The organism is Aeromonas sp. sia0103, assembly GCF_963895295.1.
Classification (GTDB): Bacteria; Pseudomonadota; Gammaproteobacteria; order Enterobacterales; family Aeromonadaceae; genus Aeromonas; species Aeromonas encheleia.
Genome location: NZ_CAWQKG010000055.1, coordinates 1 through 54,407 on the forward strand (window position 1 = coordinate 1; position 54,407 = coordinate 54,407).

General features: G+C 60.8%; 63 protein-coding genes and 1 pseudogene (1 of these 64 running past the window's edge). 38 read left to right on the forward strand and 26 right to left on the reverse strand.

Annotated features, from left to right (window positions below):
• A partial coding sequence (locus AACW18_RS15925) for a retention module-containing protein (protein ID WP_218389193.1) occupies nt 1–1,062 on the reverse strand: 1,062 nt, incomplete at its 3' end.
• 833 nt (nt 1,063–1,895) lie between these two features.
• Here AACW18_RS15925 and AACW18_RS15930 point away from each other — a divergent pair.
• A complete protein-coding gene (locus tag AACW18_RS15930) occupies nt 1,896–3,107 on the forward strand; it encodes a NupC/NupG family nucleoside CNT transporter (RefSeq protein WP_218389194.1) in 1,212 nt (403 codons plus the stop codon).
• A gap of 224 nt (nt 3,108–3,331) precedes the next feature.
• Here AACW18_RS15930 and AACW18_RS15935 read toward each other — a convergent pair whose 3' ends face one another.
• Nucleotides 3,332–3,574, reverse strand: a complete 243-nt coding sequence (locus tag AACW18_RS15935) for a DUF3297 family protein (protein ID WP_042655004.1) — start codon at nt 3,572–3,574, stop codon at nt 3,332–3,334.
• Between the two features lie 85 nt (nt 3,575–3,659).
• Between AACW18_RS15935 and AACW18_RS15940 the strand changes: the two are divergent.
• A pseudogene (locus AACW18_RS15940) lies at nt 3,660–3,833 on the forward strand (metal-dependent hydrolase); the annotation flags it as partial.
• On the opposite strand, the gene AACW18_RS15945 reads toward AACW18_RS15940, so the two are convergent.
• The 10 genes from AACW18_RS15945 to AACW18_RS15980 form a co-directional block, all read right to left on the reverse strand.
• Nucleotides 3,827–4,153: a hypothetical protein gene (locus tag AACW18_RS15945; RefSeq protein ID WP_218389195.1), complete on the reverse strand. Its 327-nt coding sequence runs from the start codon at nt 4,151–4,153 to the stop codon at nt 3,827–3,829. The pseudogene AACW18_RS15940 and the gene AACW18_RS15945 overlap by 7 nt on opposite strands.
• Nucleotides 4,154–4,263: 110 nt before the next feature.
• Nucleotides 4,264–4,479 (reverse strand): GrpB family protein, encoded by a 216-nt coding sequence (locus AACW18_RS21515; RefSeq protein WP_218389196.1) that lies wholly within the window; start codon nt 4,477–4,479, stop codon nt 4,264–4,266.
• A gap of 17 nt (nt 4,480–4,496) precedes the next feature.
• Complete coding sequence (locus AACW18_RS21520; protein ID WP_371317042.1) at nt 4,497–4,658, reverse strand: GrpB family protein; 162 nt, start codon at nt 4,656–4,658, stop codon at nt 4,497–4,499.
• 121 nt (nt 4,659–4,779) lie between these two features.
• Nucleotides 4,780–5,697 carry an IS5 family transposase gene (locus AACW18_RS15950; protein WP_218389197.1) on the reverse strand — a complete coding sequence of 306 codons (918 nt, stop codon included), beginning with the start codon at nt 5,695–5,697 and terminating at the stop codon, nt 4,780–4,782.
• 503 nt (nt 5,698–6,200) lie between these two features.
• Nucleotides 6,201–7,007 carry a tryptophan synthase subunit alpha gene (gene trpA / locus AACW18_RS15955; RefSeq protein WP_218389198.1) on the reverse strand — a complete coding sequence of 269 codons (807 nt, stop codon included), beginning with the start codon at nt 7,005–7,007 and terminating at the stop codon, nt 6,201–6,203.
• Entirely contained in the window at nt 7,004–8,197 is a 1,194-nt protein-coding gene (gene trpB / locus AACW18_RS15960) for a tryptophan synthase subunit beta (protein WP_042654999.1), read from the reverse strand. Before trpB ends, trpA begins: the two co-directional genes overlap by 4 nt.
• An 84-nt stretch (nt 8,198–8,281) precedes the next feature.
• The gene (gene trpCF / locus AACW18_RS15965; RefSeq protein ID WP_218389199.1) at nt 8,282–9,778 is read right to left on the reverse strand and encodes a bifunctional indole-3-glycerol-phosphate synthase TrpC/phosphoribosylanthranilate isomerase TrpF; all 1,497 of its coding nucleotides are present in this window, start codon (nt 9,776–9,778) and stop codon (nt 8,282–8,284) included.
• Nucleotides 9,778–10,791 (reverse strand): anthranilate phosphoribosyltransferase, encoded by a 1,014-nt coding sequence (gene trpD, locus AACW18_RS15970; protein WP_042654997.1) that lies wholly within the window; start codon nt 10,789–10,791, stop codon nt 9,778–9,780. Before trpD ends, trpCF begins: the two co-directional genes overlap by 1 nt.
• A 9-nt stretch (nt 10,792–10,800) precedes the next feature.
• Complete coding sequence (locus AACW18_RS15975) at nt 10,801–11,400, reverse strand: aminodeoxychorismate/anthranilate synthase component II (RefSeq protein ID WP_033129899.1); 600 nt, start codon at nt 11,398–11,400, stop codon at nt 10,801–10,803.
• A complete protein-coding gene (locus AACW18_RS15980) occupies nt 11,393–13,072 on the reverse strand; it encodes an anthranilate synthase component 1 (RefSeq protein WP_218389200.1) in 1,680 nt (559 codons plus the stop codon). The genes AACW18_RS15975 and AACW18_RS15980 overlap by 8 nt, the downstream gene beginning before the upstream one ends.
• Nucleotides 13,073–13,513: 441 nt before the next feature.
• On the opposite strand from AACW18_RS15980, the gene rnm reads away from it, so the two are divergent.
• The 6 genes from rnm (at nt 13,514) to tesB (ending at nt 18,765) form a co-directional block, all read left to right on the forward strand.
• Nucleotides 13,514–14,395 (forward strand): RNase RNM, encoded by an 882-nt coding sequence (gene rnm, locus AACW18_RS15985; RefSeq protein ID WP_218389201.1) that lies wholly within the window; start codon nt 13,514–13,516, stop codon nt 14,393–14,395.
• Nucleotides 14,396–14,546: 151 nt separating this feature from the next.
• Nucleotides 14,547–15,167, forward strand: coding sequence for an L-threonylcarbamoyladenylate synthase (locus tag AACW18_RS15990; RefSeq protein WP_033129896.1), 621 nt, complete (start codon nt 14,547–14,549; stop codon nt 15,165–15,167).
• Nucleotides 15,160–16,044 (forward strand): segregation and condensation protein A, encoded by an 885-nt coding sequence (locus tag AACW18_RS15995; protein ID WP_371317043.1) that lies wholly within the window; start codon nt 15,160–15,162, stop codon nt 16,042–16,044. The genes AACW18_RS15990 and AACW18_RS15995 overlap by 8 nt, the downstream gene beginning before the upstream one ends.
• Nucleotides 16,045–16,112: 68 nt before the next feature.
• Complete coding sequence (gene scpB / locus AACW18_RS16000) at nt 16,113–16,682, forward strand: SMC-Scp complex subunit ScpB (protein ID WP_042654994.1); 570 nt, start codon at nt 16,113–16,115, stop codon at nt 16,680–16,682.
• A 151-nt stretch (nt 16,683–16,833) separates the two neighbouring features.
• Entirely contained in the window at nt 16,834–17,757 is a 924-nt protein-coding gene (rluB, locus tag AACW18_RS16005) for a 23S rRNA pseudouridine(2605) synthase RluB (RefSeq protein WP_042654993.1), read from the forward strand.
• 144 nt (nt 17,758–17,901) lie between these two features.
• Nucleotides 17,902–18,765, forward strand: a complete 864-nt coding sequence (gene tesB / locus AACW18_RS16010; protein WP_042654992.1) for an acyl-CoA thioesterase II — start codon at nt 17,902–17,904, stop codon at nt 18,763–18,765.
• Between the two features lie 62 nt (nt 18,766–18,827).
• Here the strand turns inward: tesB and AACW18_RS16015 are convergent, their stop codons facing one another.
• The 3 genes from AACW18_RS16015 to AACW18_RS16025 all read right to left on the reverse strand — a co-directional run bounded on the left by AACW18_RS16015 (nt 18,828) and on the right by AACW18_RS16025 (nt 21,563).
• A complete protein-coding gene (locus AACW18_RS16015; RefSeq protein WP_218389202.1) occupies nt 18,828–20,006 on the reverse strand; it encodes a dicarboxylate/amino acid:cation symporter in 1,179 nt (392 codons plus the stop codon).
• A gap of 117 nt (nt 20,007–20,123) precedes the next feature.
• Nucleotides 20,124–20,795 (reverse strand): class I SAM-dependent methyltransferase, encoded by a 672-nt coding sequence (locus tag AACW18_RS16020; RefSeq protein ID WP_218389203.1) that lies wholly within the window; start codon nt 20,793–20,795, stop codon nt 20,124–20,126.
• Between the two features lie 126 nt (nt 20,796–20,921).
• The gene (locus AACW18_RS16025; protein ID WP_042654990.1) at nt 20,922–21,563 is read right to left on the reverse strand and encodes a TetR family transcriptional regulator; all 642 of its coding nucleotides are present in this window, start codon (nt 21,561–21,563) and stop codon (nt 20,922–20,924) included.
• A 153-nt stretch (nt 21,564–21,716) separates the two neighbouring features.
• Between AACW18_RS16025 and AACW18_RS16030 the strand changes: the two genes are divergently transcribed.
• The 3 genes from AACW18_RS16030 to AACW18_RS16040 are packed head-to-tail and all read left to right on the forward strand — an operon-like array spanning nt 21,717 to nt 27,479.
• The gene (locus AACW18_RS16030; protein ID WP_218290786.1) at nt 21,717–22,907 is read left to right on the forward strand and encodes an efflux RND transporter periplasmic adaptor subunit; all 1,191 of its coding nucleotides are present in this window, start codon (nt 21,717–21,719) and stop codon (nt 22,905–22,907) included.
• Nucleotides 22,908–22,924: 17 nt separating this feature from the next.
• Entirely contained in the window at nt 22,925–26,074 is a 3,150-nt protein-coding gene (locus AACW18_RS16035; protein WP_218389204.1) for an efflux RND transporter permease subunit, read from the forward strand.
• Complete coding sequence (locus tag AACW18_RS16040) at nt 26,067–27,479, forward strand: efflux transporter outer membrane subunit (protein ID WP_218389205.1); 1,413 nt, start codon at nt 26,067–26,069, stop codon at nt 27,477–27,479. The genes AACW18_RS16035 and AACW18_RS16040 overlap by 8 nt, the downstream gene beginning before the upstream one ends.
• Nucleotides 27,480–27,585: 106 nt before the next feature.
• Here the strand turns inward: AACW18_RS16040 and AACW18_RS16045 are convergent, their stop codons facing one another.
• The 11 genes from AACW18_RS16045 to ascN form a co-directional block, all read right to left on the reverse strand.
• Entirely contained in the window at nt 27,586–27,972 is a 387-nt protein-coding gene (locus AACW18_RS16045; RefSeq protein ID WP_256351916.1) for a hypothetical protein, read from the reverse strand.
• Nucleotides 27,972–28,916, reverse strand: a complete 945-nt coding sequence (locus tag AACW18_RS16050; RefSeq protein ID WP_256351917.1) for a hypothetical protein — start codon at nt 28,914–28,916, stop codon at nt 27,972–27,974. The genes AACW18_RS16045 and AACW18_RS16050 overlap by 1 nt, the downstream gene beginning before the upstream one ends.
• A 326-nt stretch (nt 28,917–29,242) precedes the next feature.
• On the reverse strand, nt 29,243–30,307 hold the full coding sequence (sctU, locus tag AACW18_RS16055; protein WP_218389206.1) for a type III secretion system export apparatus subunit SctU: 1,065 nt from the start codon (nt 30,305–30,307) through the stop codon (nt 29,243–29,245).
• Nucleotides 30,304–31,092 (reverse strand): type III secretion system export apparatus subunit SctT, encoded by a 789-nt coding sequence (sctT, locus tag AACW18_RS16060; protein WP_042654983.1) that lies wholly within the window; start codon nt 31,090–31,092, stop codon nt 30,304–30,306. Before sctT ends, sctU begins: the two co-directional genes overlap by 4 nt.
• On the reverse strand, nt 31,089–31,355 hold the full coding sequence (gene ascS / locus AACW18_RS16065) for a SctS family type III secretion system export apparatus subunit AscS (RefSeq protein WP_042654982.1): 267 nt from the start codon (nt 31,353–31,355) through the stop codon (nt 31,089–31,091). Before ascS ends, sctT begins: the two co-directional genes overlap by 4 nt.
• Nucleotide 31,356: 1 nt before the next feature.
• Nucleotides 31,357–32,010, reverse strand: coding sequence for a SctR family type III secretion system export apparatus subunit AscR (gene ascR / locus AACW18_RS16070; protein WP_042654981.1), 654 nt, complete (start codon nt 32,008–32,010; stop codon nt 31,357–31,359).
• On the reverse strand, nt 32,007–32,927 hold the full coding sequence (gene sctQ / locus AACW18_RS16075; protein WP_218389207.1) for a type III secretion system cytoplasmic ring protein SctQ: 921 nt from the start codon (nt 32,925–32,927) through the stop codon (nt 32,007–32,009). Before sctQ ends, ascR begins: the two co-directional genes overlap by 4 nt.
• A complete protein-coding gene (locus AACW18_RS16080) occupies nt 32,924–33,490 on the reverse strand; it encodes a type III secretion system needle length determinant (RefSeq protein ID WP_339381561.1) in 567 nt (188 codons plus the stop codon). The genes sctQ and AACW18_RS16080 overlap by 4 nt, the downstream gene beginning before the upstream one ends.
• A 17-nt stretch (nt 33,491–33,507) precedes the next feature.
• The gene (locus tag AACW18_RS16085) at nt 33,508–33,660 is read right to left on the reverse strand and encodes a hypothetical protein (protein WP_256351919.1); all 153 of its coding nucleotides are present in this window, start codon (nt 33,658–33,660) and stop codon (nt 33,508–33,510) included.
• A gap of 508 nt (nt 33,661–34,168) precedes the next feature.
• Nucleotides 34,169–34,630 carry a type III secretion system stalk subunit SctO gene (sctO, locus tag AACW18_RS16090; protein WP_042654978.1) on the reverse strand — a complete coding sequence of 154 codons (462 nt, stop codon included), beginning with the start codon at nt 34,628–34,630 and terminating at the stop codon, nt 34,169–34,171.
• A complete protein-coding gene (gene ascN, locus AACW18_RS16095; protein WP_218389209.1) occupies nt 34,627–35,949 on the reverse strand; it encodes a SctN family type III secretion system ATPase AscN in 1,323 nt (440 codons plus the stop codon). The genes sctO and ascN overlap by 4 nt, the downstream gene beginning before the upstream one ends.
• Before the next feature lie 189 nt (nt 35,950–36,138).
• On the opposite strand from ascN, the gene sctW reads away from it, so the two are divergent.
• The 27 genes from sctW to AACW18_RS16230 all read left to right on the forward strand — a co-directional run.
• Complete coding sequence (sctW, locus tag AACW18_RS16100; RefSeq protein ID WP_218389210.1) at nt 36,139–37,017, forward strand: type III secretion system gatekeeper subunit SctW; 879 nt, start codon at nt 36,139–36,141, stop codon at nt 37,015–37,017.
• On the forward strand, nt 36,998–37,279 hold the full coding sequence (gene acr1, locus AACW18_RS16105) for a type III secretion system gatekeeper subunit Acr1 (RefSeq protein WP_042654975.1): 282 nt from the start codon (nt 36,998–37,000) through the stop codon (nt 37,277–37,279). Before sctW ends, acr1 begins: the two co-directional genes overlap by 20 nt.
• Nucleotides 37,276–37,647, forward strand: a complete 372-nt coding sequence (acr2, locus tag AACW18_RS16110) for a SycN family type III secretion system chaperone Acr2 (RefSeq protein ID WP_218389211.1) — start codon at nt 37,276–37,278, stop codon at nt 37,645–37,647. The genes acr1 and acr2 overlap by 4 nt, the downstream gene beginning before the upstream one ends.
• A gap of 344 nt (nt 37,648–37,991) precedes the next feature.
• On the forward strand, nt 37,992–38,357 hold the full coding sequence (gene ascX, locus AACW18_RS16115; protein WP_218389212.1) for a type III secretion system protein AscX: 366 nt from the start codon (nt 37,992–37,994) through the stop codon (nt 38,355–38,357).
• A gap of 2 nt (nt 38,358–38,359) precedes the next feature.
• On the forward strand, nt 38,360–38,704 hold the full coding sequence (ascY, locus tag AACW18_RS16120) for a type III secretion system chaperone AscY (protein WP_305730706.1): 345 nt from the start codon (nt 38,360–38,362) through the stop codon (nt 38,702–38,704).
• On the forward strand, nt 38,637–40,802 hold the full coding sequence (ascV, locus tag AACW18_RS16125; protein WP_305730707.1) for a SctV family type III secretion system export apparatus subunit AscV: 2,166 nt from the start codon (nt 38,637–38,639) through the stop codon (nt 40,800–40,802). The genes ascY and ascV overlap by 68 nt, the downstream gene beginning before the upstream one ends.
• A complete protein-coding gene (locus tag AACW18_RS16130) occupies nt 40,799–41,278 on the forward strand; it encodes an LcrR family type III secretion system chaperone (protein ID WP_218389215.1) in 480 nt (159 codons plus the stop codon). The genes ascV and AACW18_RS16130 overlap by 4 nt, the downstream gene beginning before the upstream one ends.
• An 8-nt stretch (nt 41,279–41,286) precedes the next feature.
• Nucleotides 41,287–41,574, forward strand: a complete 288-nt coding sequence (locus AACW18_RS16135) for an LcrG family type III secretion system chaperone (protein WP_042654970.1) — start codon at nt 41,287–41,289, stop codon at nt 41,572–41,574.
• Nucleotides 41,575–41,583: 9 nt separating this feature from the next.
• Nucleotides 41,584–42,600, forward strand: coding sequence for a virulence-associated V antigen (locus AACW18_RS16140; RefSeq protein ID WP_218389216.1), 1,017 nt, complete (start codon nt 41,584–41,586; stop codon nt 42,598–42,600).
• Nucleotides 42,601–42,615: 15 nt separating this feature from the next.
• A complete protein-coding gene (locus AACW18_RS16145; RefSeq protein ID WP_218389217.1) occupies nt 42,616–43,113 on the forward strand; it encodes a SycD/LcrH family type III secretion system chaperone in 498 nt (165 codons plus the stop codon).
• The gene (sctE, locus tag AACW18_RS16150; protein WP_218389218.1) at nt 43,094–44,137 is read left to right on the forward strand and encodes a type III secretion system translocon subunit SctE; all 1,044 of its coding nucleotides are present in this window, start codon (nt 43,094–43,096) and stop codon (nt 44,135–44,137) included. The genes AACW18_RS16145 and sctE overlap by 20 nt, the downstream gene beginning before the upstream one ends.
• Nucleotides 44,138–44,149: 12 nt before the next feature.
• Nucleotides 44,150–45,046, forward strand: a complete 897-nt coding sequence (locus tag AACW18_RS16155; protein ID WP_218389219.1) for a YopD family type III secretion system translocon subunit — start codon at nt 44,150–44,152, stop codon at nt 45,044–45,046.
• A 135-nt stretch (nt 45,047–45,181) separates the two neighbouring features.
• Nucleotides 45,182–45,625 carry a type III secretion system chaperone gene (locus AACW18_RS16160; RefSeq protein WP_218389220.1) on the forward strand — a complete coding sequence of 148 codons (444 nt, stop codon included), beginning with the start codon at nt 45,182–45,184 and terminating at the stop codon, nt 45,623–45,625.
• Nucleotides 45,626–45,627: 2 nt separating this feature from the next.
• Nucleotides 45,628–45,861, forward strand: coding sequence for a T3SS regulon translocated regulator ExsE family protein (locus AACW18_RS16165; protein WP_218389221.1), 234 nt, complete (start codon nt 45,628–45,630; stop codon nt 45,859–45,861).
• The gene (locus AACW18_RS16170) at nt 45,858–46,262 is read left to right on the forward strand and encodes a YscW family type III secretion system pilotin (protein ID WP_218389222.1); all 405 of its coding nucleotides are present in this window, start codon (nt 45,858–45,860) and stop codon (nt 46,260–46,262) included. Before AACW18_RS16165 ends, AACW18_RS16170 begins: the two co-directional genes overlap by 4 nt.
• A gap of 336 nt (nt 46,263–46,598) precedes the next feature.
• Nucleotides 46,599–47,414 carry an AraC family transcriptional regulator gene (locus tag AACW18_RS16175; protein ID WP_042654963.1) on the forward strand — a complete coding sequence of 272 codons (816 nt, stop codon included), beginning with the start codon at nt 46,599–46,601 and terminating at the stop codon, nt 47,412–47,414.
• Between the two features lie 119 nt (nt 47,415–47,533).
• Entirely contained in the window at nt 47,534–48,349 is an 816-nt protein-coding gene (locus AACW18_RS16180) for a T3SS regulon anti-activator ExsD domain-containing protein (RefSeq protein WP_218389223.1), read from the forward strand.
• A gap of 15 nt (nt 48,350–48,364) precedes the next feature.
• Nucleotides 48,365–48,790 carry a YscB family type III secretion system chaperone gene (locus AACW18_RS16185; RefSeq protein WP_042654961.1) on the forward strand — a complete coding sequence of 142 codons (426 nt, stop codon included), beginning with the start codon at nt 48,365–48,367 and terminating at the stop codon, nt 48,788–48,790.
• Nucleotides 48,763–50,616, forward strand: a complete 1,854-nt coding sequence (gene sctC / locus AACW18_RS16190; RefSeq protein ID WP_218389224.1) for a type III secretion system outer membrane ring subunit SctC — start codon at nt 48,763–48,765, stop codon at nt 50,614–50,616. Before AACW18_RS16185 ends, sctC begins: the two co-directional genes overlap by 28 nt.
• Complete coding sequence (gene sctD, locus AACW18_RS16195; protein ID WP_218389225.1) at nt 50,613–51,914, forward strand: type III secretion system inner membrane ring subunit SctD; 1,302 nt, start codon at nt 50,613–50,615, stop codon at nt 51,912–51,914. The genes sctC and sctD overlap by 4 nt, the downstream gene beginning before the upstream one ends.
• Entirely contained in the window at nt 51,877–52,080 is a 204-nt protein-coding gene (locus tag AACW18_RS16200) for an EscE/YscE/SsaE family type III secretion system needle protein co-chaperone (RefSeq protein WP_218389226.1), read from the forward strand. Before sctD ends, AACW18_RS16200 begins: the two co-directional genes overlap by 38 nt.
• 2 nt (nt 52,081–52,082) lie before the next feature.
• The gene (gene sctF / locus AACW18_RS16205; RefSeq protein WP_218389227.1) at nt 52,083–52,346 is read left to right on the forward strand and encodes a type III secretion system needle filament subunit SctF; all 264 of its coding nucleotides are present in this window, start codon (nt 52,083–52,085) and stop codon (nt 52,344–52,346) included.
• Nucleotides 52,346–52,699, forward strand: a complete 354-nt coding sequence (locus AACW18_RS16210) for a YscG family type III secretion system chaperone (protein ID WP_042654956.1) — start codon at nt 52,346–52,348, stop codon at nt 52,697–52,699. Before sctF ends, AACW18_RS16210 begins: the two co-directional genes overlap by 1 nt.
• On the forward strand, nt 52,696–53,253 hold the full coding sequence (locus AACW18_RS16215; protein WP_218389228.1) for a YopR family T3SS polymerization control protein: 558 nt from the start codon (nt 52,696–52,698) through the stop codon (nt 53,251–53,253). Before AACW18_RS16210 ends, AACW18_RS16215 begins: the two co-directional genes overlap by 4 nt.
• On the forward strand, nt 53,253–53,591 hold the full coding sequence (sctI, locus tag AACW18_RS16220) for a type III secretion system inner rod subunit SctI (RefSeq protein ID WP_218389229.1): 339 nt from the start codon (nt 53,253–53,255) through the stop codon (nt 53,589–53,591). The genes AACW18_RS16215 and sctI overlap by 1 nt, the downstream gene beginning before the upstream one ends.
• A gap of 6 nt (nt 53,592–53,597) precedes the next feature.
• Nucleotides 53,598–54,335, forward strand: a complete 738-nt coding sequence (gene sctJ / locus AACW18_RS16225) for a type III secretion system inner membrane ring lipoprotein SctJ (RefSeq protein ID WP_197720896.1) — start codon at nt 53,598–53,600, stop codon at nt 54,333–54,335.
• Nucleotides 54,335–54,407, forward strand: partial view of a Yop proteins translocation protein K gene (locus AACW18_RS16230; protein WP_218389230.1) — the start only. 554 nt of this gene lie beyond the right edge of the window; 73 of the gene's 627 nt are visible here — the first part of the coding sequence; its start codon is at nt 54,335–54,337; the stop codon falls past the right edge of the window. The genes sctJ and AACW18_RS16230 overlap by 1 nt, the downstream gene beginning before the upstream one ends.

Below are 54,407 nucleotides of genomic sequence, written 5' to 3' on the forward strand. Positions count from 1 at the left end.
CACGAAGTGCTCGCTCGGCAGGGTCTCCCCCTCCTTGAGGGCCTGCACCGCGGGGTCGTTGTTGTCGAGGTTATAGGTCCAGTTGCCGTCGGCATCCAGGCTGAAGGTGCCGTGGGCGCCTTTGACCAGGTCCTGAGGCTGGAAGCGGGCCTCGCCCTGATCGACATCGGTGGCGACCAGCTTGCCGCCGGTGGTGAGGGTGACGTCCTCTTTCACCGCGCCCTGGTCGGCACCCGGGGTGGCGACGCCGATGCTGGCATCGTCATTGGTGCCGGTGATGGTGATGGTGACCGTCGCCGGGGCACTCTGGTTGCCATTGGGATCGGTGGCAATATAGGTAAAGGAAACCTGCTGGGTTTCCCCTTCTTTAAGGGATTGGAACTCTGCAGAGGGGGTATAAATATAGCTTCCGTCGGCATTTAATATCAGCTGGCCCCGATCTACATCCGTCACTAGGGAATAGCCTTGAGGATTAATACCGTCATGATCGGGATCTTGTGCCGCGGGTACTTGCGCATAAAGCACCGGGGCATCTTCCGAAATAATATGTGATTGGTCAAATGCGATCGGATCGTGTTCAGCCTCTTCGGCAGTCAGCTCCCCCAATATATCCCGATACCGAATAAATTCGGGTGCGTCATGTGCCGTGTCAAACCCGGCGTTGGAAATAGTCGCCTGATTGGTGCGCTCGGTCACTATGGCGCCGGCATTGCCGGAGCCGGCGGCGATACCTGATGCATCGCCGCCACTGGCGGTGGCCTGAGCGACCTCGGTAGGATCCTTGCCATCCAGAATCGCTTGCTGGAGCTCGGCAAGTTCCTGCTGTTCCTCTGGAGACAGTGGCTCGGTGTCGAAACTGATGGCGGCTTGCGCCTTGTCGGGCGCATCAGAAACCGGTGCCGGCGGGGTGAGTTCGACCTCGGACTTGGACACTAGCAATACCCCTTTGGGTATTAAGTCTCCAACCTGTACCGTTTTTATCGAGCCATCTTTTAACACTACCCAAGACTCGCCTTGAGCATGGGTAATTTCCATCGGTTGATCGAGCAGGATTCTGAACATATGACGTGTTTTCCTAATAGACTGAACTGTTTTTATATTTTTATTATTACGAGTGTGATGCCACGAAAAGGCGCTCATTATATGAACTGGCATTATCGTTCAGACGTAAAATAAAGTTTTTTTAAGGATTTAAATGGAAAACGTTTTTAAATTGCTCTTTTTTAGGGTGATTTCTGACTTTCTTGATTAAAAATCAATGAATTATATTTTTATACCTCTTTATGGATGGGCTTGGTCGTCCATGATTGCGTCTGATTTGTTGCAAGGTTGCTGGTTATTTGTGTTGTTTTGGTCTGAAGGCATTGTTTGCCATGACGCCGTGAAAAATAAGCGCTGTTAAAACAGCTGGATCCGGCACCAGGTACAGGGGGCCGGCAGGACCAACAGGCAGCTTTTTGTCCGGCCAGGAGGAGGTCGCCCGCATTGCTTGTGTATCAGCATCACCGCGAGGATGCGTCTGAGCAGATGTCCGCAGTCGTTGTAGAGTCTGCCTGGTAGAGCGTAGAGCAGGGCATCCCGATACCGTTTCGGGTGGGTCTATACCAGACAGGCAAAAAGTTGCCGATGCAAATCGTTTTACCGCTTTTTCTGTGACGGTGATCACTGTAGCATCGCCGCCCGACCTGCCAGTTGGCCGTAATTTCCTCGCGGCGGCGCTGGCGTCACCCGATACTCGCCGTCACCCGGAACGTGAATGACCCCAGGATGGGACCCGCCACTAACCAGCAGGTGTGTGGTCTGTGTGTCGCGTGGTCGGCACGCTCCCGCCTGACTGCCCCGCGATGCCCCTCTGCAGACCTGCCGTATGAATCTCCTCTCTTCATAGGTGCAAGATGACCCTGTTATTGAGTCTGGTCGGTATGTTGGCCCTCCTGTTTATCGCCTGGCTGGCGAGTGAAAATCGCCGTGCCATCCGCTGGCGCACCGTGCTGGGCGCCCTGGCGCTGCAGATCGGCCTGGCCGCCCTGGTGCTCTACTTTCCCCCGGGCCAGCTCCTGCTCGGCGCCATGAGCAACGGCGTTTCCGCCCTGCTCGGCTTCGCCGACAGCGGCATCCGCTTCGTGTTTGGCGATCTGGCCAGCAACGGCTTCATCTTCGCCGTGCGGGTGCTGCCGCTGGTGATCTTCATCAGTGCCCTCATCGCCGTGCTCTATCACTTTGGCATCATGCAGTGGGTGATCCGGGTGCTGGGGGGTGGCATTCACCGCCTGCTCGGCACCAGCCGCGCCGAGTCCCTGGTGGCCACCGGCAACATCTTCCTCTCTCAGGGGGAGTCGCCGTTGCTCATCCGTCCCTTCCTGGCTGGCATGACCCGCTCAGAGCTGTTTGCGGTGATGACTTGCGGCATGGCGTCGGTGGCGGGTTCGGTGCTGGGGGGGTACGCCGGGCTCGGCGTGGATCTCAAATACCTCATCGCCGCCTCCTTCATGGCGGCGCCCGGCGGCCTGCTGATGGCCAAACTGCTGGTGCCGGAGCAGGAGCGGGTGCGCGAGCAGGACGAGATCACCCTCGACAAGAGCGACTACAGCAACGCCATCGACGCCCTGGCGGGCGGCGCCATGGGCGGCATGAAAATCGCGGTGGCCATCGGCACCATACTGCTGGTGTTTGTCAGCGTCATCACCATGATCAACGCAGGCTTCGCCACCGTCGGGGGCTGGTTCGGCTGGGCCGATCTCTCGTTGCAACTGCTGCTGGGCTACCTGTTCGCCCCCGTGGCCTGGCTCATCGGGGTGCCGAGCGATGAGATGATGGCGGCCGGCTCCCTCATCGGCCAGAAGGTGATCATGAACGAGTTCGTCGCCTATCTGGACTTTGCCAGCATCAGGCAGGAGCTGAGCGCCCACAGCCAGATCATCATCACCTTCGCCCTGTGCGGCTTCGCCAATCTGGGGTCGATCGCCATCCAGCTCGGCTCCATCGGGACCATGGCGCCGGAGCGCCGCCAGGACGTCGCCCGCATGGGCCTCAAGGCCGTGCTGGCCGCCACCCTGGCGAACCTGATGAGCGCCACCCTGGCGGGGATCTTCGTCTCGCTGGGCTGATGCCTTGATATCTGGCTAGCCAGCCGCAGCAATAACAAGCCCCGTCTCGCCACAAGGCAAGACGGGGCTTTTTATCGCCAACAGCTCATGGCTGGAGGGATCGGGCTTGGCGATCCCATGGCGCCGCCCGCCGGCAAGCGCCGCACAAAACAAGACACCGGCGCGAGGCCGGTGTCTTGGGATAACAGAGTCGAGCCCCTGGTCAGGGCGCGGCGGCAATGCGCTTAGGCGTAAAACGCCTCGACGGTGCCCTTGACGGTGATCAACATGGGGTTGCCGTAGCGATCCTTGGCCTTGGGGGAGGGGATCTTCACCCAGCCTTCGCTGATGCAGTACTCCTCGACATTGGTGCGCTCCTTGCCGTTGAGGCGAATGCCGATCTCGTGCTCGAAGCACTCCGCCACATGGTGCGGGCTGCGCGGGTTGGCCGCCAGATGGTCGGGCAGTGCGGGTTTGTTGTCGCTCATTTTATAGACCTGAGTTTGATAAAAAGTGGGTCATTGTAGGCAATGCCCGCCGCGGGCTCAAGGCTGGGCTGCATCCCATGCGGTGCGTATCTTTGCCACATGGCAGGTGATCCGGGTCGCCCCCTTCAAACTCGAGGCTTACCTTACAGCCCGAGGTGAGGTGGCGATCCTCTCCAAACTCTACTGGGTCTGGCTGCCGGGAATTATGTTGATGCTGGTGTTGATTTGGGGGCGGGTGTGGGGCTGGGGTCGTCAGTGAATGCTGAGACTGGCGGCCAGGTGATGAAGATAGTCATAACTGTGCCACTGCACTGCGCAGAGGGCGAGCAGTGCTGAGGCCCCCAAGGCACCTTGATCCCAGTGCCGTAGCAATACCCGCAACACATGCACTATGCAAAGACCCAGACTCACCATATAAATGAGGGTTAACACTCCTTCAATCAAATCCGATATGCCGTAGGGATCATTCGGATTGTGATAAAGCAGGTCATAGCCAAATGCACGAAATCCGAGTCTGATCAGAAACAGGGAAAAGCTGAGGGTGGCCAGTCGTTTTGTTTTTCGGCTGATTTCTGTCATGCAACTTCTCAAATCTTCCAACGTTTACTTGTGTAGCTGAGGTGCAGTTCCACGCATTCACGCTAAGTCGTTGTTGGCAACACCGGGACACCCACCTTTTTGTTGTCTGATTACGCTCTAGTTAAAATGAGATTTATAAAATCGGATTTTTTACGACGATAGTCATCTTGCGAACAGCCTTTACATGACATTTTGAGTTCATTGTATCGTTGAACCAGCGAAGGGTCGGCACGCAATTTATTACGAAAAATCAGAAAAAATTCAAATTCAGAACCATTGGCTACCAGCTGAAAAGCAACGTCATCACTCGATGTTGACTCCAACATACACAATTCCGATGTTCTCAAGGTGTCGGCTTTTCTTGAAAGCCCAATGTTGTCAGGAGCTGGACGGCAGCTTCGAGTTCATCACTCTCTACGCCGATAAAAATATCAAGATCGCCTTTAGATATTGCCAGCGGAATTGAAGAGGCGCCTATGTGTTCAACTCTTGCCTTCGGGAGCAATTGTTTTACTTTGCGCTCGTATCGAAGAAACAGCTCTTCACAAGACGCTTGATATTGTTCAGCACGGCGTTGTTTCCCAAATCAGCCTTAAGAACGTAGCTTCCCCAGCCCCAAGTGACCGTTACACTTGGGGCTTTCTGACAGGCAGGCCAAGGCTGTTCAGTTTGTTTATCGCACTCACATACGCCATCACTTCCCCCACCTGGCCGTTGTAGTTTCGCAGACTGATTTTTCCCACCATCAGCTGTTTGAACCGGGACATCGCCGTCTCTGCCAACGAGCGACGGTGATACCCTGATATCTTCTTCCAGTACGCCAACCCTTCCTTGCGCATCACCAGTACTGCCTCATTTCTCGGATGTTCCTTTTCCCATAACCCCGCATTCTGACGAGGCGGGATACAAGCTGTCGCCCTTTTGCGCGCTATCAGCTGATGGCTGGCTTTGCTGTCATACGCACCATCAGCATAAATGGCGCCCAGCTTGCGTCGCAGTGGATTGAGCAGAGTCGGCACTACCTCAGCGTCATGAACGTTTTCCAGCGACACTTCCGCCGCCACGATATCGTGGGTCGCCGGATCAACCGCCAGATGCAACTTTCGCCAGACTCGCCGCTTCTCGGCGCCGTGTTTCCGGACCTTCCACTCGCCTTCGCCAAGCACCTTCAGGCCGGTCGAATCGATAACCAGGTCGGTAATCGTCCCTTTAGATGGCTGCCGATAGGCCACCTTCACCGTACGGGCCCGCTTGCTGACACAGCTATAGTCCGGTGCGCACAGCGGAACGTTCATCAACTCGAACAGGGAGTCGAGTAGCCCCTGAGTTGCTCGCAAAGTAAGGCTGAAAATCCCCTTGAGCATCAAGAAGGTAGAGATGGTCTGGTCAGTGTAGAGCTGGCTACGTCCCCGTCGCCCGTGATGGTCGTGGTGGAGCCAATTGTCCATGGCATCTGCATCAACCCAGAAGGTGAGGGAGCCACGGTGGATCAGAGACTTGTTGTATTGAGACCAGTTGGTGATGGGGTGAAGCGACTTGCCCATGATGCAGATTTGAAGGGAATGGTGATGATCAGATCGCCACGCCCTCAGTTAGTTCCATTCAAACCGCATCGATTTGGGAAACAACGCCCCAAACAGTTAAATGGTTGGCTGTAGCAAGCGCCGACAAGGCTACCGCCCCTGAGTTACAGCTCCCAGTCCGCTGCTTTTAACCTGCGAGCTATCAACAATCGTTTCCATGTCGCTCTCCCGAGAGATGGATTGTTGTTTGGCTATCTTAAGGGCGATGCTGATAGTTGAGAAGGGGGCTTTGGCGGGGATCTGTTTTGGATCAACAAATTAGTCATCAGTGGCAACTGTTGTGAGCAGCATCTGCTGCCGTAAATTCCCTTCACCCCAGCCCTCTCCCGGAGGGAGAGGGGGCACATGCCGGGAGCGGTCAGTGGGTACAAACGACAAAAAGAGAGGGAGCCGGTCAGGCTCCCTTGATAACGGATATGAGAGTGGCGAATCGGGGTCACAGACAGCCGACCCCATACTCGACCTTAGCGGTTGGTCGCGGCCTTCATCCCTTCCACAAACTCTTTCAGACGAGTGAGCATATGTTCCGGGTTCTGGTGGTGGGTCTCGATGATCTTCACCACGGCGGAGCCGGAGATGGCACCGGCGGCACCGGCCTTGATGGCATCACGGACCTGGGCCGGTTCGCTGATGCCAAAGCCGAGCAGGGCGGGGGGGGCCTTGAACTCGCGCAAGGTGTTGATCAGGCCATCCACCGGCATGCCGGCCTTGGTCTCGGCGCCGGTCACGCCGGCGCGGCTCACCAGATAGGTGTAACCGCTGCCGAGCTCAGCCACGGCCTTGAGGGTCTCGGTGTCGCCGTTGGGCGGCGCGATAAAGATGCTGTCGATGCCGAAGCGATCGGCCGCCGCCTTGTAGGGCTCGCACATCTGCACCGGCACGTCTGCCACCAGCACCGAATCCACGCCCGCCTGCTGGCACTTCTCGTAGAAGCCATCGATGTGGCGCACATAGACCAGGTTGGCGTAGACCAGCAGACCGATGGGGATCTGCGGGTACTTGGCACGTACCCTGGTGAGCAGTTCGAAGCAGCCATCCGGGGTGGTGTGGCTCGCGAAGGCGCGCAGGGCCGCGCCCTGGATGGTGGGGCCGTCCGCCACCGGGTCGGAGAAGGGGATGCCGAGCTCGAGGGCATCGGCGCCCCCCTCGACCAGCGCATCTATGATGGCCAGCGACAATTCGGGGGTGGGATCCCCCAGCATCACGAACGGCACGAAGGCGCCCTGATTGGCTGCATCCAGCCGGGAGAAGAGTTGTGCGTAGCGATTCATGACAGGGTTCCTTCTTTCTCAAAAATGTCGGCGACGGTGAAGATGTCCTTGTCGCCACGGCCGGAGAGGTTGACGATCAGCACCTGCTCTTTCTCGGGTTCGCTGCGCGCCATCTTGAGGGCATGGGCCAGGGCGTGGGAGGACTCCAGCGCCGGGATGATCCCCTCGGATTTGGCCAGCTCCTGGAAGGCGTCCAGCGCCTCCTTGTCGGTGATGGAGACATAGTCTGCCCGGCCGATGGCGGCCAGGTGGGCATGCTGCGGGCCGACGGAGGGGAAGTCCAGCCCCGCCGAGACGGAGTAGGACTCCTGAATCTGACCCTGCTCGTCCTGCATCAGGTAGGAGTGCATGCCGAAGAAGACCCCCTTGCTGCCGTGACCGAGTGGCGCACCGTGCTCACCGCTCTCGATGCCGTGGCCACCGGGCTCGACCCCGATGAGGCGCACCGAGGGCTCGTCGATGAAATCAGCAAAGATGCCGATGGCGTTGGAGCCGCCGCCGACGCAGGCGATCACGGCATCGGGCAGCCGTTCTTCTTTTACGAAGCACTGGGCCTTGGCCTCCTCACCGATCATCTTCTGGAACTCCCGCACTATGGTGGGGAAGGGGTGCGGACCGGCGGCGGTGCCGAGCAGGTAGTGGGCGCTGTCGTAGTTGGCAGCCCAGTCGCGCAGCGCCTCGTTGCAGGCATCCTTCAGGGTGGATGAGCCCGAATGCACCGGTATGACGGTGGCCCCCATCAACTTCATGCGAAACACGTTCGGCTTCTGCCGCTCGCAATCCTTGGCCCCCATGTAGACACGGCACTTGAGGCCGAGCAGGGCGCAGGCCAGGGCCGTGGCGACCCCGTGCTGACCGGCGCCGGTCTCGGCGATGATCTCTTTCTTGCCCATGCGTTTGGCGAGCAGGGCCTGGCCCAGCACCTGGTTGGTCTTGTGGGCGCCGCCGTGCAGCAGGTCTTCGCGCTTCAGATAGAGGCGGGTCTTGGTGCCCTTGGTCAGGTTGCGGGTCAGGGTGAGCGGGGTCGGGCGCCCGGCGTACTCGGTCAGCAGCTCCTGAAACTCGGCGATAAAGGCCGGGTCATCCTTGGCATCGACGAAGGCCTTCTCCAGCTGGAGCAGGGCGGGGATCAGGATCTGGGGCACATACATGCCACCAAATTCACCAAAAAACGGGTTAAGCAGGGTCATGATCTATTCCTTGTTCAGATTCATTAAAAACTTAAATATCAAAAATTCAGCATCAAATTCGGTGCCGTCAATGCGGCAGGTGCGTCACAGCTTGTGCAGGGCGGCGAAGGCGGCCTCAAGCTTCTGTGCATCCTTCTGGCCGGGGGCGCTCTCCACCCCGGAGTTGAAATCGAGGCCAAGGCAACCCACCTGGGCGGCGCGCAGGGCGTTGTCGGGATTGAGGCCACCGGCCAGCATCAGGCGAGACTTATCGAGGCTTGCCAGCATGGCCCAGTCGAACGCCTGACCTGTGCCGCCGCTCTGGCTGCCGACTTTCGTATCGAGCAGCAGCCTATCTGCCGGATAGTCGAGGGCGGGCAGCGGCTCGCCGCTCGTGACGCCGACCGCCTTCCAGATCTCGCAACCCTCGGGCAGCAGAGTACGCAGCGCCTCGATATAGGCGGCGTCTTCATCCCCGTGCAGCTGCACCGCGGCGAGCCCGAGGGCCTCGACCGTCAGGGCTATGGTCTGGGGCTGGGCATTGCGAAACACCCCCACATAGTTGAGCGGGGCGCCGGCCATCACGGCACGGGCGCCGGGGATGTCCACGTAGCGCGGGCTCTTGGCCACGAAGATAAGGCCACCAAATACCGCACCTGCCTGATGGGCAGCGGCGGCGTCTTCCGCGCGGGTCAGGCCGCATACCTTGTTCTGGCCGAGGGTGAGCTTGCGCACCGCGGCCTCCAGATCGGCCTCCTCCATCAGGGAGGAGCCTACCAGGAAGCCCTTGGCATGCTGGCGCAGGCGGGCGACCTGGCTGCGATCCCGGATGCCGGATTCGCTGATGACCACGCGATCGGCGGGAATGTCGGCGGCCAGCTGGCCGGTGCGGGCGAGATCCACGCTGAGATCGCGCAGGTCTCTGTTATTGATGCCGATCACCGGCGCGCCCAGGGCGATGGCGCGGGTCAGCTCCTCTTCGTTGCTCACCTCGGTCAGCACCCCGAGGCCGAGCTCCTTGGCAACCTTGAACAAGGCGTGGTAGCCCTCGTCGGTGAGCACCGAGAGCATCAGCAGGATGGCGTCCGCCTGATAGTGGCGAGCCAGATAGACCTGATAGGGGTCGATCATGAAGTCCTTGCACAGCACAGGCTGGCTGACCCTGGCCCGCACCCTCGGCAGGAAGGCGAAATCCCCCTGGAAGAACTTCTCGTCGGTCAGCACCGAGATGGCGGTGGCGTAACGGCCATAGACGTCGGCGATGGCCTCCAGATCGAAGTCATTGCGGATCAACCCCTTGGAGGGGGAGGCCTTCTTGCATTCGAGAATGAAGCGGGTGCCGCCGGCGCGAAGTTGCCCCTCGAAGTCCCGATCGCTTTGAGTGAGCGCGGCCTGGAAGCTCTCCAGCGGCTGCGCCTGCTTGCGGGCCGCCACCCACGCCTGTTTGGCGGCCACTATCTTGCCGAGTATGGTCTGGTTGATGGAGGCCATGTTCAGGAAGCCATGGGGGGCAATAAGGTCTGACATCTCGTTATCCTTGCGAAGCTGGCTACAGCCTTGTGGGCTCTCTTGTTGGGCGCTGTGCTGAGCGGTGACTGACATCATGCCTCCTGATGGCTCAGGGTGGCGAGTGCCTGGGCGAGCGCGCTGGTCTCGCCGCTGGCCAGCTTGGCCAGCACCAGGGCGGCGGCCTGCTTGAAGTCCGGGGCCTTGCCCGCCATCACCAGCAGTGGCGCCACATTGGCGGCGATGGCGGCGTTGTGGGCCGGGCTGCCTTCGCCGGCCAGGATGGCGGCGGTGATGGCGCGATTCTCCTCTGGCTCCCCCCCTTGAATGGCGCTGACCGGGTAGGTCTCGAGGCCAAAGTCGGCCGGGGTGAGCAGGTACTCACGGATCTCACCGTCACGGATCTCGGCCACCTGGGTCGGGCCGTGGATGGCCACCTCGTCCAGCCCGGCGCCGTGTACCACCATACCGGTTTTCAGTCCCAGTGCCAGCAGGGTTTCGGCGATGGGGCGCACCAGCTCGGGGGCATAGACTCCCATCAGTTGGTAGCTGGGGCGGGCGGGGTTGATCAGCGGCCCCAGGACGTTAAACAGCGTCCTGGTTTTCAAGGCCTGACGCACCGGCATGGCGTGGCGCACCCCGGCGTGATACTGGGGGGCGAACAGGAAGCAGATGCCGAGCTCGTCCAGACAGCGGCGGGCCAGCTCAGGGCTCATGTCGAGCCTGATGCCCATCTTGTCCAGCAGATCGCTGGAGCCCGACTTGCTCGAGACCGAGCGGTTGCCGTGCTTGGCCACTTTCAGGCCGCAGGCGGCGGCGACCAGCGCCGAGGTGGTGGAGACGTTGATGGTGTTGAGGCCATCACCGCCGGTGCCGACGATGTCGCAGAAGGCGTAGTCAGGGCGCGGGAAGGGACGGGCCTCGGCCAGCAGGGCGTCGGCGGCACCGGCGATCTCCTCCGGGGTCTCCCCCTTGAGCTTGAGGGCGGTGAGCAGGCTGGCGAGCACGATGGGATCCACTTCGCCGCGTACCACTTGACCGAAGGCGTCACGGGCTTCGTCGCGGGAGAGAGACTGCCCCTGATAGAGGGTGTTGAGATGATGATGCATGGGGTCTCCTTACCGCACGTGGCTTTCTGGGCGGGTGATATGGGCGAGCGCCTGGGTGAGCAGGCGGGCCCCTTCGCTGGTCATGATGGATTCCGGGTGGAACTGGAAGCCCAGCACCCGCTCGTCCCGTTGCTCGATGGCCATGGGCATGCCCTGGTAGTGGGCGATCACCTGCAGCTCTTCCGGCACATAGGTGGCGACCAGGGAGTGGTAACGGGCCACCGGCAGCGGGCTCGGCAGGCCGGCGAAGGCGCCGTGGCCATGGTGCTCGATGAGGGAGCGCTTGCCGTGGACTATCTCCTCCGCCGCGCCGACGGTGCCGCCGTAGGCTTCGCACAGCGCCTGATGACCGAGGCAGATGCCGAGGATCGGCACCCGGCCGCGGGCCAGCTTAATGAGATCGATGAGGCAGCCGGCCTCGTGGGGGGCGCCCGGTCCCGGCGAGAGCACCAGCACGGCGTCGCCGTCACAGGCTTCGATCTCCTGCATGATGCGGGTCGCCGGCAGGCTGTTGCGGTAGATGCGCACCGGGTAGCCGAGGGTGCGGAACTGATCGACCAGGTTGTAGGTAAAGGAGTCGAAGTTATCGAGCAGGAAGATGTTAGTCATGGCGCGCCGCCTTGGTTTTCTCAGACTGCTGGTGTTCTTGCAGGCTGAGGGCCTGCAGGGAGGTGCCATGGCTGGCGGCGATGGCGGCCAGCACGGCGGCGGCCTTGGCACGGGTTTCGTCCGCTTCCATCTGGGGCTTGGAGTCATAGACCACGCCGGCGCCGGCCTGGACATGGGCCACGCCCTCCTTGACGAAGGCGGAGCGGATCACGATGCAGGTGTCCATCTCGCCTACGCCGTTGAGATAGCCGACGGCGCCGCCGTAGCTGCCCCGTCTGCGACCTTCCACGGCGCGAATGAGCTCGCTGGCGCGCAGCTTGGGGGCGCCGGTGAGGGTGCCCATGTTCATGCAGGCCTGATAGGCGTGCAGGGCGTCGAGATCGGCTCTCAGGGTGCCGACCACCCGGGAGACCAGGTGCATCACGTGGCTGTAGCGATCCACCTTGAGCAGATCCTTCACGTAGCGGGTGCCGGGCTCGGAGATGCGGGCGATGTCGTTGCGGCCGAGATCCACCAGCATCAGGTGTTCGGCCACCTCCTTCTCGTCCTGGCGCAGCTCCAGCTCGATGCGGCCGTCCAGATCCAGGTTGATGCTGCCATCCGGGTTGAGGCCACGGCGGCGGGTGCCGGCGATGGGGTACATCTCCACCTGGCGGCTGGCGGCTTCAAACTTGACCGCGCTCTCCGGCGAGGCGCCAAACAGGGTGAAGCCCTCATCCTGCACGTAGAACATGTAGGGACTGGGGTTGGTCTGCTTGAGGCGGCGGTAGGCGGCGATGGGCTCGGGGCAGGGCAGGGAGAAGCTGCGTGAGGGCACCACCTGGAAGATGTCGCCCCGGCGGATGAAGCCCTTGAGCTTTTCCACCTCGGCGCAGAACTGCTTGTCGTTCTTGTCGACGCAGAGCGCGCCGGTCAGCGGCTGGGTCGTCTGCGGCCGGGGTTGTGGCTGCTGACAGGCCTGCTTGAAGCTCTCGAGCCGGCTGAGCAGGCGAGCGTAGCGCGCCTCCTGCTGGCTCTCTTCCTGCTCGTCGTCGCCACTGTTACCGCCAAACAGGCAGGCCACCAGCTGGGTGCTCTGTTTGATGTGATCTATGGTGATCAGGGTCTCGGCCACATAGAAGCAGTAGTCGGGGCAGTCGTTGCTGCCTTCCGGTACTTCTGGCAGATCCTCGAACGAGGCGATGAGGTCATAGGCGAAGCTGCCGCCCATAAACAGCGCCTCTTTACCGAGTGCGTCATTGCCGGGCGAACAGTGCAGCTGTTGTTGCAGGGTGCGCAGCACGTCCAGCACGCTGATACCCTTGAGGCGGCTGTCTTCGTCAAGCTCCCGATCGGAGGCCGGGAACTCGAGGTGCAGCTCCCCCTTCACCAGGCTGCGGCGGATCGGGGCCGGCAGCTGTTCGCCGAGCAGGGTCTGCAGCTGGGCGCCGTTGTCGTTGAGGGCGCGCACCTGCACGGTGCGGCCCCGGCACTCGATGCGCAGGCAGGCGTCCACCAGCAGCAGGCTCTGGGTGCCGGCCTTGGAGTCGATCTCTACCGATTCCAGCAACAGGTTGTTGGGGCGGCCCTGGCACAGCTGGCTGTAGAGCGCCAGGGGATCGGTGACATAAGGGGCATTGAGCCTGAGGGTATCGAACTCGCCCAGGGATAACCGGGTCTTGCTGGCTGTCATAATGCGTTCCCTTGCGTGAGATGGTGATGACCGATATTCATGACGTTGCATACCTCGAAAAAATGCCTTGAAAATTAAGGTGGTTCAGGCGGTTTCAGTAGGGGCGCCATCGCCAGGTCTTTGTGCTGGTCTGAATTCTCGGTTTCATCACATGTCCATTTGCCGGATAATAAAAAAGCCCGCTGGGGTCAGCGGGCTTTTTCTCTGGGTTCTTAATTTGCTGTCAGATTACAGGTACAGCAACGACCACACGCCCGCATGTTAGGGAATGTGCCACCACCAGTTCTGGTTCAGGGTGATTGTCGTTTGCATGATAGAATCCTGTAACGTTCTGTTTGCAGTTGAAGTGTCTACAGAAAACGATAAAGCCGCGGCCAAGTCAAGTCGCTTTTTTGCCTTCTTTTTTCCAAAGTGGCCTGTTCATGAGAGCGAAATAAGCCGATGAGATTCGATCTTCACTGTCATACCACCGCCTCCGACGGGGTGCTGGCACCCCGTGACCTGGTGCGGCGCGCCGCCGAGAAAGGGGTCGAGGTGTTAGCGGTCACTGACCACGATACCCTCGCCGGGCTTGATGAGATCCGCGCAACGATCAAAGCCGAGCAGTTGCCGCTGCGGCTGGTGAGCGGGGTCGAGATCTCCACCGGTTGGGAGCATCACGAGATCCATGTAGTGGCGCTGGGGGTGGATGAAAAAAATCCGCAGCTGGTGGCCTTCCTGGCTGCCCAGCTGGCCCGTCGCGAGGCGCGCGCCGAGGAGATAGGGCGCCGTCTGGAGAAGTGCCAGCTCCCTGGCACCTACGAAGAGGCCAAGGCCCTGGCCGGTGACGCCGCCGTGACCCGCGCCCATTTTGCCCGGGTGCTGATGGCGCGCGGGGTGGCCGACACCATGCAGAAGGTATTCAAGAAATACCTGAGCCGGGGCAACAAGGGCTATGTGCCCGCCGAGTGGCTCGAGATGGCGGTTGCCATCGAGGCCATTCATGGCGCCGGCGGCCTGGCGGTGCTGGCGCACCCCAGCCGTTATGGCCTCACCGCCAAGTGGATCAAGCGGTTGCTGGTGGCCTTCAAGGCCGCCGGGGGGGATGCCATGGAGGTCTCCTTGCCCCAGCAGAGTCCCCAGGAGCGGGCCAACCTGGGCCAGTGGGCCAAGGAGCACGATCTTTACATTTCGGTGGGATCGGATTTTCATTTCCCCTCCAACTGGACCGAGCTGGGCCGCCACCTCTGGCTGCCCAAAGAGGGCATGCCACTCTGGCTGGGGTATCCCGGCCATTTCGGTCTCACCACCGAGGAGCATGCCAGCCTGCTGGCCAGCCGCTGACGGCGGCGCGGATCCGTCGGGTTCGACCTTCGGCGCGAGCGAGTCTGCGTCAAAGGGGTTAAGGTAGTGTCATGGGCCAAGGGGCCCGTGACCATGCTCTAGTTTGGGAATTACAGGCAGGCCTGCCCTGTCGCTATCGCGAGAACAGTTTATGAGTCAGCATTTTTACGTACATCCGGATAATCCCCAGGTCCGCCTCATCGGCCAAGCGGTTCAGATCCTGCAAAACGGGGGCGTCATCGCCTATCCCACCGACTCCGGCTACGCCCTGGGTTGTCAGATGGGTAACAAGGACGCGCTGGAGCGCATCTGCCGCATCCGCCGCATCGATCCGACCCACGACTTCACCCTGGTGTGCCGGGATCTCTCCGAGATCTCCACCTATGCCAAGGTGGACAACACGGCGTTTCGGCTGGTCAAGAACAACACCCCCGGCGCCTACACCTTCATCTTCAAGGCCACCAAGGAAGTGCCGCGCCGGCTGATGAACGAGAAGAAGAAGACCATCGGCATCCGGGTGCCGGCCAACAACATAGCGCTGGCCCTGCTGGAGGGGCTCGGCGAGCCGCTGCTCTCCACCACCCTGATCCTGCCGGGCTCAGAGATGGCCGAGTTCGACCCGGAAGAGATCTTCGACAAGCTCGGCAAGCAGCTGGATCTGGTGGTCAACGGTGGCTATCTGGGCGAGCAGCCCACCACAGTGGTGGACTTCTCCGACGACGAGCCTGTGCTGCGCCGTCGCGGTGCCGGGGATCCCACGCCGTTTGAGTGATACCGCCGAGCCCTTACCCGAGCTGCTGACGCCGGCACCGGGTGCGAGCGGGGAGGCAAGCCTTCCCCTGCCCATCGCCAAAGTCCTGGGGCAGCCCTATCATGAGCTGCCCCAGGACTTGTTTATTCCGCCCGATGCGCTGGAGGTGTTTCTCGACACCTTCGAGGGGCCGCTCGATCTGCTGCTCTACCTCATCCGGCGCCAGCAGCTGGACATTTTGAACCTGCCGATCCTGCAGATCACCGCCCAGTACATGGAGTACGTGGAGCTGATGCAGGGGCTCAACCTGGAGCTGGCGGCCGAATACCTGCTGATGGCGGCCTGGCTGGCGGAGATAAAATCCCGCCTGCTGCTGCCCAGGGCCCCCGAGCTGGAAGAGGAGGACGAGGGGGAAGATCCCCGCGTCACCCTCATTCGCCGGCTGCAGGAGTACGAGCGTTTCAAGGTCGGTGCCGAGCGGGTGAACGAGCTGCCGCGGGTGGAGCGGGAGATCTATCTCGCCGCCGCCCTGCCGCCGGATTTTGGTGCCCTCAAGCCGCTGGCACCCGATGTTTCACTGGTTGAGCTCGCCCTTTACATGCAAAGTGTGGTAAAACGCGCGACTCATTTCGAACATCACCAGATCCGCCGCGAGCAGATCCCGACCCGGGTGCGGATGGCCGAGATCCTCGCCATGCTCTCCCTTGGGCAGACCCTGCGCCTGGAGCAGGTTCTCAAGGCCGAGGAGGGGCGGATGGGGGTGTTGGTGACCTTTCTGGCCCTGCTGGAGCTGTGCAAGGAGTCCCTGATCTGGATCCTGCAGGCGGAACCCCTTGGGCCTATCCATTTCGCCCTGGCCAGTGCCGAGAAGGAGGGGAAGCGTGAACATGTGCATTGAGTCAGCTGCCTGGTCGCCGGCGCGCCAGCGGCCCATTGCGTTAGCGACTCTTAGTGAGGAGGGCACCCGTGGCGCTGCCCGCTGAACGGCTCAAGACGCTGATCGAGGCCGCGCTCTTCGTCGCCGGGCGTCCGTTGACCGCGAGCGAACTCAAGGCCAGCGTGCTGGCCGACTACCCGGTCACCGGCCGCTATGTGCAGCTGTTGCTGGCCGAGCTGAAACAGGATTACAGCGCGCGGGGGGTGGAGCTCAAGGAGGTCGCCTCCGGCTGGCGCTTCCAGGCGCGCCAGGAGTATGCCGACGAGCTCTCCCGGCTGTGGAGCGAGCGGGCGCCGCGCTATTCCCGCGCCGTGATGGAGACGCTGACCCTGATCGCCTATCGTCAGCCGATCACCCGGGCCGAGATCGAAGCCATCCGTGGGGTGGCGGTGTCGAGCCAGATAGTGAATACCCTGAAGGATCGAGGCTGGGTACGCAGCGTCGGTCACAAGGAGGTGGTGGGTCGCCCCGAGCTGCTCGCCACCACCAGAGATTTTCTGGACTATTTCAATCTGCAGAGTCTGGAGCAGCTCCCCGAGCTGGATCCCGAGCTGCAACAACCCTTGCCCGGTTTGCCGGGTGAGGGCAGCGATGCCTAGTCTGCGCTGCCACTTTCTCAATGAAGGTTGGCAAAGAGTGCGACCGGGTGAAATGATCAATGCGATGGCGGATCGCCCAGACGGGATCCGGCATGGCAATAACCGTTGTCCGTTATGTTAGCGGGCAGCGATCAACAATCAGGTAACCCCGATGAGTGAAAAACTGCAAAAAGTGTTGGCCCGCGCGGGTCACGGCTCCCGTCGTGAGATGGAGGCCCTGATCACCGCAGGTCGGGTCAGTGTGGATGGCAAGGCTGCCACACTGGGAGATCGCGTCGAAGTCAACGCCGTGATCCGGGTAGACGGTCACCAGATCAAGACCCGTGCTGCCGAAGAACAGATCTGCCGCGTGTTGGCGTATCACAAGCCCGAAGGGGAGATGTGTACCCGTCACGATCCGGAGGGTCGTCCCACCGTGTTTGATCGTCTGCCCAAGATGGAAGGGGCGCGCTGGATCGCGGTCGGCCGCCTCGACGTCAATACCTCAGGCCTGTTGCTGTTCACCACCGACGGTGAGCTGGCCAACCGGCTGATGCACCCGAGCCACCAGGTGGAGCGGGAATACGCGGTGCGCGTGTTTGGCGAGATCACCGAAGCCATGCTGCAGCGCCTGCGCAAGGGCGTGCAGCTGGAAGACGGCGTCGCCAAGTTCAACAAGATCAAGCCGGCCGGCGGTGAAGGCCTGAACCAGTGGTTCAACGTCACCCTGACCGAGGGTCGCAACCGTGAAGTGCGCCGCCTGTGGGAATCTCAGGAAGTGCAGGTGAGCCGCCTGATGCGGATCCGCTACGGCGATGTCACCCTGGATCGCGGCATCCCCCGCGGTGGTTGGAAAGAGCTGAAGCTGCAGGAGGTGAACTACCTGCGCGGTCTGGTTCACATGAACTACGAGACCGAGTCCAAGGTCGATCTGCAGCAAGAGGGCAAGAGCACCCGCCACAAGCAGGCCGCCCAGATCCGTCGCGCCGTCAAGCGCCACAAGGATATGCAGGGCATGGAGCCGCGCGCGCGCAGCACCACCGCCCGTCGCAAGCCGACCTCCTCGACCCGCAACTCGGGCACCGGCAGCAAATAAGCCGCCACCTGTACCGATATGCCCTGACAAGGCCCGCACCATAGGTGCGGGCCTTGTTTTTTATATGACGTTCAACTGCTTGCACCTGGTTGCTCTGTGCCGGCGAGCTTGTTAGCCTTTGCGGCACTGATAGAGGAGATAATAATGAGCAAGGTACTTGATGAGCTGCTGGCACTGCTGGCGCTGGAGAAGATCGAGGAGGGCCTGTTTCGGGGCCAGAGCCAGGATCTCGGTCTGCGGGCCGTGTTTGGTGGACAGGTAATGGGGCAGGCCTTGTCAGCCGCCAAGCAGACGGTGGCCGCCGATCGCCAGGTGCACAGCTTCCACTCCTACTTCCTGCGTCCCGGTGATGCCAACAGACCCATCATCTACGACGTGGAGAATATCCGTGACGGCCAGACCGTCTCCACCCGCCGGGTCAAGGCGATCCAGAACGGCAAGCCCATCTTCTATCTCAATGCCTCCTTCCAGGTGGAGGCCGAGGGCTTCGAGCATCAGGCCCAGATGCCGGCAGGCATCACGCCCCCCGAGCAGCTCAAGAGCGAGCTGGAGCTGGTGCGCCCCTACGAGCACCAGATCCCGCCGGCCCTGCGCGACAAGATCATGTGCGAGAAGCCCATCGAGATCCGCCCGGTGACCCTGGTCGATCCGATCCGGCCGGATGTGCACGAGCCGCTGCGTTACACCTGGTTCAAGGCCAATGGCACAGTGCCGGACGATCAGCGGGTCCACAACTACCTGCTGGCCTATGCCTCCGACTTCCACTTCCTGTTCGCCGCCCTGCAGCCTCACGGCGTGTCGTACTGGGAGCCGGACATGCAGGTGGCGACCATAGATCACTCCATGTGGTTCCACCGCAACTTCCGGCTGGATGACTGGCTGCTCTACGTGGTGGACAGCCCGAGCGCCAGCGCCGGTCGGGGCCTGGTACGTGGCCAGTTCTTCACCCGCGATGGGGTGCTGGTGGCGAGCACCGCCCAGGAAGGGGTGATCCGCCGGCGCGGTTGACCTCAAATGTCAGCCATAAAAAAACGGGAGCCACTGGCTCCCGTTTTTTATGGCGTGTGCGATCAGGCCGCGTCGCGCTCGGGGGAACGCGTGGTTTCCCCGCCTTGGGCGAAGCGATCGGCCCAGAGCGCGATGACGCCGTCACCGGTGACGTTGCAGGCGGTGCCGAAGCTGTCCTGCGCCAGGTAGAGGGCGATCATCAGGGCGATGGAGGCCTCGCCGAAACCGAGCATGGAGGTGAGCAGCCCTAGCGCCGACATGACGCCGCCGCCCGGTGCACCCGGCGCCGCTATCATGATGACGCCCAGCATCATGATGAAGGGCATCATGGTGTCCAGCCCCGGGATGGCCAGGTGTTCGGAGAGGAACATCACGGCGGTGGCACAGGTCACCAGCGTGATGGTGGAGCCGCACAGGTGGATGGTGGCGCACAGCGGCACGGTGAAGTTGGCGATGCCGTCGCTCACGCCGTTGTTCTTGCTGGCCTGCAGCGCCACCGGGATGGTGGCGGCGCTGGACATGGTGCCGAGCGCGGTGAAGTAGGCGGGCAGCATGTTCTTGATGAGCATGGCGGGTGAGCGACCGAGCGCCAGCCCGGTGCCGACGAACAGCACGCTGAGCCAGAGCCAGTGCATGGCGATGGCCATCACCAGTACCACCCCGAAGGTCTTGAGGGTGGCGAAGACGGTGCCTTCCACCGTCATCTCGACGAACACCCCGGCGATGTAGAACGGCAGCAGCGGGATGATCACCTTCGCCAGCAGGCGGTCTATGATGTCACGGCCCTGATCGGCGACCCGGCGCAGATCCGTGGCCTGGGTGGCGCTGATGCCGATGCCGAACACGAAGGCGGCGGCCAGGGCCGACATCACCCCGAACAGCGGCGGTATCTCCAGATTGATGTAGGAGCCGAGCTTGATGGCGGCTTGCGCCGTGGGCTCGGCGGCGGTGGTCAGCCGCGGGATCAGCTGGCTGGCCACGGTGAAGGCGAACAGGCCGGCCAGTATGGTGGAGCAGTAGGAGAGCGCCACCGTCTTGCCCAGCAGCTTGCCGGAGTTTTTCGGCAGGCTGGCGATGCCGCTCATGATGAAGAACAGGATGATGAGCGGGATGGTGAAGGTGATCAGCTGGCCGATGACCGTCTTGGCCGTAAACAGCACGCGTGCGACCCATTCAGGGGCGTAGAGACCGAGCAGGAGACCGGCGAGGATGCCGGCAATCAGTTTAAGGACAAGTTTCATAGAAAAATCCAGGTGTTGGTGTCTGTCTTGTTATTTAATCTTGATTTTGATGCCGATTTTTAACACAAATTCCGCATCTTGTCTGCCGACACCTGGTTAACTCAGAGTTAAATATTGTTATTCGGATGATGAATCACGGGCGTTTTTCGCCAGAAATCGACGGCGGCGATATTGATTAATTGTGGGGGCGAGATCGGGGCTGCGGAGCAGCAGGGCATGCAGCCAGCGGCCGTGCACCGGATCTTCGCTGCACCAGCTCTGATGCAGGTCAAACGGCAGGGGGGCGATCAGCCGTTGCAGGCGGGCCTCATCGAGCCGGGTCTGCAGCGGGTATTCGTCCGGTGACGGTGGTACGCCGTTGCCGGGCTTGCCCTCGTCATAAGGGAAGGAGCAGTAGAGCGGTGCCCGGGGTTTGAGCAGGCCGGCGAGATGTGCCAGGGCGGGGGCCAGCTCGGCCTCGGCCAGGCAGGGCAGCGAGCCACTGGCCCAGATGCCGTCGAAGGGCACCACGTTGTGCATCTGCTCGAAACGGGCAACCCGCACCGGCTGGCCGCACCGGCGCGAGGCGGCCCTGGCCTGGCTCAGGCTGGCATCGAAGGCGGTGAGCACGAACCCCAGTTCCCGAAAATAGTGCAGATCCTCTCCCGCACCGCAGCCGGCCTCCAGCAGATGCGCCCCCGCCTTCAATCGGGCAAGGAAGGGGGCATGGGCCTGGCCGATGAGGGCGGGGCGCGGCGCCGAGTGGGCTGAGCGTTGGGTGTCGGGGGAGGAGCGCTGTGAATGTGGCATGGGAGTCATCTCGAGTCGGGGCGGCTATTTTAGCAAATTTGCCCCCTGCAGTTCAGGTCCGCGCTCAGAAAATGCGGTCACACCCAGCCTGGGGCCGGGTGTGACGGGGGAGAGACTGGCGGCCTGTCAGGGGCGGCGCAGGAGGGAGGGCTGTGGCTGGGCGAGCAGGCCGAACAGGGTGTCGAGCACGAAGTCGGCCTCCTGGATCAGGTCGATGCGCTCCGGGAAGTGCAGCCAGTTGATGATGTAGCCATCCAGGGTGCAGTGCAGCAGGGTGGCGGCGCGGCGCAGATCTATCCCCTCCGGCAGTTGGCCGCGGCGCACGGCATTGGCCAGGGTGAGCTCCAGATCCCGGAAGAAGTTATTCGATTGCAGACGCATGTGATCCCGCAGGGAGATGGCCTCTCCTTCCAGTGACTCCAGGTTGAACATGATGGTGAACATCTGCTGGTGGGCGGGATGGGAGCTGATCTTCACCATCACCTCCCGCAAGAAGGCGCGCAGCTTGCCGAGGGGATCCGGCTCCTGCTCATCGACACAGGCGTCGAGCTGATGGGAGAGCGGCGCGCACAGCTCTTCCCACAGGGAGGTAAACAGCTCCTCCTTGTTCTTGAAATGCCAGTAGATGGCCCCCCGGGTCAGCTCGGCGGCATTGGCAATATCGGTCAGGTTGGTCTTCGCCAACCCCTGTTGGCAGAACAGATTCAGGGCCGTGCTCATGATGTGGCAGCGGGTCTGCTGCGCTTCTTCTTTAGTTCTTCTGGCCATCGGATCCGTACCTGTTTAAAAGGGGGAAAAGTTACTTACATACATTTATGAATGTATGTATATTGCCTCATCTTCGCAGTTTTACCAACAGGGGCCCTATAAACCCTGTGGTTTTGTTGTTTTTTTTGATTGAAACAGAGGCTCAGAGACTTCATGCATAAACATATTCTCGCACGTTCAGTCGGCCTTGCCTTGTTGGCAAGCGGCCTGTTGGCTGGCTGTGGTGAAAAAGGCGAGGCCCAGCAGGCGGGTGAGATGCCGCCCGCCGCCGTGGACGTGGTCACCCTGCACACCAGCCCGCTGCAACTCATGTCCGAACTCACCGGCCGCACGGCCCCCCTGCGGGTCGCCGAAGTGCGCCCCCAGGTGAACGGCATCATCCTCAAGCGCCTGTTCACCGAAGGCAGCGACGTCAAGGCCGGCCAGCTGTTGTATCAGATCGATCCGGCCGTCTATCAGGCCGCCGTGGCCTCGGCCGCGGCCAATCTGGCCAAGGCCGAGGCCAACGAGCGCAGCGCCCGCCTCAAGGCCCAGCGTTATGCCGAGCTGGTGAAGGTCAAGGCCATCAGCCGTCAGGAATATGACGACGCCGATGCGGCCTGGAAGCAGCAAGTCGCCGAGATCGGGGCCGCCAAGGCCGCCCTGCAGAGCGCCAACATCAACCTGGCCTACACCCGCATCACCGCCCCCATCAGCGGTCGCATCGGCAAGTCTGCGGTGACCGAGGGTGCCCTGGTCACCGCCCAGCAGGCGGCCAGCCTCACCTCCATCCAGCAGCTCGATCCCATGTATGTGGATGTGCGCCAGTCCACCGCCGATCTGCTGCGCCTCAAGCGCCAGGTCGCCGCCGGCAAGCTGACTCAGGGTCAGCAGGATGGCGCCAAGGTCAGCTTCCTGCTGGAAGATGGCAGCCACTACGGCGAGCAGGGCTCGTTGCAGTTCTCCGACGTGACCGTGGACGAGACCACCGGCATGGTGACCCTGCGGGTCCTGGTCCCGAATCCCCATGATCTGCTGCTGCCCGGCATGTTCATGCGCGCCATCCTGCAAGAGGGCGAACGCCCCGAAGGACTGCTGGTGCCGCAGACCGCCGTGACCCGCACCCCCAAAGGCGGCGCCACCGTCATGGTGGTGACCGCGGACAACAAGGTCGAACTGCGGGAAGTGCAGCTCAGCCGCGTCGTCGGCGACAGCTGGGTGGTGGAGTCCGGTCTCAACTCCGGTGAGAAGGTGATCGTGGCCGGTCTGCAGAAAGTGAAACCCGGGGCCGTGGTTGCGCCCGCTGAACGCGTCAGCAACACCGCCACCACACAGACCGAGCAGACCCCGGTAACCAAGCAGTAGGATGGAGTAGTCGCCTCATGGCACGATTTTTTATAGATAGACCCATTTTTGCCTGGGTAATCGCCCTGGTGATCATGCTGGCCGGGACCATGGCCATCATCGGCTTGCCGGTGGCCCAGTACCCGACCATAGCCCCGCCGGCGGTTGGCATCTCCGCCAGCTACCCGGGCGCCTCCGCCAAGACGGTGGAAGACTCGGTGACCCAGATCATCGAACAGAACATGACGGGGCTGGATCACCTGCTCTACATGTCTGCCCAGTCGGATTCGTCCGGTAATGTCAGCGTGACCCTCACCTTCAAGCCGGGCACCGATCCGGATATCGCCCAGGTGCAGGTGCAGAACAAGCTGCAGCAGGCCATGTCGCTGCTGCCGCAAGAGGTACAGCAACAGGGTGTCCGGGTCCAGAAGACCTCCAGCAGCTTCCTGATGGTGGCCGCCTTCATCTCCACCGATGGCAGCATGACCAACGATGACCTCGCCGACTACGTGGTGAGCAACATCAAGGAGCCCCTGAGCCGGCTGGACGGGGTGGGTGACATCACCCTGTTCGGCAGCCAGTACTCCATGCGCGTCTGGCTGGATCCACACAAGCTCAACCGGGTACAGATGACCCCAGGGGACATCCAGGCCGCCATCAAGGCCCAGAACGCCCAGGTGGCCTTCGGCAAGTTGGGCGGCACCCCCTCGGTGAACGATCAGCAATTTACCGCCACCATCATGGGGCAGACCCGTCTGTCTACCCCGGAGGAGTTCAACAACATACTGCTGCGGGTGAACCAGGATGGCTCCAAGGTGCTGCTCAAGGACGTGGCCCGGGTCGAGCTTGCCGGTGAAAGCTACGATGCTACCGCGCTCTACAACGGTCAGGCCACGGCGGCGCTGGCGATCAAGCTGGCCACCGGGGCCAACGCCCTCGACACCGCGGACGAGGTGCGCGGCAAGCTCGATGAGCTCGCGAACTACTTCCCGGCCAACATGAAGATCGTCTACCCCTACGACACCACGCCGTTCGTGAAGATCTCCATCGAGGAGGTGGTGCAGACCCTGGTGGAGGCCATCTTCCTGGTGTTCTGCGTCATGTATCTGTTCCTGCAGAACTTCCGGGCGACCCTGATCCCGACCATAGCGGTGCCCGTGGTGCTGCTCGGTACCTTCGGGGTCATGGCGGCCTTCGGCTTCTCCATCAACACCCTGACCATGTTCGGTCTGGTGCTCGCCATCGGCCTGCTGGTGGATGACGCCATCGTGGTGGTGGAGAACGTGGAGCGGCTGATGAGCGAGGAGGGCCACTCCCCGCTGGAGGCGACCCGCAAGTCCATGACCCAGATCACCGGTGCCCTGGTGGGCATCGCCCTGGTGTTGTCGGCGGTGTTCGTGCCCATGGCCTTCTTCGGCGGCTCGACCGGCGCCATCTATCGCCAGTTCTCCCTCACCATCGTCTCGGCCATGGTGCTGTCGGTGCTGGTGGCCCTGATCCTGACCCCGGCGCTCTGTGCCACCCTGCTCAAGCCCATCAAACAGGGCGAGCACGGCATCCAGCGTGGCTTCTTCGGCTGGTTCAACCGCTTCTTCGACACCAACGCCAACCGTTACCAGAACGGCGTGCGCAAGGTGATCAAGCAGGGTACCCGCTACAGCCTCATCTATCTGGCCATGCTGGCGGTGCTGGCGGTGCTGTTCCTGCGCCTGCCCACCTCCTTCCTGCCGGAAGAGGATCAGGGGGTCATCATGTCCATGGTGCAGCTGCCGGTCGGCGCCACCAAGGAGCGTACCGAGGTGGTGCTGGCGCAGATGCGCGACTACTTCCTCGAGACCGAGAAGGATAACGTCGACTCGGTGCTGACGGTGGCGGGCTTCAGCTTCGCCGGTAGCGGCCAGAACAGCGGCATGGCCTTCATCAAGTTGAAGGACTGGAGCGAGCGGCAAGGGGAAGAGCGCAGCGCCAACGCCATCATAGGCCGCGCCATGGGTTATCTGTTCAGCATCAAGGAGGCGCAGGTCTTCGCCTTCAACCTGCCTCCCATTCCTGAGCTCGGCACGGCCACCGGCTTCGACTTCTTCTTGCAGGACCGCGGTGGTCTGGGTCACGAGAAGCTGATGCAGGCCCGTAACCAGCTGCTCGGCATGGCGGCGCAGGATCCCAACCTGGTGCGGGTGCGCCCGAACGGGATGGAAGACACGCCCCAGCTCGACATCAAGATCGATTACGAGAAGGCGCTGGCCCAGGGGCTCTCCATCAGCGACATCAACAACACCCTGTCGGCGGCCTGGGGCTCCTCCTATGTGAACGACTTCGTCGATCGCGGCCGGGTCAAGAAGGTCTACCTGCAGGCGGATGCGCCATTTAGGATGAACCCGGAGGATCTCAAGCTGTGGTACGTGCGCAACAGCACCGGCCAGATGGTGCCCTTCTCCGCCTTCGCCAGCACCGAGTGGAGCTTCGGCTCGCCGCGTCTCGAGCGTTACAACGGCGTCTCCGCCATGGAGATCGTCGGTGAGGCGGCGCCGGGCAAGAGTACCGGTGATGCCATGGCGGCCATCGAGCAGATGGTGCAACAGCTGCCGGACGGGATCGGCATCGAGTGGACCGGTCTCTCCTTCCAGGAGCGGCAGGCCGGCTCTCAGGCGCCTGCCTTGTACGCCATCTCGCTGCTGGTGGTCTTCCTCTGTCTGGCGGCCCTGTACGAGAGCTGGAGCATTCCGTTCTCGGTCATGCTGGTGGTGCCGCTCGGGGTACTGGGCGCCATACTGGCGGCCACCCTGCGCGGCTTGGAGAATGACGTCTACTTCCAGGTGGGCCTGCTCACCACCATAGGGCTGTCGGCCAAGAACGCGATCCTGATCGTCGAATTTGCCAAGGAGCTCCATGACAAGGGCATGAAGCTGGGCGATGCGGTGGTGGAAGCCTCCCGTCAGCGCCTGCGCCCGATCCTGATGACCTCGCTCGCCTTCATCCTCGGCGTGCTGCCGCTGGTGGTAAGCTCCGGCGCCGGCGCCAGCAGCCGCAACGCCATCGGCACCGGCGTGATGGGGGGGATGATCACGGCCACAGTGCTCGCCATCTTCTTCGTGCCGCTGTTCTTCGTGCTGGTGATGCGTTACTTCACCGAGCACCACAGCGCCGAAGAGCGCGTGACCCACGCCAAGGAGATCAAACATGACTAAGACCCTGGTCGCCTTGAGTGTGACAATGTTGCTGGGGGCCTGCTCCATGGCCCCCGATTATCAACGCCCGGAGGTGCCGCAAGGCGCCTCCTGGCAAGAGAACCTCGCCACCCAGGGGGCGGTCGCCCCCTGGCAGCAGCAGTTCCTCGATCCGGCGCTGCAAAAGCTTATCGACACGGCTTTGGAGAACAACCGGGATCTGCGGCTCGCGGCGCTCAACGTCGAGGCCTATGAGGCCAGATACCGGATCCAGCGGGCGGCCCAGCTGCCCACCCTGGCCGCCAACGGTGCCGGCACCCGCCAGCAGGGATCCGACGATCTCAGCGGCACGGGGCAGGGGACCATCAGCAGCCAGTACGGGGCTGACATCGGCATCACCGCCTACGAGCTGGACCTGTTTGGCCGGATCCAGAGCCTGAAAGATCAGGCGCTGGAGAATTACCTGGCGCAAATCGAGACCCAGCGCAGCACCCAGATCGCGCTGATCGCCTCGGTGGCGAATGCCTACCTCACCCTGTTGGCGGATCAGGAACTGCTGGCGCTGAGCCAGGCGACGCTCGCGACCGAGCAGGAGAGCTACGCGCTGACCCAGCACAAGTACCGGCTGGGGGCGGCCTCCGAGATGGAGCTGGCGCAGGGGCGCACCGCCCTCGAGAACGCCAGGGTCAGCCAGGCGCAATTCCAGCGTCAGGTGAAACAGGACAGAAACGGTCTGGCCCTGCTGCTCGGCACACAGGTGCCGGTGCTGGAGGGACAACCGGCGACCCTGGCCGAGGTGCAACTGGCGGCCATCCCGGTGGGGGCGCCCTCCAGCTTGCTGCAGCAGCGGCCCGACATCCTGGCGGCGGAGCACAGCCTGAAGGCGGCCAATGCCAACATAGGCGCGGCCCGTGCCGCCTTCTTCCCGACCATCTCGCTGACCGCGACGGCGGGCACCGCCAGCAACCAGCTGAGCGGGCTGTTTGACGGCGGCACCGGCACCTGGACCTTCATGCCCCAGATCAATCTGCCTATCTTCGACGGTGGCAAGCGGGTGGCGGATCTGGATGTGGCCGAGGTCGGCACCAAGCAGGCGGTGGCGAGCTACGAGAAGAGCATCCAGACCGCCTTCAAGGAGGTCGCGGATACCCTCGGCGCCCAGGCGGACTATCAGCAGCAGCTGCAGGCCCAGCAGGATCTGGTGGATGCCAACCAGACCTACTTCAAGCTGGCCGAGTTCCGCTACGAGCAAGGGGTGGACAGCTACCTGACCCGCCTCGACGCCCAGCGCTCCCTGTTCAGCGCCAGACAGGGGCTGATCAGCACCCGCCTGGCCCAGCTGACCAACCAGGTCGCGCTCTACAAGGCGGTCGGTGGCGGCTGGCAGCCACCCAAGGAAGCATCGGCCTCCGCAAGCCAGGGCTAGCCTCTCATCCTTGCGCTGACAGCGTGACAGCCACAGGGCGAACCATCCGGTTCGCCCTGTTTTTATGTGTGAGCCAGTGGCGGCAGCGTGTTGGGCCGGATACCGACTATCCGCGGATGCCCTGCTGGCCCCCGCTGGCGGAGACGGCCGGTGGCGCGGGGAGGGGGTGGGCCAGGGTCTCGGCCTGGTGCAGCATGCGGCTGATCAGGTCGACCAGGATCTCCACATCCAGCTTGTCCAGCCACTCCCGGCTCCAGAGCAGGGCATCCTGTTCACCACTGCGGCTGAGCTGTAACACCGGCCAGTCGGCCATGGCCGCGAGGGAGACAACGGGTATCTTGCCCAGAGGAATAAACAGGGTGACCAGCTCATCCTGTTGCCGGATATGCAGGCTGAAAGGGCCCACCGGCAGATCCAGCCCATCTTTATGCAGGCCCTCTTGTGGCAGTGCCAGATGACGGCAGAGCGCGGATAACATGGCATTGAACATCATCAAGACTCCCTGGCCGCAGTATCAAACACCGACTCTGTGGGGGGCCACAGGTTGGCGATGGGGGGCCTGTCTGCGGTACCGATGAGGCGAGCTCCTATGGTGGCCGCCCAGGGGTCAACAACCCTTGCGTCGGGGCCCCAGCTCTGAGGCTTGCCGAGATCGCTCCCTTCGGCGCGGCCTACCACCACGAAGCAGTGGGTCTGGGAATGACCGTGGGCACCACGGTGTGCCAACACTTCGATCCGCTGTTCACTGTTGTGACGCAGCAGCTCTGTCGCGGCCGAGTAGGCCAGGGTCGAACAGCAACCCGCCTTGGCTTCATCTACCGCCCTGGCAATGTTCTCCATGGTGCGCAAGGAGAGCGGCTGCTTGTTCCGGGTGATCTGGATGGCCGCCATGTTGGCGCTGTTATTGGCCCGCTGGTTGGCGGCAAGGCGTTGGGGATCCTGACCAAATGAGCTCAGTTTACCGATGATCTTCTGGTAGTCGGGGTTGCTGGGCTGCACGAAGGTCTGGGCGTCGGTACAGGCGTAGCTTCCCAGTTTTTCCAGACCCGCCATGCTCTGCTGGAGCAGGGCATGAGTGCCCCCTGCCATGACTTTCGGCGCCTGCTGCTGCGGTCTGGCGATGGCGCCCTGTTCGGCCAGCACCTGCTTGAGCTCATTCAGGCGGGTGCCACGGGCGGCCACCTCTTTGGGATGGTGCTGCTCCCAGTGCTGGATGGCATCCTGTACGCGTTGGGCCTTGCCAGCATCCGGTGCAGTTTGCAGCTGACGCAGGGCACTGATGACGCTTTTAAGATCAGCGCTCTGGAAGTGACCTATGCCACGCTGTACCGATTGTTCGAACAGCTTGTTGCCTTGCGTCAACAAGGGGTTGGTTGAGACGCTATGGGCCTGTGACTGGGGATGGAGCTGAGATCCACTGATTGCCGATAAGGCCATGATCTGTTCTCTAAATGGCGGACGATAGGGGGATGATAACGGGCCAGGGCGGCGCGCTATATCAAGGTTAGGCCGGAGATTTGTCAGTTTGTTAGGGGCGAAGGCTAGTCATGCCAGCCGCAGTGGCGGGAGGCTCAGCGAATTAGCTCGCCGGGTATTGGACCTGTCTGCTGAACCCAGGCATCACCCAACGGGTGGTCATCTTTGTATCAGGGGGGCGATCTCCTTGCACGGGTTGGCGTCGCTGGTTTTCGCCCTAAGCCGCCAAACGATGGCGTGGCTGGACTCGTGCCATTGGCATCGCGAATTTTACGATGAACAGGCCGTTACCAGGAGGTGTGTTGCCCTTCGGCCTGACGCCACTGCTCCAGCCAGCGCAAAACCTCGGCGGTGGCTTCAATCTGCTCGGCCGGAATGTAGTTGTGGATCAGGGCATCCCGATACAGGGCGCGAGCCAGAGGGATCCGCTGCAACACTGGGATACCCTCTTCCTCGGCGATCTTGCGGACCTGCAGCGCCTGGGCATCGGTAAATTTCAGGGTGATCAGGGGCAGAGGAGTCTCTCCCCGCTCATAGCGAATGCCGATGGCGATGTGGGTCGGGTTGGCGACGATGACCGAAGAGCGTTTCACATCGGCGCGCATGTTGCTCGATTGCAGCTCCTGATGGAACTGACGGCGCTTGCTCTTGATCTCCGGGCTCCCCTCCATCTCCTTGTATTCGCGTTTCACCTCGTCCTTGCTCATCTTGAGCTGCTTGATGTGCTGGAAGTGTTCGAAGGCATAGTCGGCGATGGCGATCACCACAAATCCCATGGCACAGACTGCCATCAGCTGGCCCAGCATGGCGCCAAGCACCGGGGTGATGCAGGCCATGCCGCAGCCGGGCAGTTGCAGCAGGGCTTGCAAGTTGCCCTGGATCGTGACCCATACCAGCAGGCTGAGCAGGCTCACCTTGATCAAGGACTTGAGGAACTCCACCAGACTCTTGATGGAGAAGATCTTCTTGGCCCCCTCTACCGGATTGATCTTCTTGATATCCGGCTTGATCGATTCGCCACTCAGCAGAAACCCGTACTGGGCGACATGAGAGATAATCGTCACCAGCACCGAGACCGCCAGGATCGGAATGCAGAGATAGGCCAGCTCCTGCATCAGATTCTCCACCACGTGGTTGAGTGCCTGGGCAAAGGGGCGGTCGAGGTGGGCTTCGGGGATCATCATCAGCTTGCCAAGATGCTCCAGATAGTAATCGGACATCGCCATCAGCATGCCGATCAGGCTCAGGATGATGGCGGTGGAGACCACCTCCTTGCTCTTGGCGACTTGCCCCTTCTTGCGGGCATCCCGTAGTTTTTTGGCAGTGGGTTGTTCGCTCTTTTCACCGCTCATGGCGCCTCCAGGATAGGGCCAAGCAGGCTCAGCGGGTTCATCACCGCCAGCACCTGCTCATAGGCATGATCCATCATCAGCTTGATGTAGATCACCAACAGCAAGCTGGCGACGGCACTCTTGATCGGCATCGCCAGCACAAAGACGTTGAGGGAGGGGGCAAAGCGGCTGATGAGGGCCAGTCCGAACTCGGCCAGAAACATGGCGATCATCAGGGGGGCTGCCAGCAGGGCACAGAGCAGCAGCATCTGACTGAACTGACTGTAGAAAAAGCTGACCCATTGCGGTCCCACCGTTGGCAAGAAATGCGCCACCGGCCAGCTGGTGTAGCTCTGGAACAGCGCGGTCAGCAGGGCGAGGAAGGCGCCGCCGGCAAAAAACAGGGTGATCAGGGTCTGGGTCAGCAGCAGCCCGGTTGGACTGGTCTGACTGCCTAGGCTCGGGTTGAGCAGGGAGGCCATGGCGGCGCCCCGCTGGTTATCGATCAGGAAACCGCTCGCTTCGACGGCCCAGAAGGGGATGGCGGCCACAAAGCCAATCAGCAGCCCCAGTAGCACCTCTTTGGCAACCAGCAACATCAGCTCCATCCCGCCTATGGTCATGGGCAGGGTGCCGGCGACCATGGGGTAGGCGTAGAGCGCCAGTGAACAGACCACACCGTTACGGATCATGCTGCCCCCCAGCATCTGCTTGCTGAGGACCGGCAGCATCACGAAGCAGCTGATAAAGCGCGGCAACAGCAGGGTATAGGCCAGCATCTGGGCCTGAAGCGTCTCCAGCGTCATCGGATCTGCGGCACCTTGAACAGCACCATGTCGGCGAAGCTGTAGAGCTCATTGCCCAGCCAGGCGGTGGTGGCAAACAGGGTGATCACCACGGCGATCAGCTTGGCGACGAAGCCCAGGGTCTGCTCCTGGATTTGGGTCAACGCCTGCAATAAGGATACGAGCGTGCCCACCAGGGCGGCGACCAGCACCGGCGGCATCGAGAGGATCAGCACCAGCCAGAGGGTCTGGCTGGTGAAATGCAGGATATCGGCGTGACTCATGTCAGCCTCCGTAGCTGATGACCAGCCCATGGGTGAGACGGGCCCAGCCATCGAGCAGCACGAACAGCAATAACTTGAATGGCAGCGAGATGGTCATGGGGGAAACCATCATCATCCCCATCGCCAGCAGTATGTTGGAGATGATGAGATCGATGGCGATAAAGGGCAGATAGATGAGAAAGCCGATTTCGAAGGCGCGGCTGAGCTCGCTCACGGTGAAGGCGGGCAACAGGATCAGCAGGCTGTCCGGCTCCAGCCGGTCGGCATACTCGCTTGGCCACAGCTGTTTGGTGCTGTCGATGAAGAAGGCGTGCTCCCGCGGCTTGATCTGCTTTTTCAGGAAGGCGCGGTAGGGGGCCATGCCCTCGTCGAGGAACTTCTCCACGGATTCTGACTTGGCGAGCGATACCTCGTTCTGGCGCAGGTAATCCTGAGTCGCAAAGCCGACCGGGGCCATCACATAGATGCTGAGGATGATAGCCAGCCCGTACATCGCCATGTTGGGGGGGATCTGCTGCACCCCAAGGGCGTTGCGCAGCAGGGAGAAGACCACCGCCATCTTGACGAAGGAGGTAGCCATCACGGCGATAAAGGGCAGCAGGGCCAGCAAGGCCAGCCCCACGATGAGATTGAGCTCATCCGGTAGCTGGATCATGCCTGGGGTCCCCTGTTCAGGGTCTCGACACGGACTCCCAGCCTGCCCTGAATATCCACCAGTCGGCCGATACCAAGCTGTTGACCGTTGCTGACGATGCGCACCTCGCCATCGAGAGGGGTCGCCAGATCGAGGAGGGAACCCGGCTGCAGGCTGGTGAGGCTGTGCCAATCCAGGGTCTGGCGGCCCACTTCGAAGCTCACTTGGATGGGCAGGCTCTCCAGCTCGGTCGGGCTGAGGGGTTCATCGGGGGCAGAGGTGTACATGTCGGTCAGTTCCAGATGTTGTTGGTGGGGTTGGCAATAGGCGAAGGGGCGTCCCTCCAGGCAGGCCAGCAGCCGTTGACTCGGCGCGCGCTGTGGCGGGGGCAGCAGTACATCGCCACCGGCAAGGGCGGCGAGCTCCGTCATGGTCAGGCGCATCTCCCCCCAGTGCAGGGAGAGCGTCAGCGGCAGGGGTAGCCTCTGCTGCTGCGGGCGTGGTGGCAGTCTGGCCAGCAGTGACTCGGGCTGATGCAGCCAGAGCGAGAGACAGGTCTCCTCCCGCAGCAGCAGGATCTGCAAGGCGGGGGAGCCGGAGCCGCTCACCTCGTGGACGAGAGCCGAGCAGCTGAGGCCGGGCAGGGGCTGCCCGAGGCGCTCGATCAATGCCAGTTGCAGGGTGGCAGGCAGGCTGAACAGCGCCGCCTGTTGCAGATCCGGTGCCAGCCAGCGCGCCAGTTCGGCGCCCTGGCACTTAAGGGGCAGGCTCAGTCCCTGCCACTGCAGTTGCAGAGTGGTATCCAGACTCGCGGGTGGGAGGCCGATGCCGAGGGTGAGCTCGCCGCCCGTCCAGGTAAAATGGTGCCGGTGCTGGCTTAGCCACTGTTGCAGAGCAAGTTCCGCCAGTGGCGCTGTGGGTAGGGTCATTGGCATCATGCGTCGGCATCCCACTCTTCATAGATGGATCTCTGCTGGCGAGAGCCCTGCTCACTGTCTCCCTGAGAGAACAGGTCGAGCCTGACCAGTTCACCCGGATAGAGGCGCTGCAGGCGGTCAAACAGTTCGCTACGCCCCTGATTGAGCAGTAGCTGGCCCTGGCTGCTGGCCTGGATCTCGATCTGCAACTCGCCACCGTGGTGCGCGATGCGGATAGCGAGATCCCCCAGTGCCGGCAGGTTGAGGCGCAGCAGGGGGGGACGATCCGGGCGCCCGAGTTCGAGATGGATATCCACCGCCAGTCGCTCAAGCAGTCGTCCCAGTTCTGGATTGCTCTGCGCAGGCGAGACGCGAGCCAGCAGCAGATCGCCAGGGGTCCTGGCTGGTGGGGGAAGCTGCTGCCCGACGGCTACGAGTTCCTCGCGGCTTTGCGTTGTCTCTTCCGACTCGGCTGCGAGCAGGGAGGTTGTCTCGCCGCTATCGGTGCGCGGGGTATCGCCCTGTGGCTGCGCTATTTTGCCGGTCGTTATCGTCGTGTCCGGTACCGATGGGTTGCTGTCCACTTGTGAATCCTGGGGTACTAGAGTGCCAGTGCCAGTGCCAGTGCCAGTGCCAGTGCCAGTGCCAGTGCCAGTGCCAGTGCCAGTGCCAGTGCCAGTGCCAGTACCAGTACCAGTACCAGTACCAGTACCAGTACCAGTACCAGCGTCTGAGTCGGGATGGTGAGAGACATCCTTGACCGGTGGCACAGGTAATGGTTGCATCAGCTCTTGAGTGGTCTGGAGCGATGATCCAGAGACGAAAAGCTCGGAGCTTGTCGGCTCTTCACCTGGGACTGGCCGTTCTCTTCTGTTTTTCTCTTGCACGAGGTCAGGGGCATTCAATTCCGATTGGGCGGCGCTCAATGAACCAAACGCTTCCTCTTGGCGAGACGGCGACTCCTGCATCGGCTGTCGGGATGTTGGCGGCATGGGCCGCTCAGGTGTGTGCGGGTCGTTGGTCCCGGCCTTCTGCCGCTTGTCTTTGTGCTGAGATGCCAGCTGGCTGAGTTGTTGTTCCTGAAGAAGGCGTTGTTCCCCTTCCTCGGTACGTTGAGCCTGGTGCTGGGTGTTGCGCTGATCCCGATCCGGGAGCATCGCCTGCTCGAATCGCTGTTGCTGCTCTCGACTGGCCCGGGTGATTTGCTGTTCGCCGCAGGAGATGGGTGGCTCCCCGGCGGAGATGATTCGGTTCATGGCTGGTTACATCCTGATCTGCTGGCGGAACTCTTCTTGTTCCTGCTCTTCGTTGTAGTCACGCAGGGCTTGCTGTGCAGCCAGCTCCTGACGGTGAAGTTCGGCAAATTTTTCCTGCTGTTGACGGGCACGATACATGGCCTGCTGGCGCTCCTGCAGCCGGATGCGCTCCTCGGCCACCCGCTCCGCCTGCTCGGCGGCAGTTTGCTCCAGATGGGCTTCCTTTTCCCGTAGCAGGGACACTTGTTGTTGCCACTGCTCCAGCCCTTTGCGATCGACCTGCTGCTCCTGACAGAGGGTGAACAGGCGCTCTTCCTCTCGCAGTCGCCACTGGCGGTATGTCTGGCTCTCCTGCTCAGCCTCCCGCTGGCGGGTGTGAGCCAGCTGCAATCTGGCTTGCTGGGCGGCCAGCTGCTGTTCGGCCTGCTCGAGCCTGAGCGCCTTGATCCGCTGCAAACGACCGATCATCGGGTGAGCGTCTCAAGGGTGGCGAGTGCCTGCTCCAGTGAGCTCGGCTCATGGGTTCCTTGCTTGAGCCACTGACGAATGACTTCGATGCGGGCGATGGCCTGGTCTGCGACCGGATCCTGCCCCTTCTGGTATTCACCGATCTGCAGCAGCAACTCCACCTCTTCATATTTGGCGAGCCAGCTGCGCAGACGGCCGGCCTGCTCTTGATGGGCCGGCTCGATGATCTGGTTCATCACCCGGCTGGCCGAGCGCAGCACGTCGATGGCCGGGTAGTGGTTGGCCGCCGCCAGCTTGCGCGACAGTATGATGTGGCCATCCAGGATCGAGCGTGTCTCGTCGGCGACCGGCTCGGTCATGTCATCCCCCTCCACCAGCACGGTATAGAGGGCGGTGATGGAGCCTTTGTCGGATTGACCCGCCCGCTCCATCAAGCGGGGCAGGGCGGCAAACACCGACGGGGGGTAACCGCGCCGGGTGGGGGGTTCGCCGGCGGCCAGGCCGATTTCACGCTGGGCGCGGGCGAAGCGGGTGACGGAGTCCATCAACAGCAGCACCCGCTTGCCCTGATCCCGGAAATATTCGGCGATGGAGGTGGCGACAAAGCCTGCTTTGGCCCGCTCCATGGCCGGGCGATCCGAGGTGGCGACCACCAGCACTGCCTTCTTGAGACCCTCTTCCCCCAGATCCGCCTCGATAAATTCCCGCACCTCCCGTCCCCGCTCCCCGATAAGGGCAAGTACTGTGACATCCACTTCGGCGCTGCGGATGAGTGAGGCGAGCAGGGTGCTCTTGCCGCCACCGGCGGCGGCGAAGATCCCCATGCGCTGCCCCTCGCCGCAGGTGAGCAGCCCATCGATGGCGCGGATGCCAAGGGAGATGGGTTGCACGATCCGCTTGCGGCTCATGGGGGGAGGGGCATCCCGATAGACCGGATACCAGGCGGCGGGTTCGGGCAGATGGCCGCCATCGAAGGGGTTGCCGAGCCCGTCCAGCACCTGACCCAGCAGATGCTCCCCAACGCCGACCTGATGCATGGAGCCGGTCGGGCTCACCTCTGTGTTGGAGGAGATGCCGAACATCTCGCCAAGAGGGGTGAGCAGGGCCTGATGCTGGGCAAAGCCGATCACCTCCGCCAGCAGGGAGAGGCTGTTGTCCGGGTTGCGCAGGTGGCACAACTCGCCGATGCGCACCCCGGGTACCACGGCCTTGAGCAGGGTGCCTGTCACCTGGGTGACCCGGCCACGGATCTGGATCAACCGGCAGTCGTCGATGGCTTGACGAAGCTGGCCGGGGAGGTGGTCGAGGGAGAGGGTCATAGGGATCGGCGATAGTGAAACTGGTGGCCACTATAGGCGATGCCGACACGTCGGGATTTCAGCGCGAGTCGGGACTTTTTAGAAAATGGTTGGGGGCGGGCTAAAAATTCACGGCTGATTTTGGCATAGGCGACGGGGGGCAATTTTTATAATGCCGCCATCGTCAATCCATTTGTCACGGGAGTGTCCATGGCCATTATCCAGAGCAACCCCTATGCCTCTACCACTCAGCCAGAAGCGCGTGCGGCTGAGGCCACCCCCCGCTCGGTCCCCCAGCAGGGTGGCCAGTTTCAGGGGGAGCGGGTCGTGCTGGCCAGCGCGGCCCAATCTCTGGCCGATGCCGCCGAAGAGCTGACCTTCGTCTTCTCCGAGCGCTCCGAGCTTTCATTGACCAAACGCAAGCTGAGCGATAGCCACGCCAGGATCAGCGAGCTCGAGGAGCTGGTGGGGGATTATCTGGAGAAGGTGCCCGGGCTTGAGCGCCAGCAGAAGATCAAGGAGATGGTCAGCCACCTTGGCAGCGGCCGACTGGCCAACCTCTCCCAGCTGCTGGCTTATCTCGAGAGCTTCTCGGGGGAGGTGAGCGAACAGTTCGAGGCGCTCTGCCAGGCCCGCAATGCACTGGCGGGGCGGCCCGAGCTGCAGGGGACCCTCGCCCTGATCGAGCAGGCGCTGGCCAAGCTGGCCGAAGAGCAAGGCACCGCCATAGTGCTGGGATCCCGCATCAGCGGCCCGGCGGCCGAGGCGGCCAGGCAAGGGGTTGGGGCTGAGCAGGATCTGCGGGATCTCTACCGGGATGCGGTGCAGGACTACCGCGCCCTCTCGGCCGCCTGGCGCGACATTCACAGCCGCTTTGGCAACGGTGCGCTGGAAAAAGTCACCGGTTTCATGATGAAGGCGCTGAGCGCCGACCTCGATACCCAGCAGCGCTGGCTCGACCCGGTCAAGCTTGAGCGGGTGATGAGCGACATGCACAAGCTACGACTGCTCAATACCCTCTCGGCTCAGGTCGACGAGCTGTGGCAACGGGTGAAGGAGGGGTCGGCCCATGGCATACGGGCCTTCTGATCTGATGGGAGACCTGATCGCGCTGGTCGAGAAACGTTGGGCCAGCGTGCGGGATGTGGAGCAGGTAGGCGTGGCGCTCGAGCTGACGGTGTGCCGCGAGCAGGTGCTGCTCTATCAGGAGCTGAAGCGGTTGATCCGCCTGTTGCCGGTGGAGCTGTTCAGCGAAGAGGAGCAGCGCCAGAACCTGTTGCAGTGTTGCCAGGGGGCGCTCGATAACGCCATTGAGCGGGAAGAGGATGAGCTGTCTGGAGATCCTTTATGAACTGGATTGAACCCCTGCTGGTGCAGTTTTGCCAGGATCTGGGAATTGCCATCGGGGACAACCCCCACCACCTGATCCAGCTTGAGCTGGAGCAGAGCGGTACCTTGCAACTGGAACGCCATCAGGGGCAGTTGAGCCTCTGGTTGGCCCGCAGCCTGCCGTGGCATCGGAGTGATGATGCGATCAGGCGGGCCATGACCCTCACTGCGGCGGCACAGGCACCGGCCCTGCCGGTACGGGCAGGCTGGCTGGCAGAGGATCAGTTGATCCTGTTTGTCACCCTGGATGAGCGGGCACTCACCTTGCCGCTGCTCCATCAGGCGCTGCGTACCCTGACCCGGTTGCAACATGAGGTACTGGCCTCATGAGCCGCATCACCGCCGCGCATATAGACATCGAGCAGCTCAGCACCATCATTCGGTGGCGGCCTCACCAGGCGTTGCGCTGTTTGGCTCAGTTCCCACCTGAGGTACCTGCCCCATGAGCCGCATCACCGCCGCGCATATAGACATTGAGCAGCTCAGCACCATCATCCGGTGGCGGCCTCACCAGGCGTTGCGCTGTCTGGCGCAGTTCCCACCTGAGGTATCTGCCCCATGAGTCGCATCACCGCCGCGCATATAGACATCGAGCAGCTCAGCACCATCATCCGGTGGCGGCCTCACCAGACGTTGCGCTGTCTGGCGCAGCTCTCACCTGAGGTATCTGCCCCATGAGCCGCATCACCGCCGCTCATATCGGTATCGAGCAGCTCAGCGCCATCACGCTCGACGAGCAGGAGCAGAGCCTGCCGGGGCGCTATGCCCTGCTGCCGGACGGCCAGTCCATCGAGCCCCATATCAACCGCCTCTACCCCGAGCGTCTGGCGGAGCGGGCACTACTCGACTTTGCTGCTCCCGCCTGCGGCTTTCACGAGCTGCTGCGACCGCGGGACTTCAACCAGGCGATGCAGGGATTGCGGGCGACCCTGGCCGGCGTGCAGTCGGCCGAGTTGCAGGCTGCCGCCAGTCTGCTTGAGCAGATGCATCTGGATGAACAACTAATGCAGATGACCCTTCATCTCTTGCACAAGGTATGACCATGACCCTCTCGTCACGGCAGCAGGACTTGCTGCTGCTCACCGGTTGGCTGCACCTGCAGTATGGCCATCCCGATCGGGCCTGCACCCTGCTTGCCGCCCTGCTGCAGCTTCACCCCGAGCATCAGGCCGGACGGCGCGCCCTGCTGGTGGCCCTGCTCAGATCGGAGAAGGGAGAGGAGGCATTGAACCACGCCGAGTGCCTGATGCGGGACGGGGATGCCGATGGGGCGCTCTGGCTCTGCCGCAGCCGGGCCTGCCAGCTGGCAGGACGACTCGATGAAGCCCGTTTCGCCTATCAACATTATCTCGAACTGGAAGAGCAGAATGAATCAACGCTCCCTTGAGCTGCTGCGCCGGATAGGCGAGCGCAAGGACATCATGCTGGCGGTGCTGCTGCTTGCCATCGTCTTCATGATGGTCTTGCCGCTGCCGCCGGTGGCCCTGGATATTCTCATCGCCATCAACATGACCATCTCTGTGGTGCTGTTGATGATGGCGGTCTACATCAACTCCCCTCTGCAGTTCTCCGCCTTTCCGGCGGTGTTGCTGATCACCACCCTGTTCCGGCTCGCGCTCTCGGTGAGCACCACCCGGATGATCCTGCTGCAGGCCGATGCCGGCCAGATCGTCTACACCTTCGGCAACTTCGTGGTGGGGGGCAATCTGGTGGTGGGGATCGTCATCTTCCTCATCATCACCATCGTCCAGTTTCTGGTGATCACCAAGGGCTCGGAGCGGGTGGCGGAAGTCAGTGCCCGCTTCTCCCTCGATGCGATGCCCGGCAAGCAGATGAGCATCGACGGTGACATGCGCGCCGGGGTGATAGACGTGCACGAGGCCAGGGACAGGCGCGGGGTCATCGAGAAGGAGAGTCAGATGTTTGGCTCCATGGATGGCGCCATGAAGTTCGTGAAGGGGGACGCGATCGCGGGCCTCATCATCATCTTCGTCAACATCCTGGGGGGCGTCACCATAGGGGTGACCCAGAAGGGACTGTCGGCGGCCGATGCGCTTCAACTGTATTCCATCCTGACGGTGGGGGACGGCATGGTCTCCCAGGTGCCAGCGCTGCTGATCGCCATCACCGCAGGAATCATAGTCACCCGGGTCTCCTCTGAGGAGTCATCCGATCTGGGTACCGACATCGGCGCCCAGGTGGTGGCCCAGCCCAAGGCGCTGCTGATCGGTGGCATGTTGTTGCTGCTGTTCGGCTTGATACCGGGCTTCCCCATGGTGACCTTCTTCACCCTGGCCGCCGTGGTGACGGCGGGCGGCTACTTTATCGGGCTGCGCCAGCGCAAGGAGCAGAGCGGCAACAGTCAGGACTTGCCTACTGTGCTGGCTCAGGGAGCTGGCGCGCCAGCGGCGCGCAGCAAGCCCAAACCGGGCGGCAAGCCCAGAGGCAAGCTCGGCGAGAAGGAGGAGTTTGCCATGACGGTGCCCCTGCTGATCGATGTGGATGCCGCCCTGCAGGCCGATCTGGAGGCGATAGCCCTCAATGAAGAACTGGTGCGGGTGCGGCGGGCACTCTATCTCGATCTCGGGGTGCCGTTCCCCGGCATCCATCTGCGCTTCAACGAGGGGATCGGGCCTGGGGAATATCTGATCCAGCTGCAGGAGGTGCCGGTGGCTCGCGGTCTGCTGCGACCGGGTCATCAGCTGGTGCAGGAGAATGCTTCCCAGCTCGATCTGCTGGGGATCCCCTATGAGGAAGGGGCACCGCTATTACCGGGGCAGACCACCTTGTGGGTGGCCAATGAACACCGGGAGCGGCTCGAAAAATCCCGTCTGGCGGCACTCACCACAGATCAGGTGGTGACCTGGCACCTCTCCCATGTGCTGCGCGAATATGCTGAAGACTTTATCGGCATTCAGGAGACCCGGTATTTGCTCGAGCAGATGGAGGGGAGCTATGGCGAGCTGGTCAAGGAGGCGCAACGTATCATCCCGTTGCAGCGGATGACCGAGATCCTGCAACGACTGGTGGGAGAGGACATTTCGATCCGCAACATGCGGGCCATCCTGGAGGCCATGGTGGAGTGGGGCCAGAAGGAGAAAGACGTGGTGCAGCTCACCGAGTACATCCGCAGCAGTCTCAAACGCTACATCTGCTACAAGTACGCGAACGGCAACAACATCCTGCCCGCCTACCTGCTCGATCAGCAGGTGGAGGAGCAGATCCGGGGCGGTATCCGCCAGACCAGTGCCGGCAGCTACCTGGCGCTCGATCCTGCCGTGACCCAGGGCTTTCTGGATCAGGTCCGCCATACCGTGGGGGATCTGGCCCAGATGCAGAACAAGCCGGTACTCATCGTCTCCATGGATATTCGCCGCTATGTGCGCAAGCTCATCGAAGGGGACTATCACGCCCTGCCGGTACTCTCCTATCAGGAGCTGACCCAGCAGATCAACATCCAGCCGCTGGGGAGGGTCTGCCTGTGACCCGCGATCCTCTGTTGCCCTGGTTTGAAGCGCGGGGGATAGCCTGCGCCAGGCATACCCTGTGCAGCACTCCGATCCCGCTGGGGCATGTCTTCGAGCATGCCGGCCTCCGGGTAGCCTGGCGCGTCGAGCCGTCGGAGCGACGCATCTGGATTGTGCTTATCGAGAGGGCTCATGCCAGGCAGGGGCTGATCAATCCCTTCTCTGCCCTGTATCTCTTGGCTCAAGCCGGTTTTGCCGCGCTGGGGGGCGGTTTCCACCTGTACGGCAATGTCAGCGTGCTCAATGGCAGCACCTTGAGCGGTGAGCGGCTTGCCCGTTTCTACCGTCGCTGGGCCGGGGCGGCAGAGCCCCAGCCTGGCTGGTTTTCACTCGATGTGGCGGAGGTTATCTCATTGACATCCATGAGAAAACAACAAAACAACAAAACAACGACCTCTCTTGATAGGAACGATTGGCACCCGAAAATAAAATAGGAGGCAAGATGAAGGAGCACCAAGGTAGCGAGCATGACGAGGCGATTGCGAAGGCGGAACTGGCCATCAGAGACAGTGATCATCGTACGGCCTTATTGAACGAGATGTGGAACGCCCTCGATATCAGCCCGCAGGTGACCAGCTTGTTGTTTGCAGAGGGCTCAGTGTCAGAAAAGTCACAGGCTGAGCAGGAGTTGTTGGGTGAGCTTTATCGCCGCCGCCAGCTTTCCCCACCAGAAACAAATAACGGAGTCCGCCCCAGACGCCCGGCCATGATGCGCGGTTTGGTAATATAGGATATAGCGATGGAAATCAGCTCATATAACAAAGACCCCCAAATATTTCTGTCTGATCTTGGCAAAGTCAAGTTGGATGATCTACAAGGTGGAAAGTCAACTTTATTAAAGGATTTAGTTGATTCTCTCAAAGAGAAAAAAATAAAAATCACCGCCACCTATGATCAAAAAATAGATAGCGCGAAATTTACAGATAAAGTGGTGAGTGACGACGAAGAGCTATTAAAAAAAGTGCTTGCCTATTTTATGCCTGCCGATTCTGTAAATCCTGGTGGGCAATATGATAGCCAAATAAAGGCGGGCTTTGAGCAATTCAAGAAAATCATCACTGATGCCGCTGCCGCAGGGAAGACGAGTTATTCTCTGCGAGAATTTTTGGCTGTGACCCATTTCTCACTCACACCTGACCGTATTGATGATGATGTTATTGGGGTGTTTCTTGACACCATGAATAACCATAGCAATAAGCGGGATGTGCTTAAGAATGACGTGGGCAGGCTGACCGCCGAGCTAAGAACATATTCTGTCATACAGTCGGAGATCAGTACGGCTCAGCAACACAATGGAACCGTGCAGGTGGGCTCGCAAGGCATCAATCTGTTTGACTACAAGCTCTATGGCTACGGCAGTCATGCGGAATTTGTCAAGAAAGATGCGAATGGTCAATATAACCCTCAGTACCAGTTGCTGAAAGACATTGCCACCGAGAGGGGGGTTGACCCGACTAATTTGAAAGACGACAAGCTGGTAGTGTTATCAATAAAGGACTTCTTGCTCTCTCCTAAAAAGGATACCGGGGCCCTGAGTGATGTTAAGGATTCCTATGAATACAAGAAAGATAATAATCCATTAAGCAATTTTGCGACGACGGTCAATGATAGGTCCAAGCCACTTAATGACAAGCTCAGTCAAAAAACCACCGAGCTTAATGATATCAGCTCTCGTTATAACGCTGTCATCGAGGCACTTAATCGCTTTATCCAGAAATACGAGAGTGTCATGCAACAGATCCTTCAGGCTATTTAATTCTCAGGAGCAGTAATGGAACACGATATGACTCAGGTAGACGAACAGGCGGTAGAGGCCTTCCTGCAGGATGGGGGCACCCTTGCCATGCTCAACGAGGTGTCCAGCGATACGTTGGAGCAGCTCTACACCCTGGGTTTCAACCAGTATCGCGCCGGCAAGTACGACGAGGCACACAAGATCTTTCAGGCCCTCTGCGTGCTGGATCATTACGAGGCGCGTTTCTTTCTGGGGCTGGGAGCTTGCCGTCAGGCGCTGGGCCAATTCCAGTTGGCCATCGATAGCTATAGCTATGGCGCCATGATGGATCTCCAGGAACCCAGATTCCCCTTCCATGCCGCCGAGTGTCTCCTGCAGATGGGAGAGCTCGAAGGGGCCGAGAGTGGCTTCCACTCGGCCCAATTGTTGATGGCAGCAAAGCCTGAACTGGCGGAGTTAGCCACCCGCGCCGGCATCATGTTGGAAGCTGTTAAAGCAAAAAAGGATATGCAGAATGCATCCGATAACCAGTGATCGCCCTCTTCCCATCGGAGGGGCCCAGCTCCCCTTGGTTGAGGACAACAAGGGTACCGCTCAGACCACCCAGGTAGCGGCCGGTGAGCTCAATAATAGAAGCGAGGGACGGGTTCAGGGGGTGGATCTACCGCAGCCCAAGCCTGGTATCAATCAGCAGGTGACTCCTGCTCAGCAGCAGGAGCTGGGGCAAGTGATGAAGACGGTCCAGCAGGGGGCGGCCAATGCCTCCAAGCTGCTGGCCCACTCCTCCCTGTTGACCAAATTGGCCTTTACCTCTCCCGAAGAGTTCGAGATCGAGCTGGGGAAGATGACCAGCGAGCTGGAGCAGACCCAGAAGAAATTGAAGCTGGCCGATATTGAGCGGGCTCGCGCCGAAAACCTGAAAAAGATCGATGAAAACCAGACCAAGATGAAGGAGGCCGGGGAAGCCGCCGATAAAGCCAAGAAATCCGGTCTGGCCGCCAAAATCTTCGGCTGGATCAGCGCCATCGCCTCCATCGTTCTCGGGGCCATCATGATCGCCACCGGTATCGGTGCCGCGGCCGGCGCCATGATGATCGTCGGTGGTGCGGTTGGTATTGCCAATATGGCAGTGCAGCAGGCCGCCGAGGATGGTCGCATCTCCCCGGAGGATATGAAGATTCTGGGGCCTATCATGATGGCTGCGGAGATTCTGATTGCCATTATCACTGTTGTGGTCACCTTGGGAACCAGCGCCGCGAGTACCGCCTCGAAAGCTGTCAAATTCGCTACCCAGGCGGCTGATCTAGTGCTCGATGTGAGCGGCGGCGTGACCAAGACAGTCGACAGTGCGATGCAGGCCCACTTGCAGACCAAGCAGGCGGATCTGCTGGAGAACCGTCAGGCAATGACCTTGCTGGAGGGGGTGATGGACAAGCTCAAGGATGCCCTGTCCCAGATGACGGAGGCGTTCCAGCAAGTGATGGAGATGATCTTCCAGATGATCACGGCCAGAGGGGCCATGTTCAATAACCTCGCCAGCAGACCGGCAGCCATTTAAGGAGAGTTCGATATGAGCAGTGTCAATACCAACAACACCCAGGGTAGCAGCTATGTCGCTCCCACCGGCAATGACGGGGTGCAGAGCAAGGAGGGCGTTACCGGCCAGCGGACGACCCATGAGGCGGGTAACAACACGTCTGTCAAAGGATCTCAATCTCAGGCTATGCCCGAGTTGATCCGGCCGCGCCAGGGGTTAGATGCGAGTCTGCTGACCAAGGGTAGTTCAGAGCTCGATAGCACTCTCAGCATCATGAGCCTGCTGTTCGAGATGGCGCGCCGAGCCCGCGAGATGGGGTTGCAGCAGCGGGACATGGAGAACCAGGCCGTGATCTCCGCCCAGAAGGATCAGGTGAACGAGATGCGCAGTGGCGCCAAGCTGATGATTGCCATGGCGGTGGTGTCCGGGGTGATGACCGCAGTTTCGGCCGTCATGGGAGGCTTCTCCATGAGCAAATCGGCCAAGGCCGTCAAACAGGACAAGGCCCTCAACGCTAACATCACAGGTCGGCAGAAGGATCTACAGCAGCTTGGGGACATGAAGAAAGCGGCTGGCCTGGATATAGGGGATGCCGGACAGGAGCTGACTGCAAGGATCAGTAACGACAAGGCGGCCCTGAAGACCCTGAACAAGAAGTTTGATGCCAACAACAGTCGCCAGCAGCTCGTCAGTACCGTGCTGCAAGGAGGTACCCAGATGGCCAATAGCTCCATTCAGGTTAGCCAAGGGTTCTCCCAGGCGGATGCCAAGGAAGACGAGGTGCGTTCCAGCGTGGCCCAGACGCAGAAGCAGAAAGTGGAAGATCAGATGAACTTCAACAGCGGCTTCATGAAGGATGTGTTGCAGATGATGCAGCAATACGCCCAGAGCCATAACCAGGCCATGCGAGCCGCATTCGGCGTTGCATAATCATGATGTTGTTCAAGGCGCCCACCCGGGCGCCTTTTTGTTTTTCTGGCTTTTTTTCTTAAAAGAGCCGCCTTTGAGTGACAGCCAGGATTGCTGCGACAGGCTAACATCCCTCCCTCTCTGCTGGAGGAAATCATGGATGTAACTGTCATCATCAATCAACTGCTAGCCGAATTTGCCACCAAATATGGTTTGCCATCCCTTGTTCTCAATCAGGAGGGGGTCGCAGCACTCTGCTTTGATGAGCGACTGCAGTTGAGCCTGATCCTGGTGCCGGAGCGAGATCATCTGGTGTTGCAGGCCGATGTGGCCGAGCTGCATCAGGTGGGCGAGGGGATCTTTCGCCAACTGGCCAGCTTCAACCGCCATTGGTATCAGTTCAATCTGCACTTCGGGTTCGATGAGGAGAGCCTGACGGTACAACTCTATCGTCAGATGGCGGCCAGCCAACTGACGCTGGTGCAGCTTGAAGAGAGTCTCGCCAGCATGCTCGAGCATGCCGAGTTTTGGCAGGAGTTGCTGCGACCCCAAGAGCAGCCGAGTGATAGCAGTGATGAGGTGGTGGGGGTGCGGGTATAACCATGAAGATCCAGGAATCACCCAGTAGTGCCGCGCTGCAGACTATTGGCCAGAACACGGCGAAAGACTTTGCCGGCAGAGCAATGAGCTCCATGCAGGTTGCCGCTGGTCAGCTGCCCTTGTCGGCCTTGCTACGTCCTGCCGTTATCCTTAATCGGGTGCAGGAGTTGACACTTCAGCGTTTGCAACAGGGCGAGCACATGCCGCTGGCCGAACGCAAGATCCGCGTGCTATGAGCCGCCTGCTTGCCTTGCTGCTGATAGTCATGTTGTCGGGCTGCGTCTCGACACCGGTGGTGCAACCCCCCCTGCTGCAACTGAAGGGGGAGGTGCAGCTTGCCGGGGTATTGCCACGACCAGCCATCGTGGAGGTGGCGGTGCTGAGTGTGATCAAGGGGCGTCTGCTGCAGGTTGCGGCCACCGAATATGAGGTGAGCATATTGCCGCTGGCATTTGATGTGCGGCTGACACCCTTGCAGCTTGCAGAAGGGGAGCTCTATCTGCGTACCCGCTTGCGTTTCAGCGGCAGTTCGGGGATACAAGCCACTCATCAGCAGAAAGTTTTTAAGGATTTTAATAATGAGAAAATAGTTATTAAATTGCAGCCAAAAACCTGTTATCCACAATGTCAGCAGTAAGGTGATTAATAAACAAGTCTGAAATCAAACAGTTATTTGTTTATCATGCGGTATTAAATGTTTTTTTTTGTAACGAACTATCTTCCAATGGGATGGTTACTTTTTGTAATAATTAGATAAATGCACAAGTAGTGCACTAGCTCTAATATTTGGCTGGTTTTTCTGTTGATGGCTGTTGTAGGATGCCCTCCCGAATTTCAATGGTGATTAATTTGTCGCCTTGAAATTGATTACGTCACACAAAAATAAATAAAACGCCAATAATAAGATGTCCAGCGGAAGCCTTCTTCAGCTGAGATGTTACTGGCACTACGCGCAGATTCAGGAAAACGACATATGAAGGGCATTACTACCGCAGAGAAGGGCGATATAGCCCTGCTCCAGTGGCGCATGTCTGCTTTTAACGTCATCGAACATTCACAAGAGGGAATATATATTCTCTTGGAAGGCTCGATGAAGTGGCAAGACTGCACCGACACCTACGAGTTATCCTCCAACGAACTGATGTTCGTGCGCCGTGGCAACTATGCGGTCTGTACCGGTGAAGGCCCTTGTCGCCTGCTTTGGCTACCCTTTTCCAGTACCTTCCTGCAAGGCTTCTTACAACGTTTTGGCTCACTGCTCAGTGAAGTAGCCAGAGTCGATGGCATGGCACCCAGCTTATTGCCTTTCAACACGTCCCCCTTGCTGACGCAGTGTATTCAGGGTTTGTGCGGCTTGACGGAGCATGCGCATCCACCCGCTCTTGCCCAATTGCGCACCGAGGAGTTGTTGTTCCTGCTGGCATTTGGCGAGCAGGGTGCCCAATTGATGTCCATCTTACGGCAGTTGAGCAATCGCCAGGTCGAGCGGTTACAACACTTCATGGAAAAGCATTATCTGATGGAGTGGAAGTTGAGCGTATTTGCCAAAGAATTTGGCATGGGATTGACTACCTTCAAGGAGTTATTTGGCTCGATATATGGCGTCTCCCCCCGGGCTTGGATCAGTGAACGGCGTATCCTCTACGCTCATCAGTTATTGCTCAATAGTGAGATGAGCATCGTCGATATTGCAATGGAGGCCGGCTTCTCCAGTCAGTCCTATTTTACCCAGAGCTATCGCCGTCGTTTCGGGTGCACACCAAGCCGTGCCAGGCATGGCGGAGATTAACGCCGGACTAAAATAATCTGACGTTTTTTATAAGCCAGGAGAGGGGGCAATGTATAGAATGACCCACATATCGCAGCATTATCCCATTATTGCCCGCAGCAAGATGAGCAAGGCATAGCATGAGTCAGCAAGATCACCATTCACCTAACCAGGGCCTGTTTGCAGGTCGTCGGGTCACCGTTGTCCAAGCTGACACCCTGAGTCGGGATCGCTTGGTCGGGCGACTGTCCGCGCTCCGTTATCAGGATGCCGGAGTGATCACATCGCAGCAGCTGGGGTTATTGCAACGCTTGTTGCCAAGAACCCAGCTGGAGACTTTGTTGGGTTCTATCTGGTTCCAACGTCGCCTGGATGCGGCGCTGGTCGTGTCGCGCCAGGAACTGCAGCAGATCCTGCGACTGGCGGGCAGTGAAGGCCACGACTGGTTGCAACAACTGGGGGACAGCATCAATCTGGCGGATCGCAGCCTGCTGTGGCACTGGGTGCTCTATCCCCTGCATCACTGGTGGGTTCAGCGTCTGGAGCCCCTCTACGGTAGCTGGCTCAACGAGCAGGAACAGCTGCAGGTCATGCGGCGGCAGCTCCGTGCTCAGGCGGTATTCTGGCAGACGGTCGTCGATGTGCCGGTGGATCTTGAGACCCGGATTGAGGCCCAGCTTGCCCAGTTGGACCAGCGTGAGCAGGAGTTACAGCAGTTGCAGGCACAGTGTGAGCAGCGTCTCCAGCTGGCCTGGCCTGCCTGGTATGAGCTGCAGAGCAAAGAAGGTGATCCGGATAGCCTGATGCCGGTACCGCTGGAGCTCGGCGCATTCTGGCATGCCCTGCAGGCTCTGCCTCATCAACCCGCTGCGGCGCAGACCCTGCACGAATGGCTGGCTAGCCGGGGGATCTCCCTGGCTCAGGATCACTTCTACTGGCAACCGCCCGCGCGTTAGATAGCCCGAGGAATTATGCACACTCTACTGAATCGATTGGCCGCAAAGCTTGGCCAAGGGGCTTTTATTGCCGATGCACAGGGTAAATACCATCTGCGGCTCGATGGTTACCCTCTTTTCTTGACGCCGAGGGCGGGTGAATTGTTGCTGAGCACCCCCCTCGAAAGCAGTCAGGCCGCGCAGGGGGAGGCCTATGATCCGGCGCTGTTGAAGCGCTTGCTGCAACAAGTGGTGGCCTGGGGGCGCCATGCTCCTCATGCCCTGGTGCTGGACGAGCTGGGCAACCTGCAACTGGAAGCCAGGCTTGGGCTGGAGGGGTTGGATGAGCAGCGCCTGGAAGAGCACCTGAGCCAGCATATTACCTTGCTGGAGCGGCTGGAACCCCAATTGACCGAGGCCGCATTGGCCCCCCAATGGAGACAGATGATATGGCACCCTTGAGTGTGCAAAGACTGGTTCGCCCTTTTTTGTGGCTCTGCATAGGTGTGACCGCCTGGCTGCGGCCCGTCGTGGCCCAGGAGCTGGACTGGATACCCATGCCGTACAGCTACGTCGCGGAAGGGGAGAGTCTGCGCGATGTGTTGGTCAACTTTGGAGCCAACTACGAGGTGTCGGTGGTGGTCAGCGACAAGGTCAATGATCAGGTCAATGGTCAGTTCGAGCATGACGAGCCGCTGGCTTTCTTGCAGCAACTCGCCTCCCTCTACAATCTGGTCTGGTACTACGACGGCAATGTGCTCTATGTCTTCAAGAACAGCGAGGTGCAGTCCCGTCTCATCAATCTGGAGCAGACAGGTGCGGCCGAGTTGAAACAGGCATTGCAGCGTGCCGGGATCTGGGAGCCCCGTTTTGGCTGGCGCCCCGATGCGGACAACCGCCTGGTCTATGTTTCCGGCCCACCGCGCTACCTCGAATTGATTGAACAGACCGCGGTGGCGCTGGAGCAGCAGTCTCAACTGCGCAGTGAAAAGACGGGTCCGCTGGCCATCGAGGTTTTCCCGCTCAAATATGCTTCGGCGGTCGATCGCTCTATCCAGTATCGCGACACCGATGTGGAGGCTCCCGGTGTGGCGACCATTCTGGCTCGGCTGCTCAGCGATGCCGGGGTGCAGATGGTCAACGGGGAAGGGAAGAAGGGCGGTGCCTCCGTGTCGGGTCAGGCCATAGTCCAGGCCGATCCCTCTCTCAACGCCGTGATAGTGCGCGATGCGCCGGAGCGGATGGCGATGTACGGCAAATTGATTGCGGCGCTGGATAAACCGGCGGCGCGCATCGAAGTGGCGCTCTCCATCATCGACATCAATGCCGAGGATCTCTCCCAACTGGGGGTGGACTGGCGAGTCGGGATCAGCACCGGTTCCAACCAGCAGGTGATCATCAAGACCACCGGCGATCGCGAGGGGATTGATGCTGGGGCTGCACTGGGTAGCCTGGTAGATACCAAAGGACTCGACTATCTGCTGGCCAGGGTCAATCTGCTGGAAAACGAGGGAAATGCCCAGGTGATTTCCCGTCCGACCCTGTTGACCCAGGAGAATACTCAGGCGGTGATCGACCACAGCGAGACTTACTACGTCAAGATCAGCGGTGAGCGGGTGGCCGAACTGCAGGGGATCACCTACGGCACCATGCTGCGGATGACGCCACGGGTTATCCAGATGGGTGAGAGGCCCGAGATCAGCCTGAGCCTGCATATCGAGGATGGTAGTCAAAAGCCCAACAGCTCCGGCACGGACGGTATTCCAACGATCAGCCGCACCGTGGTGGACACCATAGCCAGGGTCGGGCACGGCCAGAGTCTGCTGATCGGGGGCATCTACCGTGACGCGCTGAGCGAGAGTCTGAGCAAGGTGCCTTTCCTTGGCGATATTCCCTATCTGGGCGTGCTGTTTCGGAGCAAGGAGAGTCAGACCCGGCGCTCGGTACGACTCTTCATCATCGAACCGAAGCTGATCGATGATGGCATCGCCCACTATCTGTCTCTGGGCAATGGTCAGGATCTGCGGGCCGGCGTGCTGGGGGCCGATGAGTTTTCCAACCAGAGCCTCTCTCTTGGCAAGGTGTTGAGTGGCGCCCAGTGCCAGCCACTGGCGGCCGCTCGCGAGGTGCAGCAACTGATGCGCCAGGCGGGCAAGAGCTCCTCCCTGACGCAATGCCGGATGGGTGGCGAGCTGGGCTGGCGACTGGTTGAGATGAGCAAGGAACAGAAGTGCAGCCCTGCCGCTCAATGGTGCATGCAGGCAGTCAACGACGGGACAACCCGATGAGCTGGAAATGCCGCGTGTATCGCGGGCTCAACCGCGGGGTCGAAGTCCCCTTGCCGGAGGGGCGCCTGGTCATAGGGGCCGATCCTCTGCAGGCCGATCTGGTGCTGGTGGATGAAGGCATGGCGTCTGTGCATCTGGTGCTGATGGTGACTGCCGAGGGGATCACCCTGCAGGAGTGGGACGAGGGCATTACCCCGACTCAGGATGGCATGACGCTGGAGGCCGGCGCCTCGCTCATGGCCGGGACACGGCTGGAGGCTGGCACCTTGCTCTGGAGTTTCTGCGACAGTGGCCGCTCGCTGCCTGAGCAGCTGGAGGTGTCGACTATCCTGGCCGCCCCCCCTCGCCAGCGGCCGCGTGCCGGTCGTGCCGACATCTGGATGGTGATGCTCTGTCTGGCAATGGTCGGGGGCGTGTTGGCCCTGCTCGGTTATGGCTGGTGGCAGGGCCGTGATGAGAGTGACGTCGCCCGTGGTGAGCAGGTGTTGAAGCGTTTTCTCGCAGCCCCGGCCTATCAACAGGTGGTGCTCAAGCATGCGGAATCCGGGCTCTGGCAGCTGTCTGGTTATGTCGATGAGAACAGCTCCCGCCTCGCACTGCAGCAATACCTCGAGGGCAACGGTTTCAGTTACCGGCTCGAGCTGCGCAGCATGGAGGACTTGCGCCAGGGGGCCGGGTTTATCCTGCAAAAGCTGGGGTATGAGCAGCTTCAGGTTCGCAATGGCAAGGCGCCGGGTTGGCTACGGCTAAGCGGTGAGATCGATACACAGCATGCGAAGTGGAACCAGATAGAGTTGCTGCTCAAACAGGAAGTCCCAGGTGTATTGGGGGTCGAGAATCAGGTGCAGATTGCCGGCGCCTCTCGCAAACGGCTCGATGCCCTGTTGCAGGGACATGGGCTGGCGGGGCTCTTGCGGGTGAAGGAGGTTGGCGATCGCATCGAAGTCTCAGGCTCATTGGATGAGGGTCGGATGGGGCAGCTTCAACTGGTTCAGCAGCAGTTTCGCAAGGAGTTTGGTAGCCATCCAGTGCTGGTGCTGCTCAGCCCGGATCGGACCCCCCGTCAGGATGAGCTGGAATTTGATGTGCGCAGCGTGTCGCTTGGCCGGGTTCCCTACGTGATCCTGGCGAACAATCTGCGCTATCCCGTCGGGGGCGCCACTACCAGCGGGGTGCGGGTGCTGGCCATTCGCCGCGATGCTGTGGTGGTGAGCAAGGGCAAACAGCAATACATCGTCAGGTTAACAGGAGACGAGCGTCATGATGACCCATTTGGAAGTGCAACTGTCAGGCGCTGATCCCGCGTTTGCCCGTGAGCTGCATGGGCAGCTTGTCCAGGCGCAGGGCGCGTTGAAGCGGCAACTGCTGCGTGGTGGTGCCCCGCAGCAGTACCGGCAGTGGCAGCAGGAAGTCGACGCCATCGAGGCGGGGCTCAAAATCATTGAAAACATAAAGGGAGAATGACCATGGCTAGTGAGAAATTTTTCTTAAATGGAGGGGCAAATAATAACACCCTCGACAGTGTAGCCAAGTCACTGAAAGATCAGGCGAATGAGAGTAACCAGGCAGTCAACAAAGCGATTGCTGATATGAAAGACGCCCCGGACAACCCCGCGTTGCTTGCCGAACTGCAGCACAAGATCAACAAGTGGTCGGTTATCTACAACATCAACTCCACCGTGACCCGCGCCATGAAAGACCTGATGCAGGGCATCTTGCAGAAGATCTGATGATGAACGCTCAACTCAAACGACAGCTTGCCGAACTGGCGCTGGCAGGTACTGGGCATCACTGCCACCAAGAGGCGGCAACCATAGCCGATTGGCTGGCGGGTGAAACTGGCATGGCGGAGTGTGTGACGCTGATCCGCCTCTCATCTCTGATGAATCAGGGAGACTACCAGGGCGCGTTGCTGATGGGCGCGGCGCAGGGGAGCCCGGACATCGAGCCCTGGTTGGCGCTCTGTGAATGGCGGCTTGGCCAGTCTGATGCGTTGGCGGCGCGACTCGCCCGGCTGGAAACCAGCACCCAGCCGACCCTGCAGCAGTTTGCGGCGGGTCTGCGCGAGCAGATGGCGTCATGAAAATTGACAGCAACGAGCATCCCGCTCGGCAGGGGGGGCAGGAGTTGCAGGCGCGCCCCCCCGAGCCGGCAGCCCAGCGTCAGTTCGAACGATTGCTGGTCAAAGGGGTAGAACCTGGTCTGTTTGCTCGCTGGCAACAGGGGGAACCGCTCAAGAACCTGTTGGACAAGGTCCCCCCGGCCGCACAGCGGGATCTGCTGTGGCAGATCTACCAGCAGGAGGGCAAACCGGCACAGGAGATTGGCAAGCAGTTGTTCCAACCTGTGACTCAGCAACTGATCGAGCGGTTCGGTGGGCGCGAGTTACCCGTCGTCTCCGCCATCGACTTGCCCGAATTACGGGCCATGATGCGGGAATTTGATCCGCTGGCATCACGACGGGAAAAAGTACTGCTGAATATGATGGCGGACCTCAAGGGTGAGCAGGGGACACTGCCTCCCGAGCGGGAGTATCTGGGGGAACTGGCTCGCCGCGAGCTGATGACCCTGATCCCGCTCAACAGCATGGTGAATAATCTGATGCGCTATTCGCACAAACTTGATCTGGAGGCGTGATGGAAATTGCACAGTCTGCCCAGGCGGTCGTGACCAGCCTGGATGAGTTGAAAACAGCGGACGCCTCCTCTGCCCAGGTTGCCAGCTTCGAGCAGGCGATGGGGGCATCCTCGCAGGGATTGGGAGGCTCGTTGCTGGGGGAGCTCGGAGAGATAAAGCAGCAGTTTGTCGAGGCCAAGAAGAGCCTTGAGGCCGAATTGGCCACACCGGGGGATGATCCCAACAGCCTGATGCAGATGCAGTGGTCGCTGATGCGCATCACCATGCAGGAGGAGTTGATCGCCAAGACGGTGGGCAAGATGAGCCAGAACGTAGAAACCCTGTTGAAGACCCAGTGAGGTAGTGTGAAGAGATCGATGCTGATGGGGGTGGTATTCACCTCCCTGCTCCTCAGTGGCTGCAAAGTGGAACTCTATACCGGGGTCAGCCAGAAAGAGGGCAACGAGATGCTGGCGTTGCTGCGTACCGAGGGGATCTCCTCGGACAAGCAACCGGACAAGGACGGCAATATCAAGCTGTTGGTGGAGGAGTCCGATGTGGCGCAAGCCATAGAGACTCTCAAGCGCAAGGGGTATCCGCGTGAAAGTTTCTCCACCCTGCAGGATGTGTTTCCCAAGGACGGCCTCATCTCCTCACCGACCGAGGAGCGGGCCCGCCTCAACTACGCCAAGGCGCAGGAGATCTCACATACCCTCTCCGAAATAGACGGCGTGCTGGTGGCCAGGGTGCACGTGGTGCTACCGGAAGGCAATGAGGGGTTCGGCAAGAAAACCTCTCCCGCCTCGGCATCCGTCTTTATCAAGCATGCCGCAGATATCCAGCTGGACACCTATATCCCGCAGATCAAGCAGTTGGTCAACAACAGCATCGAGGGCTTGGCTTACGACAGGATCAGCGTGGTGCTGGTACCGTCGGCCGATATCCGCCAGATGCCGTTGATGTCGCGCAACACCAGTCTCTTCGCCATCGAGGTGAGCGAAGCGTCCAAGTGGCGCCTGTCAGGCTTGATAGCCCTGTTGCTGGCACTGCTGGTGACCACCAACCTGGCCCAATACCTGTGGCATCGGAGCCGGAGTCGCTGATGGCCGTCGGTTTGACGCCTTACCAGTTGCGTTTCTGCCCGGCCAGCTACCTCCATGAGGCCCACTTTCCCG

Excerpts from the sequence above, each read along its gene's own strand:
- AACW18_RS15930 (WP_218389194.1), top strand. The coding sequence starts at position 1,896 with ATGACCCTGTTATTGAGTCTGGTCGGTATGTTGGCCCTCCTGTTTATC.
- AACW18_RS15935 (WP_042655004.1), bottom strand. The coding sequence starts at position 3,574 with ATGAGCGACAACAAACCCGCACTGCCCGACCATCTGGCGGCCAACCCG.
- AACW18_RS15945 (WP_218389195.1), bottom strand. The coding sequence starts at position 4,153 with ATGACAGAAATCAGCCGAAAAACAAAACGACTGGCCACCCTCAGCTTT.
- AACW18_RS21515 (WP_218389196.1), bottom strand. The coding sequence starts at position 4,479 with ATGTTGGAGTCAACATCGAGTGATGACGTTGCTTTTCAGCTGGTAGCC.
- AACW18_RS15950 (WP_218389197.1), bottom strand. The coding sequence starts at position 5,697 with ATGGGCAAGTCGCTTCACCCCATCACCAACTGGTCTCAATACAACAAG.
- trpA (WP_218389198.1), bottom strand. The coding sequence starts at position 7,007 with ATGAATCGCTACGCACAACTCTTCTCCCGGCTGGATGCAGCCAATCAG.
- trpB (WP_042654999.1), bottom strand. The coding sequence starts at position 8,197 with ATGACCCTGCTTAACCCGTTTTTTGGTGAATTTGGTGGCATGTATGTG.
- trpCF (WP_218389199.1), bottom strand. The coding sequence starts at position 9,778 with ATGTCAGTCACCGCTCAGCACAGCGCCCAACAAGAGAGCCCACAAGGC.
- trpD (WP_042654997.1), bottom strand. The coding sequence starts at position 10,791 with ATGCATCATCATCTCAACACCCTCTATCAGGGGCAGTCTCTCTCCCGC.
- AACW18_RS15975 (WP_033129899.1), bottom strand. The coding sequence starts at position 11,400 with ATGACTAACATCTTCCTGCTCGATAACTTCGACTCCTTTACCTACAAC.
- AACW18_RS15980 (WP_218389200.1), bottom strand. The coding sequence starts at position 13,072 with ATGACAGCCAGCAAGACCCGGTTATCCCTGGGCGAGTTCGATACCCTC.
- rnm (WP_218389201.1), top strand. The coding sequence starts at position 13,514 with ATGAGATTCGATCTTCACTGTCATACCACCGCCTCCGACGGGGTGCTG.
- AACW18_RS15990 (WP_033129896.1), top strand. The coding sequence starts at position 14,547 with ATGAGTCAGCATTTTTACGTACATCCGGATAATCCCCAGGTCCGCCTC.
- rluB (WP_042654993.1), top strand. The coding sequence starts at position 16,834 with ATGAGTGAAAAACTGCAAAAAGTGTTGGCCCGCGCGGGTCACGGCTCC.
- tesB (WP_042654992.1), top strand. The coding sequence starts at position 17,902 with ATGAGCAAGGTACTTGATGAGCTGCTGGCACTGCTGGCGCTGGAGAAG.
- AACW18_RS16015 (WP_218389202.1), bottom strand. The coding sequence starts at position 20,006 with ATGAAACTTGTCCTTAAACTGATTGCCGGCATCCTCGCCGGTCTCCTG.
- AACW18_RS16020 (WP_218389203.1), bottom strand. The coding sequence starts at position 20,795 with ATGCCACATTCACAGCGCTCCTCCCCCGACACCCAACGCTCAGCCCAC.
- AACW18_RS16025 (WP_042654990.1), bottom strand. The coding sequence starts at position 21,563 with ATGGCCAGAAGAACTAAAGAAGAAGCGCAGCAGACCCGCTGCCACATC.
- AACW18_RS16030 (WP_218290786.1), top strand. The coding sequence starts at position 21,717 with ATGCATAAACATATTCTCGCACGTTCAGTCGGCCTTGCCTTGTTGGCA.
- AACW18_RS16035 (WP_218389204.1), top strand. The coding sequence starts at position 22,925 with ATGGCACGATTTTTTATAGATAGACCCATTTTTGCCTGGGTAATCGCC.
- AACW18_RS16040 (WP_218389205.1), top strand. The coding sequence starts at position 26,067 with ATGACTAAGACCCTGGTCGCCTTGAGTGTGACAATGTTGCTGGGGGCC.
- AACW18_RS16045 (WP_256351916.1), bottom strand. The coding sequence starts at position 27,972 with ATGATGTTCAATGCCATGTTATCCGCGCTCTGCCGTCATCTGGCACTG.
- AACW18_RS16050 (WP_256351917.1), bottom strand. The coding sequence starts at position 28,916 with ATGGCCTTATCGGCAATCAGTGGATCTCAGCTCCATCCCCAGTCACAG.
- sctU (WP_218389206.1), bottom strand. The coding sequence starts at position 30,307 with ATGAGCGGTGAAAAGAGCGAACAACCCACTGCCAAAAAACTACGGGAT.
- sctT (WP_042654983.1), bottom strand. The coding sequence starts at position 31,092 with ATGACGCTGGAGACGCTTCAGGCCCAGATGCTGGCCTATACCCTGCTG.
- ascS (WP_042654982.1), bottom strand. The coding sequence starts at position 31,355 with ATGAGTCACGCCGATATCCTGCATTTCACCAGCCAGACCCTCTGGCTG.
- ascR (WP_042654981.1), bottom strand. The coding sequence starts at position 32,010 with ATGATCCAGCTACCGGATGAGCTCAATCTCATCGTGGGGCTGGCCTTG.
- sctQ (WP_218389207.1), bottom strand. The coding sequence starts at position 32,927 with ATGATGCCAATGACCCTACCCACAGCGCCACTGGCGGAACTTGCTCTG.
- AACW18_RS16085 (WP_256351919.1), bottom strand. The coding sequence starts at position 33,660 with ATGTCTCTCACCATCCCGACTCAGACGCTGGTACTGGTACTGGTACTG.
- sctO (WP_042654978.1), bottom strand. The coding sequence starts at position 34,630 with ATGATCGGTCGTTTGCAGCGGATCAAGGCGCTCAGGCTCGAGCAGGCC.
- ascN (WP_218389209.1), bottom strand. The coding sequence starts at position 35,949 with ATGACCCTCTCCCTCGACCACCTCCCCGGCCAGCTTCGTCAAGCCATC.
- sctW (WP_218389210.1), top strand. The coding sequence starts at position 36,139 with ATGGCCATTATCCAGAGCAACCCCTATGCCTCTACCACTCAGCCAGAA.
- acr1 (WP_042654975.1), top strand. The coding sequence starts at position 36,998 with ATGGCATACGGGCCTTCTGATCTGATGGGAGACCTGATCGCGCTGGTC.
- acr2 (WP_218389211.1), top strand. The coding sequence starts at position 37,276 with ATGAACTGGATTGAACCCCTGCTGGTGCAGTTTTGCCAGGATCTGGGA.
- ascX (WP_218389212.1), top strand. The coding sequence starts at position 37,992 with ATGAGCCGCATCACCGCCGCTCATATCGGTATCGAGCAGCTCAGCGCC.
- ascY (WP_305730706.1), top strand. The coding sequence starts at position 38,360 with ATGACCCTCTCGTCACGGCAGCAGGACTTGCTGCTGCTCACCGGTTGG.
- ascV (WP_305730707.1), top strand. The coding sequence starts at position 38,637 with ATGAAGCCCGTTTCGCCTATCAACATTATCTCGAACTGGAAGAGCAGA.
- AACW18_RS16135 (WP_042654970.1), top strand. The coding sequence starts at position 41,287 with ATGAAGGAGCACCAAGGTAGCGAGCATGACGAGGCGATTGCGAAGGCG.
- AACW18_RS16140 (WP_218389216.1), top strand. The coding sequence starts at position 41,584 with ATGGAAATCAGCTCATATAACAAAGACCCCCAAATATTTCTGTCTGAT.
- AACW18_RS16145 (WP_218389217.1), top strand. The coding sequence starts at position 42,616 with ATGGAACACGATATGACTCAGGTAGACGAACAGGCGGTAGAGGCCTTC.
- sctE (WP_218389218.1), top strand. The coding sequence starts at position 43,094 with ATGCATCCGATAACCAGTGATCGCCCTCTTCCCATCGGAGGGGCCCAG.
- AACW18_RS16155 (WP_218389219.1), top strand. The coding sequence starts at position 44,150 with ATGAGCAGTGTCAATACCAACAACACCCAGGGTAGCAGCTATGTCGCT.
- AACW18_RS16160 (WP_218389220.1), top strand. The coding sequence starts at position 45,182 with ATGGATGTAACTGTCATCATCAATCAACTGCTAGCCGAATTTGCCACC.
- AACW18_RS16165 (WP_218389221.1), top strand. The coding sequence starts at position 45,628 with ATGAAGATCCAGGAATCACCCAGTAGTGCCGCGCTGCAGACTATTGGC.
- AACW18_RS16170 (WP_218389222.1), top strand. The coding sequence starts at position 45,858 with ATGAGCCGCCTGCTTGCCTTGCTGCTGATAGTCATGTTGTCGGGCTGC.
- AACW18_RS16175 (WP_042654963.1), top strand. The coding sequence starts at position 46,599 with ATGAAGGGCATTACTACCGCAGAGAAGGGCGATATAGCCCTGCTCCAG.
- AACW18_RS16180 (WP_218389223.1), top strand. The coding sequence starts at position 47,534 with ATGAGTCAGCAAGATCACCATTCACCTAACCAGGGCCTGTTTGCAGGT.
- AACW18_RS16185 (WP_042654961.1), top strand. The coding sequence starts at position 48,365 with ATGCACACTCTACTGAATCGATTGGCCGCAAAGCTTGGCCAAGGGGCT.
- sctC (WP_218389224.1), top strand. The coding sequence starts at position 48,763 with ATGGAGACAGATGATATGGCACCCTTGAGTGTGCAAAGACTGGTTCGC.
- sctD (WP_218389225.1), top strand. The coding sequence starts at position 50,613 with ATGAGCTGGAAATGCCGCGTGTATCGCGGGCTCAACCGCGGGGTCGAA.
- AACW18_RS16200 (WP_218389226.1), top strand. The coding sequence starts at position 51,877 with ATGATGACCCATTTGGAAGTGCAACTGTCAGGCGCTGATCCCGCGTTT.
- sctF (WP_218389227.1), top strand. The coding sequence starts at position 52,083 with ATGGCTAGTGAGAAATTTTTCTTAAATGGAGGGGCAAATAATAACACC.
- AACW18_RS16210 (WP_042654956.1), top strand. The coding sequence starts at position 52,346 with ATGATGAACGCTCAACTCAAACGACAGCTTGCCGAACTGGCGCTGGCA.
- AACW18_RS16215 (WP_218389228.1), top strand. The coding sequence starts at position 52,696 with ATGAAAATTGACAGCAACGAGCATCCCGCTCGGCAGGGGGGGCAGGAG.
- sctI (WP_218389229.1), top strand. The coding sequence starts at position 53,253 with ATGGAAATTGCACAGTCTGCCCAGGCGGTCGTGACCAGCCTGGATGAG.